This window comes from Vibrio sp. FF145 (genome assembly GCF_041439075.1).
Taxonomy (GTDB): domain Bacteria; phylum Pseudomonadota; class Gammaproteobacteria; order Enterobacterales; family Vibrionaceae; genus Vibrio; species Vibrio tasmaniensis_A.
In genome coordinates this window covers 1-51,903 of the sequence record NZ_JBGONH010000030.1, presented here as the reverse complement: position 1 = coordinate 51,903, position 51,903 = coordinate 1, and the positions used below count along the sequence as shown (strand labels likewise).

The following is a 51,903-nucleotide window of genomic DNA, read 5'->3' as shown; positions in this document are numbered from 1 at the left end:
GTCGATACTTGCCACATGTTGTCTGCAATTTGGTCAACTTGACGGCCATTGTCAGCGTCTGGCGTTGCTTCAATTGGGTTTGCTGGTGTATTTTCTACTGGGTTAACAGCGTCAATATTAGGTAAGTTACCAGGTAAGTCTGAACCGTTCGAGCTCGATGTGTTGCTTGAAGAACCACTGAATAATCCTGCAACTAATGCCGCAGAGGTCGCGCCAACCATTGCCCAACCGCCTTCACTGTCTTTCTGATATAAGTTGCCATCGACAACAGCGACAGAGCTTTCTTGTGCTTCAAGCTGAGCTAGAACCGATGCGTCAATTGCTGAAATTTGATTTTCGATCAAAGCATTAGTTTGCTTATTTGCTTCAACAACATTTACTTGCTGTGCCAATGTTCCGAATGAAATCATTGAAAGAATAGTTGTGGCTAGTATGGTTTTTTTCATTAATTAGCTTCTCAAAGAGTTTGAACGTTAGTTACGCGTCTATGCGGTTAAGTTGGCGTTCTTGCCGTTGATGAAGAGAATAATGGGTGCCGGATTTTAGTGCTAATTGCCAAAAGGAACATCGCTATTAACCAATGGTTAATAGCGATGTTTTGATTTTAAGGTGGTTCACAGAGGCATCTTTCCCTAAGAGGTTACTTACACAGATACCGTAAATAGGTTATTTATCCCAATCTTCGAGAAGTTGGGTAATGATACTTAGCAGCCATTGTTGCGTTGGGTCATTTTTATCTTTTATTGGGTAATAGACCAGTATGTCTTTTACTAAGTTCTGCTCTGTATCTATAGGGCTCAAGGCTTTGAGGTTTGGGTATCGTTCGATATGAATGTACCCTGTTGAAGGGAATAAAATGTTGGTTTCAGAAATGGTTTCCAAGATCGCAGATGGGAGCTCCGAACGGAAAACGATATTCGGTTGAAGTGTTATATCAACCTCTCGAATAATCTTTTCAGCAAAGGATTCTTTTAAGTTCCAATCGGCAGCGATAAGCGTCGCAATTGGGTAATTTTGAACATCGGAAAACTCAATGCGATCTTGTATGGGGTGATCTTTCCTCACATAGACTCGAAACTGGTCTTTAGTTATCAACTGGCACGCAATATCTTTCCTAGATAATGGAAGGTCGTAATTGATGCCGAGTTTACTTGTGCCTATAGAAATATCTTCTAGAGAACTCTTTGACCAGTTAACTAAATGAAGTTCAACGTTAGGAGCTTGTTGATGAATTTCAGTAAAGAGATCTTTCCCTATTGCGTGTAATAGAAATGGAGAGATCGCAATTGTGAGTTTTCCATTAAGATCACTCGGTGCAAATTCTTGAAGTGACTTGATGTTATTATTCAAAGTGTCGAAGGTTGGGGCGATTTTTTGTGCCAGGTTGTCAGAGAATGGTGTCGGGCTTAACCCTCTAGGTACTTTTAAAAATAATTGGTCATCAAAATGATGACGTAGTCGATTGAGTGACTTACTTAGTGCAGGGGCCGATACATGAAGGCGTGTTGATGCTTTTTGAAGGTTTTTTTCTTGGTAAATAACTAGGAAAGTGCGTAACAGGTTCAAATCCAAATTATTGTAAAAGTCTTTGGCCATCCTTGCCCCTTAATATTTGTATAAAACGAAATGGCAATTGAACATAACGAGGGCGTGTTGTGAGTATTATCTGTTATACGCGTTATTATCAATTAAGTAGCTAAGATAGCTGAAAAGTAGTTTGATTAATAACTTAATCGAGCTAAAGCCGTTATGCACTTCGCTTAAAGTCGCCCGCAGCATTTTTTAAGTTAATTGAAAATGCGAGATACTGGCCTTTTCATTTTTCTCTGTCCACTCACACCGCCTCTAAACCATTCACTCCTCGTAATTACCATTCGTCGCATTGATAAAACGGCATGACAAATTCTAGTTAACCTTTCAACGTCAACATTTGAAAGGGATTAGAAATCATGACTACTTCACAATCATTAAATTCAGGCTCTACCACTTCTTTGCTTAAGCGTTCATTACTGATTGCACTTGTTTCGTTTGCACCGTCATTAGCTTTGGCGAACCCGAGTTCAGCCGTGCTCGATATCTATAACCAAGCCGCGCAAGGTAATGAAGATTTGGTTGAAGTGGCTTACGAACGCCTTAACGACACGCTGCAACAAGACGGCGCGACGCCACTGACTTTGGTTTACCTCGGAAGCACAGAAACCCTGATGGGGCGTGATGCGTTCTTACCTTGGAATAAGATGAAGTATGTGGAAAAGGGTTTGTCGACCATTGATAAATCACTGGTGCTGCTTAAAGACGAAGACCAACCGATTCATGAGCAACCTCGTGTTCAAGGGCTGCCAGATTCTTACCTAACTCGCGCCATGGCTGCCGTTACTTACACCTCTCTGCCAGACATGTTTAACCATTTCGATCGTGGTTATGACTTGTTCCTCTCGTTACTTGCGGAAGATGATTTCCAGCAACAACATTTCGCTGCAACCTCGTGGATTTACCGTTATGCCATTACCGCATCGATTCGTGCTGAAGACTTCGAGCAAGCACAGGTGTGGCTTGAAAAAATGGAAAGTACCGATGCCGGAAACATCGAGACCATGACAGCGAAGGCCCTAATAGCCAAAGCCAAATAACAGCTGTGAAAGCTCAATTGCGGCTTGCGAGAGCTTGAGAATGGATCGGTAATAAGAGGACAACGAAATGATTGAATTTAAAGATATCGGCAAAGCATATGTCACGGGCGGTCAACGTGTTGATGCATTAAACGGGGTCGATGGACATATCCAACGTGGTGAAATGGTGGCGTTATGTGGGCCATCAGGTTCTGGCAAAAGCACACTTTTGAATATTCTTGGATTGTTGGATATGGATTACCGAGGCGAGATCAATATTGATGGAAAAGCGTATCCGACAGAGCAAATCGCCGCTGCACGTTTTCGTCGTCAGTCGTTGGGTTTTGTCTTTCAGCGCTTCAATCTGGTTCCTGTTATGACAGCGCTTGAAAACGTCGCTTACCCATTGATGTTGAACCAATGCTCGAAACAAGAGCAACAGGCCAGAGCACAACATATGCTGGAGCGTGTTGGATTGGGGGATTACGTTCATCATCGCCCAGACAACCTTTCAGGCGGCCAACAGCAACGTGTTGCGATAGCTAGAGCCCTTATCCATAACCCAAGCTTGGTGATTGCCGATGAGCCGACCGCTAGCTTAGACAGCCACACCGCCAACCTTGTGATCGATATCATGAAAGAGCTCGGCCACGAAATGGGCACGACTTTTATCGTCGCAACGCACGACCCAAGAATGGCGCAGCGTTGTGACCGAGTGATTGAGTTAATCGATGGCCAACTGGCTCCGCAAACTACAGCAACGGAGGCGATCTCATGGGCAAGTTAACACAAAGAATGAGCACGTTTTTACTTCCAACTTCGGTGCGTTTGGCGTGGCTTAACTTATTAAGAAATGGCCGTCGTAGTTTGCTTTCAGTGTTGATAATCGCGATTGCCGTATTTGCACTGACTAGTGCGGGTGGTTATGGGCTTTATACCTACGAATCTTTGAGAGAGTCGACCGCGCGAGATACTGGTCACCTTACTTTGAGCACGCCGGGTTATTTTGAACAAGACGAAGACATGCCGTTGAGCAATGGTCTGGATAATGCTCAAGCGCTAACCAAGAGCATCATTGGTGACAGCGACGTGCGTGGTGTGCAGCCTAGAGTCTATTTTAGTGGCTTGGTGTCTAACGGCAGCAAATCGACCATCTTTATGGGAACTGGCGTCAATGAGCGCGAGTTCGACATGAAAGGTCCTTTTCTTGATGTGCGCAGTGGTCAAACCCTATCGGATGTGAAGTCACCAAGATACGACAGCCAAGAACCACAAGTTATGCTGGGAACTGACCTTGCTCGTAACCTCAAAGTTGCGGTTGGTGATTGGGTGACACTGCTCGCGACCACCAGTGACGGTGCTTTGAACGCCTTTGATTTTAAGGTGCAGGGTATTTATTCGACAGGGGTGCCTGAACTAGATAAGCGTCAGCTTTACGTACATATCACTACTGCCCAAGAGCTTTTGGCCTCAGATAAAGTTAGCACCTTGTCGGTGTTCCTATTTGAAACCAACAAGACCTCGACTGTTCAACAGCGTATTCAAACTGCTTTAGATCGAAATAGCGCGAGCCAAAACGATCAAGGCACAGAGATCGAGATCACTCCGTGGCAAGATCGCGCGTTTTTCTACACCAAGGTTAAAGATCTTTACGACCGGATCTTCGGCATCATGGGTGCGGTGATGGCATTGGTGGTATTCGTGTCGCTGTTTAACACCATGACCATGTCGGTGACGGAACGCACTCGTGAAATCGGCACTTTGTCGGCACTGGGTAGTTACCCCTCTGAAATCGTCGCAGGCTTTTTAAAAGAGGCGGGGTTACTGGCACTGATTGGCAGTGCGATTGGCGCAATCGTGAGTGGCTTAGTGTCGGTGTTATTGCTGGTGGTTGATATACAAATGCCACCACCTCCGGGTCGAAGCGAAGGCTACCCACTCAACATTTACTTCTCATTAGAATTGGTTGGTTACGCCACCTTAGGTGTGCTGACGATATGTTTGCTGGCTGCTTATTTCTCTGCTCGCAAAGGCGTGAATAAGCCAATCACGGAGGCGCTGGTTTATGTATAAATTTACTCGTTCACTCACTGTTTTAGGTTCTGTATTGGTTTTGGTTCTAGCATCGACACCAAGCTGGGCATTCGATTCACAACAAGTCACAGAGATGATCGCTAAGGCGGATAGTTACCGATTGAACAGCGCACAAGCCTCTAAGGTAGTGTCTCTGGTGGCGCTGTATCAAGACGACCAACTCGACAAAACCCGTGAATACAACGTCTACACAAGACCAAATCGGGAGTCGTTAGTGGTCTTTAAGTCAGCCGTCGAGGCTGGTCAAAAGATGCTGATGATAGAAGATAATTATTGGCTACTGATGCCGAAATCTCGTCGCCCAATTCGTATCACACCGATGCAAAAACTGCTTGGTGAAGCTTCGGTAGGGGACATCTCGACACTCACTTGGAGTGAGGATTATCAAGGTAAGTGGGTTGCCGAGCAACAAGTTGAGATGCCGACTGGCGAGACACTCGATACCCATCACCTAAAACTCGCGGCGAAAACCAAGGGTGCTAGCTATCAATCGATTGATCTGTGGTTAACGGCAGACCGAGCGTTTCCAGTTAAAGCGGATCTGTATCTGCGTTCTGGAAAACTGGCGAAACAAGCTTGGTTTACTGAAGGCGAGCGTGATGGATTACCAACAGTGGTGTCGATGACCTTGCTCGATAAGATACAGCCAAGTAAGAAAACCGTGATTGAGTATCGCGAAGTGATTGAACAAAGCTTGGAAGACAAATACTACAACCCTGCTTACTTATCGCGTAACAGCGTGTCTGGGCTGTAGGTGAGCGTTATGAAAGCTTCCAATCACCGATTCCACATCAAGTCTTCAATCGCGACTTTGCTCGCCTTGTCTTGTGTGAGTAACACGATTCAAGCGGACGATCTGAGCTTGGCGTGGGACTGGCAACTCAGTGCAGAAGCCGTTGAATCGCGAGAGTCGCCATTCAGCCCCTTACCATCTGATAATCGTCAGTCATTCAATGGCTTGCTGGATCTAGAGGTTGGATATAACAATTGGCTTGGTCTGTTCGCAGTGAAAGCCAACGATATTCTAAGCAATAACCCTCAAGGACAAGAGGCGAGCTTTGAGTCTGAATTCATTGTGCGTGAGTTGTTTTGGCAAGGTGGTGTTGAGCTGTCTAATTCTATAGTCGGTGATCACTACCTCGATGTCACTCTTGGCAAGGTTCGCCTAGATTGGGGCGTGGGTTATGGCTATCGACCGTTAGACATCATCAAGCCTTATCGCCAGAACCCAGTCGGTATTGTCGCAGAAGAGGGGGCGGGTGTAGCTTCGGCGTCATTGTTCGATATGACGGGTGAGTGGACACTGCTTTACAGCGACTCTTCATGGACTTCCCAAGATGTGAATGAATTCGAAAAACAGAACCAGCAGCAAGGGTTTGGAGTGCGTCGTTACAACTTGGTAGGCGATCACGAATATCAATGGGTCGCTTATTACGACGATGTACGCCACGGCTTACTTGGAGCTAGCTTGGTGTCGGTATTGAACCTCGCTTGGGAGTTTCACGGCTCTGTGATTTATCAGCGACAAAGCCTTGGCTACAGTCAACCTAACTCACTGCATAAACCGGTTTATCTTGAAGAGCAGGGCGAGGCTTATCAAGCGTTAGCAGGATTAACATGGGCCAATGACACGGGCCACAATGTGGTATTGGAATACTGGTTTGATAGCCGCGCTTGGAGTAACTCAGAATGGCAAAGCGCAATAGAAAATGCAGAATCTTTGTCTATCAATTCGATGACAGCATCACTGGCTGGTTCTTACGCTCAAGGTTATCAACACGCCAATTTGGTTCAACATAACATCATGTTTCACTGGTCTCTGGATTCGACACATGGCTGGCTTGAAGATATCACGCCAACATTCGATGTCATGCTGTCTCCCCAAGACGGCGGCTTTATTGCGACTCAATGGCTTAACTATCAGGCTTTAGATAATGGCGATTCATCGTTGGATTTGGAACTTGCTGCACGCTTTCTAGGCGGTAAAAGTGATTCTGCTTACGCCAACTTACCCGATAGTCATATGATTCTCTTAAATATCAAAGGACGATTTTAATGGACACTTCATCACACAGTCGATTTTCATGGATTAAAATCTTCGCGTTCACCACTCTATTTTGTGTTCTTATTGCGATAACAACCCATACGATTTGGGGCGGCGGATTAACGGTTAACCTGGCAATCAGTTTTGGCTTTGGTTACAGCGCCATGGGTTCTTCTTTCATCTTGGTTAAGTTGTTTAAGAGGACATCCCGAACGCTTGAAGTGGGTATCTCAATGGTGTTCGCGATGACATTTGGTACCTTGAACGCACACTATTGGTTGAACGGATATTTCGGGGCCAATATCTCGGACCTTAAATCTGTCGTGTTGCTCGGTGTGATTTTCTGTTCGGTTTGCTATTACTATTTCTACACACGAGAGCAGCAGTTACGTGCCGATAACGAATTGGAAGTGGCTAAGCGTCGTCAGGCCGATCAAGAAAAGGTGGTGGTGCTGAGTCAGCTTAAGCAACTGCAAAGCCAAATTGAACCGCACTTCTTGTTCAACACACTTGCGACCATCAATGTGTTGATAGAGAGTGACAGCGCGAAAGCCAAGTTGATGCTCGAAAAACTCACCGACTTGTTGCGTGTAACTTTGAAAAATAGCCGCACCGAGCAATCGACAATCGCACAAGAGGTCGACTTGTTAGACGCTTATCTTAATATTCAGAAGATACGCTTGGGGAAGCGCTTAGCGTTCTCGATTGAAACACACGAGATTAGCGATTTGCAGGTGATTCCACCGTTCTTGATTCAACCCTTGGTCGAGAATGCACTCACACACGGTATTGAACCCAAAGCCGCGGGTGGCCAAGTGAATATTCGTATTACTCAACAAGCCCAGCAGCTAAAAATTGAAGTGGCTGATAATGGCGCTGGGTTGAAAACGCCTTCTGCGAATACGGGGCACGGTGTTGGGTTGAGCAATATTCGTCAAAGAATCGAAACCCTGTATGGTGATAAGGCGAGCCTCACGATTACTGAACACTCTGAAGGCGGGGTAGTCTCGACGATCTTGTTACCGCTGACTAACGCAGTTGCCTAGAATTACAGACCAGAAAACACTGAGCAGTGACGAAAAATAGACGATTTACAGTGTGAATTTAAAGGACTAACCATGAACAACCCAGCAGTACAGCCGAGCGTAACGGCGATAATCGCAGACGATGAAGCACTGTTAAGGCATCACTTAGACAAGAGCCTTGCTGAGGTTTGGCCTGAGCTAGAAATCGTCAGCAAGGCACAAAACGGTTTGGAGGCAATGCAGAGTATTCGGCAGCTTAAGCCCGACGTGGCTTTTCTCGATATTCGTATGCCAGAGCTGGATGGAATCTCGCTGGCGAAGCAACTCAACAAGCTAGATTCACCGCCATTGATTGTGTTTATTACGGCTTATGACGAATACGCGGTCAAAGCTTTTGAGCACAATGCGATGGATTATCTACTTAAGCCAATCAATGAAGAACGCTTACTGGCCACATGTCAGAAGGTGCAAGCGCGTTTGTCGAGCAGCCAAACGCAAACAGGTAATACCCCTGAACAACCTGATATCACGGCGTTAATGGCTCAGCTTCAACAGTTATCCCAGTCAACCTCGCAGCAACCTCCCTATCGACCGCAGCAAAAGCACCTCACATGGCTCAAAGCCAGTGTTGGGGAAGACATTCACCTAATCGCCGTCGATGATGTGGCTTACTTCAAAGCAGAAGACAAGTACGTCTCGATATTCAAAAAAGGCCAAGGCAGTTCTCTAGAGGAGTTTATTCTTCGTGTGTCACTAAAAGAGTTGATAGCGCAGCTCAATCCTGATGAATTTTGGCAGATCCACCGCTCAGTGGTGGTGAAAGTCTCGGCCATTGATAAGGTGAAGAAAGGGCTCTCAGGCCAGATGTCGGCTTATGTGTCGGGCGAGAAGTTACCGATCAGCCGCGCCTCGCAAGCTCTTTTTAAAGGGATGTGAGAAACCTGTTTAAGGGAATTTAATAAATCAGTTTTAAGGGATGTGAAATCACCCGATCTATAATCTATGACTATCAGCTTGTGTAATTTATAAAGTTGACAGTTTCATGCATATTTAGATTGTCTCTCAAAATTTAAATGACTGAATTTATATGAAATTATTATGCTATTGCGATCGGATATATTGGAGGAAAGCCCTTCAAAGAGATCGTTATGAAAGCATACTATTTAGTCGTCGTATTGAGCTCCACATTGCTAGGTTGCAGCTCTACTCCTCAACAACAAACGTTATTGAAATCCGATCCATACTGGGTCAAAGGAGAGTTAGATAACGGATTAACCTACCATGTCTACCCTGACCAAGAACAACCGGTCTCGGTACGCTTACTCGTGCATGCCGGATCTTTGCAAGAGAGCGAACAACAGAAAGGGTACGCCCACTTTGTTGAGCATATGGCGTTTAATGGCAGCAAGAACTTTTCAGGAAATGAGGTGGTCGAGCTATTTGAGCAATCTGGTGCCAGCTTTGGTGCAGACTTAAATGCTTATACCTCTTACCAAGAAACCCTCTATAAATTAGATCTGCCCGACAATAAGAACTTAGACAAAGCGCTGGCTTGGTTTAGAGACATTGGCGATGGTTTACTGCTGTCCGAAGCTGAAATCGAAAAAGAGAAAGGTGTGATACTTGGAGAGTTTCGATACACGCGAGTTGAAGATAAACCTCTCTCGTTTAAGTTCTACGATCATCTGGTTGAAGGGACGACTTACCAAAGTAACGATCCTATTGGCAATAAAGAATCCGTTTCTAAAGCGAATGTTCAAGAATTAAAGAACTATTACCAAACCTGGTATCAACCTCAGTTAACCGAAGTGATTGTCTCTGGTGATATCACACTGGCAGAAGTGATCCCTTTGATTGAAGACACTTTCTCTGATTGGCAAAGAGGCACAACACCGGTTCCCGTGAAGAACACGTCAGTGGATTACAATACTCAAGATTTTGTGGCGTATGGATCTGCTGTCGAGCCACCGAGCATCGGGATAGTCATTGATCGTGGGGAAAGAGTGACACAGAGCCATGAGCAACAACATCAGCTTTGGTTAGATGATATTGCTCAACAACTTATCCAACAAAGGTTGAATTCTGACTTTGTTGACGCTGCGTTACCTGTGCAGTGGGTTTTTTCAACACCCTACTTATTAGAGTACCAAAGGTATTCGATTACTACGGTCAGTTTTCCTGTTGGTAGCCGAGAGCAAAGTCAGCAGCAGTTTGTTTCTACTCTCGCCTCTTTGCGTGATTATGGCGTAAGTGAATATGAGTTGGCGAGTGTGCTTCAGCAATACCAAGCGAACCTTGACGATATTCAACTAAACTGGGATCAAATGGATGCTGTGGCTCATGCTGATGGTAAATCGACAGCATTGGTGATTAACCAACCCGTTCAATCACAGCTTGATTATAAGTCGAGTTTGAAAACGTTTCTTGCGAATACGGATCTCGAGGCCGTGAATGATAACTTAGATGATTTGCTTTCTAGCCCTTACATTTTGGGGTTAGGTTTATCTTCTAAGGAAGATCTTCAAGCCATGGAGAATGAGCTAAAAGATGTCAGAAAAGCCTATAAAAAGACGGGTAACAAACCACTGCTCGTTACCGCAAGTTCTGCGTTTAGCGTGCCAGAATCTCAAGGCGACATTGTGAAACAAATTCAGGTGAGTGAGGATCCTAACTTACAGCAATGGACATTGAGCAATGGTATCGAGGTTTGGTATTTACGAAACCCTGAGGTGGGTAATAATGTTGGCGTTTATTATGCCAGTGAAGGTGGTAAGTCAGCCCTAGATCCTTCTTTATTTCCTGCGCTAGAGGTGGCCATTCCAGCTTCGAATCGCAGTGGCGTTGGTAAATTCAGTGGCTCGGAATTAAATTCCCATTTGAAACGTAAAGACATCCAAATTTACCCCTTCATTAACTTCACTCATCACGGGTTGGAAATAAACACTAAGAAGAAGACGCTCGCAGAAGGCTTGGCTGCACTGTATACCATTGTGACCGAACCTAAAATCGATAGCGATCAGCTTGAGGCAGTGAAGTCTGAATTCACGCAAGGTCGTACTGCCTACCTAGAAACCCCATTGGGACAGTTTACCCAGATGGTGAATCGCAACAGCTATCAAGATAGTAGTCGTCATATCATGTTGGAAAGTGAAGATGTTGAAGCTGTTACACCTCAAGATATACTTGATATACAGCATCAACTCTTTCAGAAGTTAAGAGACAATACGCTTGTCATCGTTGCTGATATTAAGCCATCTGAAATTAAGCCCCTCGTACGCCAATATGTTGCTTCATTGCCACTAGAAGCGGTTGAATCTCCTAATTATGAGGTGGCTTATAAAACGGATTCAGAAGAGCGAATAGATGTATCGATCAACAATGAAGACAGCAGTCAGTACTTGTTGCGTGTAATTTCCCAGCAAGCTCGGGATAAAACAGCAAAAGATGTGTTTATGGATGATATGCTGCAGCGCGTATTGTCGAGTCGTCTAACGGCTTATGTTCGTGAAGAGTTAGGCTTGGATTATGCACCTTACGTGTATTCGGTCGCTCAAGACAGTGAGCCAAGTTACGACTGGCTTGTGGGCTCCTTAACAGCCCCAGAAAACTTAGATCAGGTTGAACAGGCGATCGATAAAATTATTGCTGAAGCTGTCAAAGGGATCTCTGAAGAAGAGACTCGAACGGCAGCTAAACAGCTAGTGGCTGACCTCACGCCACTTCAATATAAGCCTACTCAACAAGCTTGGTTTATTTCACGTTATTTAATTCATGACTATGGTGTTGAGGCACTGTTTGACTTACAGGGAACGACAGATTCAATTTCTAGTAAAGATATGACTGAGTATGCTAAAGAAATTTTTGGAGACAACAGCTACCAGTTGAAGAACTTGTTAAGGCCACAAAGTTAAGCTGATTGAGTAAAGTGACTTTTCAGAAAAGTCGCTTTCACCCTGAATATATGATGTCGAATCTAAGCCAAATGCTAAGTCATTTGGCTTTTTTATTTGGCTTAGGGTTAGTCTTTAAACTCGTTACTTTTTAATTCATCACTTTCAAGCTTGTCACTTTTAAACTAGTTACTGACTTTTAAGCTAGGTAGTGACTTTTAAATGCTCGCAATTCGCGCCTTATATAACTGAGTATGATTTATAAAATAAAGATCCAGATCACAAAGATACTCATTCAGTTCAGTATTAAATAATAATCATTAACTCAAGATGTATATTGTCGATGAATGACATTAAGAGGTTGTTATGAAAACATATTATTTAGCGACGGCAGTATGCCTTACCCTGGTTGGCTGTAGTTCAACATCAAAAACGACTGACACCTTCATCCAACCGGACCCGGCTTGGACTTCAGGCCAACTAGAGAATGGCTTTACCTATCATGTTTATCCTGATCATGAAGCGCCAGTTTCTATTCGTTTAGTCGTACATGCAGGCTCTATTCAAGAAACTAGTCAACAAGAAGGTTATGCGCATTTTGTCGAACACATGGCATTTAATGGCAGTAAGAACTTCTCGCAAAACGATGTGATTCGACTATTTGAAGATGCAGGTGCTAGTTTTGGGGCTGATATTAATGCCTACACCTCTTATGAAGAGACGGTATATCAGCTAGATTTACCCGATAACGTCCAATTACAGTCTGCCCTAACGTGGATGCGAGACATCGGTGATGGATTGGATCTCGCCAGTTCAGAAGTTGAAAAAGAAAAAGGTGTGGTTCTTGGGGAGTTTCGTATGGCTCGCCTTGATGATAAGTCATTCCCAGAAGTGTTTTATGACCACTTTATTGAAGGTGGACCGTATGAATCCCAAGACGCATTGGGAACTAAAGAATCGGTTGTAAATGCCACTTCTCAAACCCTAAACAACTTTTACCAGACTTGGTATCAACCACAAATCGTAGAGCTTGTTGTTTCAGGTGATGTGGATATCGAAACCGTGATCCCATTAATTGAAGCGAAGTTTTCTAGTTGGCAGCGTGGTGAAACGCCTAAACCAGTGAAACAGACAGTCACCACTTTCAACGAAGGTGACTATGTTGAGTATACGAAGAGAGAAGCCCCAAGTATTTCACTGACGTTTAACCGAGGTTCAAACATCATTGAAACTCACGATCAACAGCACCAACGTTGGTTGGATGAAACCTCCCAGTTATTGATTCAGCAACGACTTGAGGCGGTATTTAATGATGCGGCTTTGCCGACTCAATGGATAGCGTCAGACAGTCTTGAAATGGGTGCTCTGCTTTATTCATCTACAAGTATTGGATTCCCTGTTGGAAGTCGTGAAGTGACTCAGCAAAAGATGCTCTCGACGTTGGCATCATTGCGGGATTACGGCGTGTCGCAAGCGGAGATCGTCGGTGAGCAGCACTACTACCAAAACTTACTCGATAATATTGAGCATGATTGGGATAAAGAAGACGGTGTTGATCACGCGAACAATAAAGCAAGTGCGTTAGTGACTGGTCGAATCGTTCAATCACAGAAAGATTATCAGACCAGCATGGGAGATTTCATTTCCAACTTCAGTCTTGAAGTGATTAATGACAACATAAAAAGCATACTTTCTGGTGATTATTTCATGATCATTGGCATGAATAAGACTGAAAATAGAGCCGCAATCAATAACTCGTTAGAGAGCTTAAAAGCCACTTATAGCGACATGGGCACCGCGCCGTTGGTTGCTGCGGCGGGCAGTGCTTTTGCGGTACCGAGTTCGCAAGGCGATGTTGTGTTGGTTGAACAAGTATCTGTCGACCCATACATTCAAAAATGGACGTTAAGTAATGGCATTGATATGTGGTACTTACGTGACTCACTGGCGAATGATGATGTTGGCGTGATGTACATGAGTTTGGGTGGAAAGGCTGCTTTGGAGCCAAGCTTATACCCAGCGGTTGAGGTTGCATTGCCTACTTTTGCTCGAAGTGGTGTGGGTGATTTGACCGGTTCTGAACTTCAAGCGTACCTTGACCGTGAAAATATTCAAGCCGATTCTTTTATAGGCAATACTCGCCATGGTGTTGAATTTAATATCAAAAAAGATGGGCTAAAAGATACGTTTGCTGCGCTTTATACTTTCATAACCGCGCCTAAAATAAGTCCCGAGCAGCTAGAAGCTGTGAAGCAGGAGTTTGTACAAGGTCAAGAATCGTTCTTGAGCAGCCCTGTTGGCCAGTTTGAACGTGCAATAAACCAAAATATTTATCGTCAAGAAAGCCGTCACCTCTTTGTTAATAAAGACCGTGTTGAAGTGGTTTCTGTGGAAGATATCAGCCACCTTCATCAGCAACTGTTTGGTCAAATGAGGCATAACCAATTGGTGATCGTTGGTGATATTGATCCAAGCGTATTGAAGCCTTTGGTTCAGCAATATTTGGCTTCTATTCCATTAGAAAAAGCTCTAGTCCCTGACTTTAAGGTGGCTTACAAGCAACCATCAGAACCACGCATTGATTTAGCCATCAACAACGTGAATAGCGCGGAGTACGTCTTAAGAGTCATTGCTGAGCCTAATACTGTAACCACGGTTGAAAAAGTTATTACGTCAAAAGATATCTTCATGGAAAGCATACTGGAACGTTTGTTAGCGACTCGCTTAGATACCTATATTCGTGAAGAGTTGAGCTTAGATTACTCGCCTTATACATTCTCAGCGTCAGCAGATAGTGAGTTGAGTAACGAGTGGGTTGTCGGTGCGATGATAGCGCCAGAGAACGTTGATAAAGTGGAAGTGGCGATTGATAAAGTGATTGCAGACCTTCTACAAGGCGTTTCTGAAGAGGAAATGCGAGCGGTTGTGAAACAGTTTGAAGCTGACTTCACGCCTCTCGAGATGAGCTCTATTGACCAAGCGTGGTATGTGTCTCGTTATCTACTTCATGGTTACGATATCGAAGCCTTGTCTCAAGTTGAGCGCGTGGCGAGATCGATATCCACTGAAGATATGAATGATCTAATACAGCGTATTTTTGGTGAGAACAGCCGTAAGGTTAAGAACATTATGCGTCCTAAAGCCTAAAGCCTAAAGCCTAAAGTAGAGCGTGAAAACGATAGCCAAAAGTGCTTCGACAAATACCCCATTAAAGCCAAGCATTCATTGCTTGGCTTTTTGTTTTTTGACGACTTTGTATGCGTGAATACAGCGCTAGGAGGTCAGCAATTGTCAGCGTAGTGTCAAATGTGTTCGGTTGTGTTTCTAAATCAATTGTAACTTTCATAGCTGTTATATATTGTCGCAGTGTTTACTATTCAGGATTATTGTTGATTGCTTAAACTAGGTACCCGATTAGTCTTAATGTTGTTTTTACTGAGCTTTGGCTTAGTGAACTCTAACGGCTATTCGTTTCCTTCTAAGCCATTCCAAATTCAGTCGGCTCAAGAGCAATCTTCGCAGAATGAACAATCTTCCTCGATAAAACAGTGTAAACAAGCCACTACGGATAATCCGTCGGCCTATTTAGAGTGCGATAAGGTTCAGTTTGGCACCACGTCATTAGATGACAGTTCCAACTATCACGACACTGAATCGAGCCTTCAAGCGACAGCCTTTCGACGTATGCTCAGCAATGAGCAAGAAAGCGTGGCCGACCTTGAGCCTGCTTATCATCTACTGATTGACTTCTCTCCCCCCTCAATACTGGCTTCTCTGCTCTTCAACACGCCGTTGTTGGATTCCAAGCTGCACTGGACCAGCATTGTGAGTTCTCCGTCCTCCCGGCTTTCTGGGTGGAAAGAGGGCAACATTCAATACTCGCATTTCCGAGAACTTCTTAGCTAATCGTTTGACCCTAAATTGGTCGTATCGATGATCGCCTCGTGCCCGTTGAACTCGCCAATTAACCCAATATAGCGACACACAATTATTAGCCTCACTATGACTCAACCAGCTTGTTTTGGTTGTGACTAGTTGTCGTTCGTGTTCGCAAAACATTAGTTATACCAATCGCAGTAAGTAACTGGCCATTCTAGCTGGTTAAAGCGCTCGATCACTGCTTTTTCCCGGCGCTATTTTTGAGCACGTGTTTACGGTGATTGGTAAAAAGAAGAGATCTTGACTGTGAAAAAACGCATTCCAAGAAAACAAATTAACCACTACTCGAAGTGGAAATACGTGGTGCTTATTGCCACCATCATCATCATGATTCTAAGCGCTCTACCTTCTTGGTTTGGCGAAGATGCCTCGGTTCAAATCAGTAACCGTTCTGAGCAGACGATCGACGCCACTCAAGTGACGCAATATCTTGCTAGCGAAGGCATTCAAGCCAAATCAGCCTTTCAAAAAGACAAACGTTTAGTGGTGATCTTAGAAGACGCGGAGCAACAAGCGAAAGCCAAAGAAGTGCTTAATGAGCGCTTCCTCGACAACGCGACGGTTGCGCTTGCTATGGAGCCAGCAGCACCTAAATGGCTGACTGACATGGGCTTTGCACCGATTCAGTTAGGTCTTGATTTACGTGGTGGTGTGCAGTTCTTATTAGAAGTGGACATGGAACCGGTTTACCACGCACAAGCTCAATCTATGGTAGATGAGGTGACCAGTCAGGTGCGTTATGCGCGCGGTAAAGTGGTCAACAACCAAGTTCAGTTTGATTTCCGTACCGACGCCGATTTCGAAAAAGCACAAAAGCTGATTCGTGAAGAGTTCCCACATTGGCTACGTGATCGTTCAGATAAGTCACTGACGTTAACTCAGTCTGAAGAAGAGCAAAGAGCGCTACGCAACCTAACCGTTCAACAAAACCTGCAAATCATGCGCAGCCGTATTGAAGAATTAGGCATCACTGAAGCATCGATTCAACGCCAAGGTGAAAGCCGAATTCGTATCGAATTGCCGGGTGTACAAGACCCAGCAGCCGCGAAAGACGTGATTGGTGCAACGGCATCTTTGGCGTTCTATTCGGTATACGACAATGCAACTCGCAATACTCAAACGCTAAAAGATACAGATGGTAACCGTGTCGTTGTCGCTCGCAAAGCCGTGCTGAGCGGTGAACACATTATCGATGCTCGTAGTGGCATCGGTGAGATGGGCAGTGCAGAAGTAAACATTACCCTAGATTCTTCTGGTGGTAAGAAAATGTCTGAGTTCTCACGTCACAACATCGGTAAGCCAATGGCAACCGTGTACAGCGAATACAGTCGTGATAGAGCGGGCAACAGCAAGCAAGACAGTGAAGTGATCAGTGTGGCAAACATCCAGTCTCAACTGGGCAGCCGTTTCAGAATTACTGGTGCTGGCAGCTTGGCTGAAGCGCAAGAGCTTGCGTTACTGCTGCGTGCGGGTTCATTGACTGCGCCAGTGACCATCATTGAAGAACGTACTATTGGCCCATCTTTGGGCGCTGAAAACGTAACTAACGGCTTTGCTGCTTTGGCGCTTGGCCTTGGTCTTACGCTAACGTTTATGGCGCTATGGTACCGCCGTCTTGGTTGGGTCGCGAACTGCGCATTGGTGGTTAACATGACCACATTGTTTGGTTTGATTGCGCTACTACCGGGTGCGGTATTAACTCTGCCGGGTATTGCTGGTTTAGTACTGACCGTCGGTATGGCGGTAGATACCAACGTGCTTATCTTCGAGCGTATTCGAGACAAGATGAAAGAAGGACGCAGTTTTGCTAGCTCTATCGATCGTGGTTTCGATAGCGCATTCTCGTCAATTTTCGATGCTAACGTCACTACAATGATCGTTGCTGTGGCTCTATATACCATTGGTAATGGACCGATTCAGGGCTTCGCTCTGACACTGGGCTTAGGTCTTCTAACCAGTATGTTCACAGGCATTTTTGCTTCACGAGCGATCATCAATTTGGTTTGGGGGCGTGACCAACGCCACGATGTAAGGATTTAAGCATGAGTATTTCAAATATGACTATTTCAAACAGCAGCATGACTCGCCTTCGTAAGGTGATGTCTGTGATTTCTATTGTGCTGTTCATGAGCTCTGTGATGCTGGTGGCAGTGAAAGGTTTTAACTGGGGCTTGGACTTTACTGGCGGTGTGGTTGCCGAGGTTCAGCTCTCTGATCAAGTAACCAAAGATGCGTTAAAAACCAAACTTGATACGGCTTTCCAACAAGACGTACAAGTGGTTGGTATGGCAGAACAGGATCGCTGGACAATTCGTTACAGTCAACTGACAGACGCTCCACAGCCAAACTTAGTGGATGCTTTGTCTTCTGTAAGTGACCAAGTAAAAGTGCTTAACAGCAGCGTGGTTGGCCCTCAAGTGGGTCAAGACATGGTTGACCAAGGTGGCTTGGCGGTATTGGTGTGTTTCCTAATGATCATGCTGTACCTGAGTGTACGATTTGAATGGCGTTTGGCGTTGGGTGCTCTTGCTGCGATCATCTATGACGTGACGCTTATCTTAGGTTTGTTCGCTTTTACTCAGTTTGAGTTCAACCTGACTGTATTAGCGGCCGTGCTAGCGATTCTCGGTTACTCATTGAATGACTCGATCATCATCGCCGACCGTGTACGCGAAATGCTGCGCGGCAACCCAAACGGTGATACTGATAACCTGCTCAATGAATCGGTTAAAGCGACCTTCTCACGCACCATGGTGACTTCAGGAACAACGCTAATTACCGTATCAGCGCTTTGGCTACTGGGTGGCGCTGCGCTGCAAGGTTTCGCTATTGCACTCGTGGTTGGTATTGTCAGCGGTACGTGGTCCTCCATTTCAGTAGGCATCACCCTACCTAAATTACTTGGATTGCAGCCTTGTCACTATCAGGTGAAACCAGTAGTAGAAGTTGAGGGTGAGTATCCTTAGTTTCCTGATTGCTTAAGTTTTCTAATTAGATAGCGCTCAGCCTTAGTCCTCATTGACTAACGAGTGAGTTCAGCAAAGCCTTTCGTTTGTAGCAAGACGAAGGGCTTTATTTTTATAAGAGTCAGTCAGTTAGTTAAAAGAGAGGCTATTTCAAAAAATAATGGATTGAGCAGGCAAGCCCTCATTATATGAAGTATGTTTATATGACGTCAGTAGAAATGAGGCAAGGGAATGGAATATCGACATCAATGTCATGTAGGCGACCACGGTGATGCACTCAAGCATCCAGTATTGAGTGCACTGGTTAAATCATTAATGCAGCAACACTCTCGCCTCAATGTTATCGACACGCATTCAGGCACAGGGTGTTATGACCTCACTACAGCGCCAAGCAATCACGCCGGTGAGTTCGCTGAAGGGGTCGGGTACTTGTGGCGAAACAAAGCTTATCTTCCTCCAGCATTCGCTTCTTTTATGTCGGTGCTGGAATACTACAATCCGAATCAACTTATCTCTCTCTATCCGGGCTCAGCAGCCATCACTTACCAACAAGGCCGCAGCCAAGACAGTTTCTATTTTTCAGACATTCAGCAAGATGAAGCTGATTTACTGCAAACTAATATTGAGACGTTACAACGTGACCTCGATGTCTCAAGCAAGCTGACTATTTCCGCGGGTGATGGGCTTAAAGCGTTGCCTGACGACGTAGCAAAACACGATAATCATCACCTGATTGTTATCGATCCTCCCTATGAAACCGATTCTGAATATCTCGCAGTGATCGATGCCTTGGTTAAGGCGTATCAACAATCTGAGACGGTATCTGCACTAATTTGGTACCCGCTTTACACGGATGACAAGAGCTCACTGATTCTGAATCACTGTGTTACTGCAGTGAAAGATGGTTTGCTGCCAAGTCCGATTAAGTCGGAGCTTCGCCTTCGAGACCCGAAAGGGGATGATCGCCTAATCGGCAGTGGTTTGTTGTTATTCAACCCACCACAAGGCATTTCAGGAATAGTCGCAGATACACTTGATTATTTACACCGCCAACTCTCGACCAATGGTGAAGGCTATTGGCAAATGAGAAGCCTATAGATCTGATTTTTATGGGTTTTATGATGATTTTCGAGATGTAGATCGCTAAATCATTTCAATCTGTATGGTTTAAATTGACCAAACTCTAACTTTTATCGATTGATTTATCGCGATGAATCATATAAAAATAGTACATCAATGCGCACAGGTGCATACTAGCTCATAAGTTAAATAATTACCCAAATTAATATCAGATTGTGGTTTACCCCCTAAACTGCATAAGGCTCGCACTAGTCACGCGAGCCTTTCTTTTGCCTGTCGAAAATGTTTACAACAGATTCTCTTCAATTTTTAGTGCTTTCTCGATGAGTTTCGCATTGAAATCTGCAGCTTCCACAGAGTAATGTGCTTTACGATGGCAAGTCGGACAGAGTGCAATTACATTTTCAGGGCAATCAGCTCCACCATCAGCTAACCGTGTCAGGTGATGCACTTCTAGGTAAGGACCTGACTTGGTCTCAAAAGGCGAGTGCACACCACAACCTTCACAAAGCCCATTTGCTCGTTTCTTTGCGTAAAGCTTGATTGCTTCACTGCGGTACTTCACATGCGTGAGTTGTTCTTTGGGGTCAGCTTTAAGTGGCGTTGAAGCTAACGCAATGTCTCGTAATTGCTTCAGAGACTTACTTTTAGTCGGCTTAGTAAGGTATGAGACTTTTGGAGATTTAATGGTATTTCCGACACTTTGTGGGACAATATCTAGATGGAAAACTATTGCATCACGAAGTTGGTCGTTCTTGTCGGGGCGTTGCTCGATGTGATGACAGATGTAGTTGCAAACACCGACGAATCTAACAAAACCAGTAGAGACAGATTCAAATAAGAGAATCTCTTTGAGGTTGTTTTGGTGTTCAAAGATGGCTAAGTTTCCTTTAACCATTTGCATATCACCTTCTTGCCCTTCTCCTGTATATCGGAAAGTGCCGTCTGCACTAAAACCATCAGAGTAGCCAAATTCTTCACCTGCATCGCTAGTGAAGATAAACACATATGGGTGAGCCGCCGGCGTAGCGATACCGCCATATTGCTGACCTTTGTAATGACCGTGTATATCTGCACGTCGATTGTAAACCTGTCCTACATTGAACAATGGAGAGTCCTCATTTATCCGTTTAAACTTTAATTGTTATTGATATTTTTATAATTTAAATTTCATATAAAATTCAAATATAACAGTGGTTTAAGTGAAAATATGCAAGTGAATTTTCGAGTGTAAAAAGGTATCGGTTCGGTCACGTTTCTAAAGAGGCAAGCCTGCAGGACTCATGCAGGCTTGGTGTTTGTTTAATGCTTTATCACTACAACGCTGGGTAATCGGTATAGCCTTTTTCGTTGCCGCCGAACAGAGTGGCGCCGTCGAGATCGGATAGTTCGTTGCCGTTTTGTAAGCGTGATACGAGATCTGGATTCGCAACGAATGGGCGACCAAATGCGACAAGGTCAGCGTAGCCTTTGCTTAACACTTCTTCGGCGCGTTCTGGTGTGTAGCTGCCAGCGACGATGATTGTGTTAGAGAATAGTTCTCTTAGCTCTACACGGAAGCTTTCAGGTATCACAGGCGCGTCATCCCAATCGGCTTCTGAAAGGTGCAGATAAGCGATATTACGAGCTTGCAGTTCCTTTGACGCTTCTAAAATCGTTGGCACGATGTCTGGACAATTCATGTCTTTGAAGGTGATGAACGGGGCTAAACGTACACCCACTTTATCGGCACCAATCGCATCAATGACTGCATCCACTACTTCGATTAGAAAACGAAGTCGGTTCTCGCGGCTGCCGCCATAGTTGTCGGTGCGCTTGTTTGAATTTGTTCTTAAGAATTGATCGATAAGGTAGCCATTACCACCGTGGATCTCGACGCCATTGAACCCTGCCTCGACCGCTTTTTTTGCTGATTCCGCAAAATCTTGAACCACACGATCGATATCGGCTTGGGTCATTTCTCTTGGTTGAATGCAATCAACCATGTTGCCGTTTCCATTCTCATCAGCAATCCAAACCTGAGTTTCTACCGGAGCCAGTGCTGAAGGTGCAATCGGCAACTCGCCTTTTTGGAAGGTTGGATGAGACACGCGCCCCACATGCCATAGTTGGCAGAATATCGCAGCGCCTTGTTCTTTAGCGGCAGAGGTGACACCTTGCCAACCTTCCACTTGTTCGCGTGTGTAAACGCCGGGTGTGAATGAGTATCCTTGAGAGTCATCTGAGATTTGTGTCGCTTCAGTGATGATGAGTCCAGCACTCGCTCGTTGTTGGTAGTAAGTCGCCATCATTTCATTTGGCACGTTTCCAGGTTGGCTTGTACGAGCGCGTGTCATGGGGGCCATAACCACACGGTTTTGTAGTTCTAGATCTTTGAGTTCTGCTGTTTCGAATAATTTGCTCATGGTATTTACCTTGTGTCGGTCATGTGTTGATTGATTTAGCGTGCGGTGGTCACTATTTCGATTCCGCAGGGCTGAAGATAGAGTCGTTTTGTGGCTTTTCAGCTCGGTTGGCTTTTGCAATAAGCAACAAACCAATCACTGGGACAACAACGGCTGCGAATGGAATCATTCCTGCGCCTAGTTGGCTGTCGAGTACCATGCCGCCTAAGAAGCCACCGAAGGCATTGGCCAAGTTAAACGCTGAGATATTCGCGGTTGCTGCTAGCTCTTGGCCTTCGCCACCGTGGTTCATTACTCGAAGCTGCATAGCAGGAACGTTCGCAAATGATGCAATACCAAAGACAAATGCAGCTGCAACGAATAGGATTTTGTTGTCTACAACAAGGCCAACTACCACCAATGAAATGATCATCGCGATAGCCCAAAACATTGAAGCTTTGCCTAGGTTTTTATCTGAAGAGCGTCCGCCCAAGGTGTTACCGATGATTAAGCCAATACCCACTATCACTAAGATCCAAGTCACTGATTCTTGACTGTAACCTGTGATGTGCATGGCGATTGGCGCAAGGTAGCCGTAAAGCGTCATGAAGCCAGACCAAGCAAAAGCGGTGATTGCTAAGCTGATCAGTAACATTGGATTTTTGAACGCTAGAAGCTGAGTTTTGATGTCCTTCGCTTCACTGTGACCTGTCGACTTAATCGAAGTCAGAATGGCAAGCATCGCGATAGTGCCAAGTGCTGCCACGGTAAAGAAAGTGGTGTGCCAACCGAATTGCAAGCTGACCCATGTACCAGCTGGAACGCCAAGAACGTTAGCGAGTGTTAAGCCTGCGAACATCTGGCCAACGGCACGACCTGCCATTTTTTCAGACACTAAGTTGGTTGCAACAACCGCACCGATACCATAAAAAGGGCCTTGCACTAAGCCTGCGATAACACGGCTGGCAAGTAGAAGTGGGTAGCTAGGAGCAAGGGCTGATAAGACATTACCGATGATGAACAGTGCCATTAAGCCAATCAGCACCATCTTCTTGTTAAAACGTGCTAGGTAGATGGTTAAGATCGGGCCGCCGATAACGATAGCCAACGCGTAAGCACTGATAAGGTAGCCAGCTTGACCTTCTGTGATTGAAAGTGATGTGGCGATCTGTGGAAGAATGCCTGCGATAACAAACTCAGCCGTGCCGATTGCAAATGCAGCGAGTGTCAGTATCCAAACTTGGAATGGAATCTTTTCTTTATGGGTAGTTTCTTTATGGATAGTTTCTTGGTGGACAGTTTCTTGTTTCATGATGATCTACCTATGTAAATTCTTGTTTGTTAGGACGTGAGATACACGCCCTAACGATTGTTCTTTATGTCTTTGCTTCTTTGCGGAGTGTTAGCCGAGTAGAGCGCCGCCATCGATATCGATGATTGACCCAGTGACGTATGGGTTATTAATTGCGAACAGGTAACCCATGGCTATCTCTGAAGGCTCGCCAACCTTGCCTGCGGGTAGGTTGTTTTTGGCGTTGTCGTACATGCTTGTACGAGCGGAATCGTCCATGTTTTTGTAGGCTTCCGTCATGGTTAAACCCGGGCTAACGGCATTGACTCGAATGGGGGATAGCTCTTTCGCCAGTATTTTGGTTACGCTTTCTAGTGCGGCGTTGATGGCGGTTTTTACGTAAGTGCCTGCCACAACCTTGCGTGACAACATGCCAGTTGTGAACGTGATAGAGCCGTTTGGTGTCATGTAACGAGCGGCATGTTTGGCTACGTTTAAGCTGCCCCAAAACTTAGTGTCAAAAGCTGTCTTAGCGTCTGCGGTTGCTACGTCTGTTACTTTTCCTGCGGGAGCGGATGAGCCAGCCGTTACGATTAAGTGGTCAAACACGCCAATCGATTCGAAGTATTCACAAATCGACTTTTCATCCGTGATATCAACGCCGGTGTGTCGGCTGGCAATATGTACCGTGTTGTTCTCGTTTCTTAGTTGCATCGCTAGTGCTTTGCCGATACCTGATGTGCCACCAATGATGACGAAAGTGTGTTTCTCTTGTTTAGTCGATTCGTTAGTCATGCTCTGAATTCCTGCGTTGTTCTGTTGATGTTTGCCATTATATTTATTCGACTAAATTTGATAATTGGTTAAAATATAAATTCATTATTCGGATTGGCTGAATAGTAGGAGAGGTGAATGGACAAGTTTTCAGATATGGCGATGTTCGTGAGCATTGTTAAGCATCATGGGTTAGCTGCGGCGGGGCGAGAGTTAGGGCTTTCTCCTGCGACCATGACAGCAAGGCTTCAGGCGTTGGAGGAGCGTTATGGTGTGAAGCTGCTGAACCGAAGCACAAGACATGTGTCTCTAACTGACTCTGGGGAGCTGTATCACAAGGCGTGTCTGGAGATATTGGATAATGTCAGCGAGGCTGAAAACCTTATTCAAAATGGCGTCAAAGAGGTTAAAGGCCCACTAAAGATTGCAGCACCTAAAGACATCGGAAAGCAGTACATTCTTCCTATTCTGTCGGAGTTTTGTCAGCAGTATCCAGACGTTATTCCCTACCTGTACTTGAACGATAACCTATCGAATATCGCCGAATCAGGCATGGACATCGTGATCCGCTACGGTGAATTGGTTGATAGTAGTTTGATCTCTAGACGCTTATCACCAAGTCGACGAGTGCTATGTGCGTCCCCAGAATATCTCGCCAAACACGGCACGCCGATCAAGCCACAAGATTTGGTTGAACATGACTGTTTGGCTATGCTGCGTAGCAATGAAGAGCTCAAGACATGGCACTTTCAAGATCATGATATGAAGAAGGCTGTGACGGTTGTGCCGAAGCGCTTTTCAGACGATGGCGAAGTGATTCGATACTGGGCATTGCAAGGAGAAGGGATTGCGTTGAAGTCGGTACTCGATGTGCAAGATGACATCAATAACCAACGCCTTGTGACGCTACTTAATGGCTACATGAAGAACTTCAACACCTCGACGTCAGTATCGAGCGCCGACTTGAATGTGGTGTACATCAGCAAGAAATATCAGCCGAAACGTATTCGGCTGTTTTTGGATTTTCTGTTTGATAATTTTAATGACTTGGTCGAGAAATCAGGCAGAGATTAATTATCGTTAATCTATTGAAAATGAAACCTCAATGACGATAGATCTATAGTGCCTTTGAAGCTTTATTGATCAAATAAACTTTATTACCGAATTGCAGTTTACCCCCTAAGTTGCATCTGGCTCGCATTAGTCACGCGAGCCTTTCTTTTTTTTGGCGATAAGTATTTGGTTTACGATAATATTTATCTCCGATAAAGGGGGAAGTATGAAAATACTAATTATCGAAGATGACACCACCACAAGAGAATTTGTGGCCAAAGGTCTTGAAGAACATGGTTATGCGGTCGACCAAGCAGAAGATGGCAAAAAAGGCTTAATGATGGCGTTAAGCTCCGAGTATCAACTGGTGATTCTTGATCGCATGTTACCGTATTTGGATGGAATGAAAGTTCTCTCTGCAATCAAAGCGACAGAAGAAAATTTACCGGTATTAATTTTGAGTGCCATGGACAGCGTGGAAGATCGCGTGAATGGCCTTCAAGCAGGAAGTGATGATTATCTGATAAAACCTTTTGCTCTGGCTGAGCTTGTTGCACGCGTAGATATCATTATCAATAGAACTAAACGTCAGTCCGTTACTGAGACAAATTTGATATATGACTGCTTAGAAATCGATTTACGCGCTCATAGAGTAGTGTGTAAAAATCAAGATCTCCAATTGCAACCCAAAGAGTTTCAACTGATTCAGTATTTCGTTGAGCACAGTGAGCAAGTTGTTTCAAGAATGCGCTTGTTTGAGGCGATTTGGAGCTACCACTTTGACCCGAAAACCAATGTCATTGATGTTCATGTCGCCAATTTAAGAAGGAAGCTTGAAGAGGCAGGTTGCCCTGATTTGCTTCATACAGTGAGAGGGGCTGGTTATGTCCTTCGTCGATGATTACTCCCTCACTCGCTCCTCTGTATTTAAGATTCTAGTCGGTTTGTTTGTGTTGGTGACAGTGATTAATGTCATCGTGATTAGGCAGGTATACAAAGACTCAGATGCGTTCCATCGGGCACAACTCATTCGACAGCTGCAAGATGAGTCATCCGAATTCAGTTATGCAGCCAATCAAAGTAAAGAGGACGTTGAAAGGTTACTTGCCGTAAAGCAAACATCCGACACTAATTTTTACTATCGCCTTTCTGAGCGAACAAGCCCTTTACTAACCACGTCTTATCCTGTTGTTTCGCTTATGTCTGAAACCGCCAACATTAGCATTGGAGATACGCATCGCTTGGTGATTGGTATTGATAGACAGGCGGTAGAAGAGTATCGAAAAACTCTAATCCCGATTGTATTTTCGGGCATTGTACTTCCTATTGCCGTTATGCTGATCGCGGCTCTGTTTTTTACGGTTCTGATCTTAAAGCGTTTAGAAAGAGTCAACCAAGCGATGAATCGAGTGCTGTGTGGTGAAAAAAGCGTAAAAATCCCTGTTTCCAAACAAGACGATGAATTTGATATTTTGGCGATCCATCTCAACTTCATGATTGAGCAAATGGCTAAAAATGAAGAGTCATTGAAGTCGTTAACAGTAGGCATGGCTCACGATATGCGCACTCCCATGGCTCGGCTAAAGTTACGCTTAGAAGAGGTATTATCGGATTCAACATTGACCGACGAACATCAAGAGCAATTCTCGGCTTGCCATGATGAGTTGGAACTCATTCTATCGCTATTCAATAGCATGTTAGAGATCACTAAGCTGAATAGCGGTCAAACGTTGATCGCCACAGAGCGTGTAGATCTTGGGAAAATAGCTCAAGATGCGATCGAGTTTATCAGCCCTATTGCTGAAATGAAGCAACAGAGTTTGGTTTGTCGGCTAGACCAAGAGTGCGAAGTATTGGGGGATAAAAGCCTACTGTTTAGGGCTGTCTTCAACTTGGTTGAAAATGCAGTGAAATACACACCGGAAAAGGGCGAAATTGAAGTGGTGGTTGATTACTTTGGTGTCACGGTGGCGGACAACGGTATCGGGATATCAGATAAAGACAAGATGAATGTGTGTCGGCCTATGTTCCGTGCTGATAAAAGTAGAACGGAATTTGGCAATGGCCTTGGCTTGTCTCTGGTTGATGCCGTAGTAAAGCGTCACCATGCCCATCTTATTTTAAGAGATAACACCCCAGGATTAAGGGCTCGCCTCTATTTTGAACGTTAACTTTAGTGGATGTTTGTAGGCTGCCCAACACCTTAATCCTTATTGTAGCTTTATCTTTGCGTAAAAGCTTTAAGGATGTTATCCACTACGGAGTTACTTTCTAAATAGTACTCTAACGAAACGTATGGGGATTTTTCATAAACCGAGCATGAAGCACCAACTCGCAAATCTCCAACCATTTTCGAGTAGCTCGACTTGCCAGGCTCAAATTGAAATACTGGATAGTGCTCCTGAAATTTTTCTATTAAGGAACCTAATGCAGCAATACACTCATCCTTACTAATAAAAGCTCGCTCAACTTTAACTCGCCCCACCAATTCAGACTCGTTATCTATTGTAACTTCGAAGTCTGATAGAAAACTAAGCTTAGTTTCGTTCTCAAGCGCTAAAGGCACTCGAAAGTTAGTAACTGGGCTATCAGTTGTAATATTGAAATTCTCCAGAGGTTTCACTGGGAAAGAACTGGCAACTTTGACTTCAAATAAAGGTAAACCTTCACCTTGAATCACTGTATCTCGTTCAGCAGAGTTGAAACCACCACCCAACATGAAACCGGGGATAATCATGCATACCATGACTAAAGCTATTTGTATCTTGTTCATCTGATTCCTTTAACTATGGATAAAGCTCAGTTAAATGCATGCTAATTGAGGTACTTCTGCCAATGTTGCTGACCTTTCAAAACTACCCTGTAATCTTCGTAGTCCAAAGAACTATAGAGATTTTTAGCTGCAACATTATCATTACTGACCTCTAGTGTGATTTTTAGGTAATCATTATCACGACAATACTGTTCGATACCATTCAGTTGCGCCTTGCCAACACCTTTACCACGAAAGCTATCCGACACCATAAAGTCATGGATATTCATCACCCTTTGCGCACGATAAGTTGAGAACGACTCAAAACAAACCGCAAAACCGGCAGGCTTGTTGTCGACAAAACTGATGAATCCGTGGAAATAAGGCAATGCAAACAGCTGAGCAATTACGGAGGGATCTAGTTCAACTGAGAATCCAGATAGATACTCTCTGAATAAAGTTTCGAATATACCTTTATCCCCAATGCTTTCTGTTTCGATACGACTCGTTGTGATTTTCATATTTATTTCCACCAAAGCACATAACACCTGTATAAAACGAGAACAAGCCATACTCTTGTAACAATGGTCACTCACTGGAGTAACTCCATGACTTAAAATGCCACAAACCCTTTAAAAACAACATTTACCAACTTGAGGCAGCAAGGTGAACGACCCGAGACAAATTGATGCTGATTCTAGTGCAGTTCGGCGCTTCACCACCTATGAACTCTAGTCGTTATCATGAGATACCACGTGTCGGAGTAACTCGTCCCACATAGCCGAAAGATACGAAAAATAACTAGCTGGTTGATAAGATTGCTATCGCAACCTTATCTTGGCCTCGCTCGCCTTGAGAAAAGCCTCAAAGCGATGTGCCCTTCAAATGCAATTGTACAATTTACTTAATAAAGTGGCTTCGGGCTTGTTCAACACTCGGGATTTAGTGTTGGCTGCGCAACACCCTATTCCTTATTTATTAGCTATGTAGTCAATTTTTTCAATTTAGCCTCTTTAACTAGCCTTTTACTTTCTAGTTTAGCAATCGCCTCTTGATAGTTTTTAAGGTTGTCATATCTTTTCCACCAACGATATGCGACGCCGACAAACGCAGACCAAAGAGTAAGTGAAGCGATTTGTGGAATGCGTAAAAGGTTTCCTAGACCAGCCAGATCAAATGCAAGTGGTATTAAGTTAGCCAAGCCGAAAAGAAAAAACATGGCAAAGATTCCTTTGAAAGACGAGCGGCTCATTTCAACACTAGACTTTCTGATTTTTCCAAGATGTTCGATTTCAAAGTCGATAAGATCAATGTCATCTTTGAGGCTCTTAGCTCTCGACTTTTTAAATACTGCAACAACAAACATCACTATTACAGTCCCTAAAATACCAATAAGCAGACTCTTAACATCCGTCTCGTTCATACTATCATTTTTCCTTAAATAGCTAACGCTCGCCATAATACGCCACAACACATTACGACAATGTTGATAGACCACCAAAAACACCAAAGCCAATTAATACCTAAAATGCCGAGCGTTGGTGGTGTTTTAATAGACTTGTTAGTCCTATTTTGATGCTAAGAATGCAATGCCCGCAGCAAGGCACGTAGCTATAGCCACATTTTTAACAGGACTTTGCTCTGTTGGGGTAAGCATTGAAGCCAGAGCAGCAGCACCGCCAGCAGCTTGGACAACTGAATTGTCTGATTTCAGTAATGCACCAACACCAATTGCTGAGATTAAATATTTTTGTACTTGAGTGCTTTCTTTCTCTAGGCCACACGACGTCCTTACAAAGTGCTCACAGTTCTCTGAGAATAGGTTGTAAGGGATACCTAAGTACTTTCTCGCTGTTTGTACCGCTAACGTTGGATTGTCCGGTTTTATAGAGCTTATTTGGATACTTTTATTATCAGCGAAAGAGGTTAATTCTATTTCTTCAACTCGGTGGAATGTTTTAGAATTATGGATAACAGTATCATTACCAACGTAAATGCCGTAATGCTTAAAACCTGTATATTGAATTTTTAATACTTGCCCTAGTTCATACATCGTTGACTTCCTTATATTCACACAACATATATGAACATGAGGTCGTATTGGGGTGATTCAAGGCTGGAGTTCAAAAATAGGGCTAACATTTTAATATCGCGCGGGCACGAATTCATCCGCTCAACATATCAAGATTGTTGCTTATTGCCAGTTGGGTGCTATGTCTATGACATAAAGCAGTTCTATTGTTTAAGTACTAAACCGTGACCGTGCAAGCACATAATACCGCTGTCGTAAGGCATGTCATCACTCCGAAATGGCCTTTGAATTCTCGATTAATCAACGTCTTAAAAGCGGTTGTTCGTCCTATCCATGCCTATCGTCAAGAGCCCGTCTTTTTCGCTCCCATAATCTCTTTACGCTGCGAGTGCAAAAAAGCCAAAGCGAATCGCTTTGGCCTGAGTGCTTTAATGTGAATCGCAACGTGTGCTGTGTTTTAGCGATGCAGGGGTTAACTCGGAAGTGGGACCGATGTTAGGTCTTGGCTTTTAGGGATTTGACTCATCGCATGAGCGATCTCCTCTGCCTCTGTGCCAATAATAACCTGAAGGTTGTTAGCCCCAATTTTTACCACGCCCATTGCGCCAATCGCTTTCAGTGTCGCTTCATCAACAATGCTGATGTCTTTAAGTGTTAAGCGCAGTCTTGTGATACATGAATCGATACTGGTTAGATTCGCATGTCCACCTAGCGCTTTTAAGTATTGCGCCGCTTTCTCATTCGATGAAACTTGGTTTACTTCTGCTACGTCCACATCTTCACGTCCCGGTGTTTTGAGATCGAATTTTAAGATAGCGAAGCGGAATATTGAGTAGTAAATCGTCGCAAAGAAAATACCTTGAAGTATCAACATGTAAGGTTTTACTGCGAGTGGAAGATTGTAAGACAACACGAAGTCAATCAAACCGCCACTGAAGGTAAAGCCAGCGATCCACTGCATGCTAGCAGCAATGTATAGCGACATAGCGGCAAGAAGCGCGTGAATAACATAAAGTACCGGTGCCACGAACATGAAGGCAAACTCAATCGGTTCTGTTACGCCAGTTAAGATAGCGGTTAACGCTGAAGCGCCAAGAATACCGCCGACTTTCTTTTTGTTTTCTGGTTTTGCACAGTGGTACATCGCTAAACATGCCGCTGGTAAGCCATAACCCATAACAGGGAAGAAGCCACCTTGATAAATACCCGTTACACCGAGTTCACCGGTGCCCGACCAGAATTTAGAAATGTCATTGATGCCCACTAAATCGAATAGGAAAACTTGGTTAAGTGCGTGGTGCAAGCCAACAGGAATAAGTAAGCGGTTAAAGAAACCATAGAGGCCAGCGCCTGTCGCACCCATCTCAGAAATAGAGATGCCGAACTCAACCAGTGCTCCGTAGACGACAGGCCACACATAAACCATGACTAAGCTGATACTAATCGCGGCCAGAGATGTGATGATTGGAACGAAACGCTTGCCGCCAAAGAACCCAAGAACAGCAGGCAGTTTTATGGTGTGGAATCGGTTATATAGAGTGGCGGCGACAATACCTATCATGATGCCAGTGAATGCACTTACCGCTGCATTGGAGGCGATAAGTTCAGATGCGCTCATTTGGTCGACAGGGACACCGGTGATTTGTGAGATAACATTCACGTTACCCACGATCATTTCCACGATGAGCAGACCTAATAGGCCAGATAGAGCAGCAGCGCCGTTATTGTCTTTCGCTAAACCATAAGCGACACCAACCGCGAATAACCACGCTTGGTTATCCATAATGCCTTTGCCACCGTATACGAGTATGGTTGCTAAAGCGCTGTTAGCTCCCCAACCTGATGGGTCAAGGGCATAACCTAGCCCTAGCATCAAACCACCAGCAGGCAGTACGGCGATCGGCACCATCAGTGCTTTGCCGATTTTTTGTAAGTATCCAAGTATATTCACGTTTTTTCTCTCTCTATTTTTATTGATAGAGAGAGCTTACTTGCATAAGGATTAAGGATCGGTTGTGCTTAGATTAACGATTATTAATGTAGGGCGATGTCGTTGTAAAACTGAGAACTATTGAAGATTTTATGGATAAGTTGATTGTTCTAAAAATGCTAAATTCAAAGCTTGGTTACGGACAAGGTAAATGGTTCTCGTTAAGATAGTTCGATACAAGGACTTGATGGAGAGAGAAATGAAAGTAGTCGGTAACACGGTTATCCAACCTTTTCACAAAGCAACCTGCCACTGCGGTGCAGTTGAGTTAGAACTCAGCCTACCTAACGGAATAGAAAAGCCGCGCCGTTGTGATTGTTCTATCTGCCGTCGTAGAGGGGCGATTGTGGGTTCTGTGGCGTTGGATGGTATTAAGATTTTGAAAGGCGCTGAGCATCTTAAGCTTTATCAATTCAATACCAACACCGCGAAACATTACTTCTGTTCAAACTGCGGTATCTATACCCATCACCAACGCCGTTCAAGCCCAAATGAATATGGTTTTAACATCGGTTGTTTGGAAGGGGTGAACCCTTTTGATATCGGCGATGTGGTGACTAACGATGGTGTCAATCACCCAGCTGATCGCTAAATAACTTGTCGTTTGAGAACCAATTATTTGATAACTAATGGATAGAGGAAGGGTTTATGTCTGAATATAGTGCGGTGATTCGTTGGGCTCGTGGTGACGATGAAGCCTTTAGTGATAACCAATACAGTCGCGGTCATACGTGGGAGTTTGATGGTGGTGTCACTGTGCCTGCTTCGTCTTCTCCTCATGTAGTGCCACTGCCGTTTTCAGTTGAGGCCAACGTTGATCCAGAAGAAGCCTTTATTGCGGCACTGTCTAGCTGCCATATGCTGACGTTTTTGGGCATTGCTGCAAAGCAGAAGTATGTAATCGACTCTTATGTGGATGATGCTGTTGGTGTGTTGGAAGAAGATGAATCAGGCTGCTCATCGGTCACTAAGGTGACTCTGCGACCTGACATTGTGTTCTCCGGTACTAAGAAGCCAACGGTCAAACAACTCGAGAAGCTGCATCATTTAGCGCACAAAAACTGTTTTATCGCCAACTCGGTAAAAACAGATATTGTGGTAGAGACTATTGGGTAACCTGCAGTTTATTCTTTGTGAGCAAAAACAGGATCTGGTAGTTTCGTAAACGCTGTGTGATTCTAAGCGTGATTTTGTGTATTGTAGATAGAGAGTTCTGAATGGTTACTAAGAGCGCTTGAATGATGGGTAGATATTGGTTGGAAAAGAGTTATGTTTAGCGTCCCATTGAATAGTTTTGTACACCGTGTGAGTGATAAAAGCCAAGTGATGGCGAATGCTGCGGAATGTGGATGTCAGTTGAAACGAGTTCGTCGTTCGCGTAATTGGTTGTTGGTTGCTCAAGAGCATCAACTCATTGAATTTAAAGCGATGTTAACCCACGAAAAAGATGGTTGGATAGCAATCGCAATTGACAAAGTACTGCCGAAACCTGTGGTGTGTTTGGCATCGCTGTTAGCCGCGACACCTTCAATGACCGTCGCTCAACTGGTGATGGAATCTGGATGTTCAATGGCAGAAGCAAGGCGTGCTATTGATGAACATGAAGGACTGTAGTCACATTCCAACCGTGTGAAAAGAGAATCGCGAGCAGCAAAAAGCCCGTAACGATATTGCGTTGGAAAACGTCATATAGTTACGGGCTTTATCATCTGTGCTGCTGTTAAGCTAAGCAACGTGGCTTATAAAGCATTGACTCGATTAAGAGTTAGCCACTTTTACACGAATCGTGTTTTTGCCAAGCTTTGACAAGTTCAGCTTGTTTAGTGCGGCTTTAGCTTCTTCGTGCTCTGGCATTTCAACAAAAGCAAAGCCTTTAGATTCACCAGTATCTTGGTCTAACACTAGGCTGCACTCTTTTACTGAGCCGAACTCAGAAAATAGCACACGGATGTCTTGCTCAGATGTAGAGCGCGATAGGTTACGAACTAGAAGTTTCATAATAAACCTTGAATATGAATTTACGCCGAGCATTGTCGCACATTTTTGTGCCCACCCTGACATAATAATTTGAGATCACGCTTGCTTGGTTTTATTACGCACAGCCAGCGCTTTTGAGTAATCATAAGTGATTATTCGTCGTCGAACTGTTTGGTCGTGAACGCGTCTTCGATTCGGTTAAGCTCTTCTTGTTCTTTTGCTCGCTTCTCTTCTTGAAGAGTTGCTCTTGTTTCGTTGAAACGTTTTTTCTCTGACTTAGTCAGGAATTTTACAGCTTTTTTGTTGGTCAGTGCGTAAGCAACTACGTCTTCGCCTTTTTCTCTGCGGTCGTTTACACGTTGTGAGAAACGTTCATTGTCGCGAGCTTTACGCTCCGCTGAGGTCAACTTGCTCATGCTTTAAAGCCTTTTCAATTATTCATGGTAGGGAATCTACGCTTAGCGAAACCAATGGGGAAGTGCTCATAATTGGTGGAACTGTGTATCACATCCGCTCAACTGAGTTTAGCCCATTTGTATGCTGGTGGCGCATCTTAGCACAAAGGCTTGAGCATACAGGTATGCTATTCGAGGGATTAAACAGAACAACCCACAATTTTCTGTTGTGGGTTGGGATTGCATTGTGGGCTGAGGTTGTTCAAGGGCTGTGATTATATGGTGGGCTGAGATTGTCTTTTGGGGTAGAGGCTATCGCTGATGGAACTGAGAATCAGAAACGCCAGTTAATTAAAGTTTTTCGATATACAAAATCACTTCACCGACTTTAAAGCCGAACTTAGACATCTCGGTTTTGTTGAACAGGCGTTTGTCGTCCATCAAGAACATCCAATCATCGAGCACTACTTCATAAGTGCTACCGTCTACTTCGATTTCCAAATCGTATTTCCAGTAAAGCGCTGAACCTTGGGTCTCTCCATATGCCGTGCCCACGACATCGTTGGCGGTGCCTGTGTAGGTGTTGTCACCGGTTTTGATGAGGTTCCAAACGCGGGTTGAACGCTCGCCATCAGCAAAGGAGAACCACTCTTTGATTTCTCCGTTGTCTCCATCCCAAGTAGCGATGAGCTTGGCATCAAAGCGGCGCAGTAAGTTACCAGAGCGGTCAAGCACGATGCCGTAGGCCATCAATTCACCGTCAAAGAAGGTTTCCAGCTTTAGCTCTGGGGTCGTGTCTGCGTGGTTCTCTAAACTTGCAGAGCCACAACCTGTTAGCCAAGCGAGCGACAATATTGTCAGGGCGAGTTTGATTATTTTTGTTTTTGGACTCATTTATTTAAACCTAAAAGTTGTTTGCGTAGGCCGGGCTCAGAGGTGTTTTCAGATAACCAAATCGCTAAGAAAGCGTCACCAAACTGCTTGTCTTGAATGATACCGATAGGCTGCTCATCGAAATAAAAACGACTCACGTTGTCTTCGGTTACGCGGATAGTGAGTGTGCTTCCTGCTTCTACGTTAGGCCACATCTCGTATAGAGGTTTCAACCAACGTTGGATATTGTTGTTGGAGTAACCAAGTTTGCTCCATTGGTCTTGGGTGGCTTCAACGAGGTCTTTGCTATCAATTGCGCGGTAATATTCAAGCTTTAAAGCGCGCTCGGAATTGGTTGGGGTCGCGTAGAATTCAGCGGAGTAGAGTGTCCAAAACAGGTAGCTCATCTCACCTTGGCCGCGTTTGCTTAGATTATCTACAGCGGAAGCTTTCGCATTTCCGGTTAACAGGAGTGCCGCGCAAATAAGGGTTAAGGTGACTAAGCTAAAGAGTCGATTTCTTGATTGCTCGCTTGTTTGAGTGCGAACGCGACTATTATCGCTCTCAGATTTGAACGCTTGCGTAGGGTTGCGTGGAAAAGCCATAAGTCACCTCGTTGTTGCCATTTTGGGTTGTACTAAGCTGGAGTAAGCGGCCACCAGTAAGGGCAACAAAATCCCCCAACTTATTGCAAGGGCAGCTAACACCGATGCGTCTGGCCAAGTAGTCAGAAGGGCGCCTGCTTTGATGCCTCCCCAATAACTACTAGTACCTGCTACGAACCCTATGACAAACAAGATCACTTTCGAGCATTTTAAAAGCCAATTTAGGCTGTGGTTAAAACTGATTAAAAACATGATCCACAGGCAAACTAGCCACACTGGGAACCAAGATTGATTTGCAATTTCAGAGTCGACGGCAAACACGCCGAAGTGAAGTGAGAGGCTATCAAGCAACAGCCCCAATGGTAATAAAATGAGTATTTTCAGATCGCTACTGCGAGTAGGGGAGAGAAGGAAGTGAACAGCCACAATCAGTGGCGCCACGAACGGGGCTTGCGCGGTAAAGAACGCGCTGCAAACCCAGGTCGCTTGAAACAGAACGAGATTAATAATCCAAAACCGTTTCATCTTTTGCTCCAAAGTAACGAGGTTTTCTAGCAACTAAGTGATGAGTACTGATCACGCGCTCTTTGAATGCACCTTCACAGTAGCAGAAGTAGAAGATCCACAAGCGCTTAAACTCTTCTGAATAGCCGAGAGACTCTAACTCTTCCCAACTGTTTTCAAAGGCAACATTCCAATCATTAAGCGTTCGAGCGTAGTGCAGGCCAATGTCATCAATTTCTTGGACAACAAGGTCTGTACTGGTCGCGAGGTGTTGGGTCATCACTGAGACCGAAGGTAGGCAACCGCCCGGGAAAATGTACTTCTGAATAAAGTCGACGCCTTTGCGATATTTGTCGTAACGACTGTCGGCAATAGTGATCGCTTGAATCAGCATTTTGCCTGATGGTTTCAACAGTGAAGAACATTTCTCAAAGAAGGTCTGTAGATATTCATGTCCGACCGCCTCAATCATCTCGATAGAGACCAACTTGTCATACTCACCAGTGAGGTTGCGATAGTCCTCTTTAAGCAGGGTGATTTTGTCGGTTAAGCCAAGCGCTTTTACTCTCTGTTCTGCAAGCGCGTGTTGGGCATCTGAGATTGTGGTTGTGGTGACATGGCATCCGTAGTGTTGCGCCATGAATATCGCTAAGCCACCCCAGCCGGTACCTATCTCGACCACGCTGTCTTTCTCTGACAACTCTAATCGCTCACAGATGGTTTTCATTTTGTTTTGCTGAGCTTTGGATAGAGTTTCTGCTTCTCCGCTGTAGATAGCGGAAGAGTATTGCATCGAGCTGTCTAAGAAGCGTTCATACAACTCATTGCCAATGTCGTAGTGCGCAAGAATATTACGTTTAGAGCCTTGCTCGGTATTGGCATTCTTACGACGCAACAATAGGTTTTTGATGCGAGAAATCCATTGCGTTTTATCGTCAAGCTCGTCGAGTTGAGATTGATTTCGAGCCATGATTTGAATCACTTTGGTGAGATCTGGGCTTGTCCATTTTCCATCAATGTAGGCCTCAGATGCGCCAATACTGCCGTCAATCACGACATCTCTAAAAAAGGTTGCATCGTGAATCACGATTCTACCTTTCAAGTCTGCTTCTCGATCGCCGAACACCGAATGCTGGTCGCGCTCAATAATCTCAAGCGTCGCGAATTGCAGGCTTTCTAGAACCTTAAAGATTAAAGCTCGATATTTACAGTTGCTTGAAACAGCAACGGCTTTAGCTTGTTGTTCAATGTTGTTGTTTTGTTTGGCAAGCTGTTCCATGTAAACCTCGCTGATAACTCATTCTAATATTTTGTGCCAACTAAGCTGGGTTGTGCCCCTTAGTTGGAGCGAACCCAAGCTTGGGTCGAGTTCTATTATTTAGTTGCTGTGAAGACACTTAAGATGTTGAGTCTGGATGCCCCACAAACGGTACTTTTTTCAGGAATAATTTGAGAGCCTGATAATAAATGCCCATCACGACTTTAATCGTCATTGCCGGAATCTTGAATACCGTTCGTCTAATGTTTGTCTTGGTTACTGACTGTTTCGTCAAGGCCAGTGTCGCATCGAAAAGCTTGTCGTCTCGGCGGCTTTCAATGTGGACCAAGGTGCGTTTCGCTGGTGGCTTAATCTTCCAAAAATAAGTCATATTCAAATCCATGAACGGCGAAACGTGAAACTCTTTCTTAACCTTTAATTCTTGGTGCATGTCGATCAGGTAGTAGTGTCTTTCTCGCCAAGGCGTGTTACTCACTTCAGCCAACATGTACTTACAATCTCCTGTTTCGTCGTAACAGAAGAAACAGTTGATTGGGCTGAAATAGATACCTAAACAGCGGCACTGAGCCAGCATCGTCACACGGTTTGAATCAGACCAAACCCCACCAAGTTTTTGTACTTTGGAAGCTATACGTTGTTTAAGTGATTTTGGTTCATCCGTGGTGGCATTTTCTTTTTTTTCAGCGAGATAATCCGATTCGACGAAGCGAATCGGGTTGTACCATCGAGTTCCGAACAGCGCACTGCGCGCTGTGGTTTGGGGCAGTTCATCGAGATCTAACCCCATCATATACAGCTGATAGCTGAACTCATGAGTGATGTCGCCAAAGCGGCGGTGTCTGATGTTGCCCCAATAGATCCCGCTGAGCTCTTCACTCTTTTCGGATGCGATCTCCATTTCGGATGTCAGGGTTTGACTGTTCATAGCGCTGAACTCGTACTCAAATCTAAACCGAAGCGTTTGGTCACATCGAGTGCACTGTGGACACCGTCTTCATGGAAGCCGTTGTACCAGTATGCGCCGGCGAAGTGAGTCTGGTTTTTGCCACAGATCTGTTCGCGCTTGTGTTGAGCCTCTACTGTGTTCGAGTTAAGTACCGGGTGATGATAAACAAAGCTGCGAATGATTTTTTCTGGGTCGATGGCTTCGCTCTGATTCAAGGTGACACAGAAGGTGTCCTGGCTTTCGATGCCTTGCAGAATGTTCATGTTGTATGTCACACAGGCAGGCCGCTGACTGTCGCCATCCAACATGTAGTTCCAACTTGCCCATGCAAGCTTTCTGTCTGGTAACAATCGGGTATCGGTGTGCAGAACCACTTCATTGCGGCTATATGGGATCTCGCCCAGTACCTGTTGCTCTTGTTCTGTTGCATCACCAAGCAGACGTAAGGCTTGGTCTGAGTGACAAGCAAAGATTACTTCGTCGAAACCTTGTGTGCTGCCATCTTCAAATTCAATCGTGATGCCCGTTTCTTGGCGAGTCACTTGTTTAATCGATGTATTCAGTGCAACGGGTTTGTTTAAGCGTGAAAGGATGATTTCAACATAAGAACGCGATCCTTTTGGAATCACATACCACTGAGGACGGTTCGCGATATCGAGCAATCCGTGGTTGTAGAAAAACTGGATGAAGAACTTCAGCTCAAACTCTTCCATCTCTTCCAAGCTTGTCGACCAAATAGCCGCGCCCATCGGTAGAATATAGTGCTGACTGAAAAAGTCGGAAAATTGATTATCACGTAGGAAGCTGCCGAGGGTAACGTCTGGTGTGAATTCATTGCTTTCAAACTGAGCCTTACACAGTTTGTTGAACTTGAGAATGTCAGACACTAAAGACCAGAACTGAGGTTTGAAGATGTTACTTCTCTGCGCGAATAACGAATTAATGCTGTGGCCGTTGTATTCAAACTTGGTAGTGGTGTTGTGGACGCTGAAGCTCATCTCGGTAGGTTGCCTTTCGACGCCGAGTTGTTCTAGAAGCTGATTGAAATTCGGGTAGGTTCGATCGTTGAATACGATGAAACCTGTATCTATCGAAAACGCCGAGCCTTGATGTTCAATATCAACGGTAGCGGTGTGGCCACCAACGTAATCGTTCTTTTCGAATACTGTTACGTCGTGGTGCTTATCTAATATATGCGCGCAAGTGAGTCCAGAGATACCTGAACCAATAATGGCGATTTTCTTCATTGTTATACCATCCTTGAAGCGAGTTTTTGCCAAACTGGAGTTGGAAGCATTCTTAGTAGCTTCATCAACATGATGAATCGTCTTGGGAAATCGATCTCACTCTTTCCTTGAGCGATACCATTTACGATTCGCTGAGTTGCGGCCTCACTACTAATAATCATAGGCATAGAGAACGTATTTCGCTCGGTTAATGGTGTTTCAACAAAGCCTGGGTGCACAATTGAGACATGAATGTTGTGCTCGGCGAGATCAACTGAGAGTGTTCTACCTAAGTAGGTGAGGGCTGCCTTTGAAGCGCCATAAGCCTCGGCTCTTGGCAAAGGTAAAAAGCTGGCGCTGGAGCTTACTAAAACCAAACGGCCGCCCGGCTTAATGTTTTTTAACCAGGCTTTAAGGGCGTAGCCAATTGAAATGAGATTGATGTTGATGACGCGCTCGAAAAGCTCAGCATCAAAATTCACTGGGTCGTTGATGTATTCACAATCACCCGCATTTAAAATCAGCAGATCGAGCGGCTTGTCTTGGTCGAGCTCTGGGAAGTTGTGGTAATCGGTCAGATCGAAACAGAGCGGCGTAATGGATGAATGCGCGATGTCTGTCTCATGAGAATCAACTAAGGCTTGCAGTTTGTCTGGGTTACGGCCACAAGCAATCACCTGATGCCCTTGCTCAGCGTAATCTTTAGCGAGTGATTGGCCGATACCTGAGGTCGCGCCTGTGATCATAATACGCATTATCGGCTCGCTCTTTTTTTGATGGATTTGATCGCGCAGCCCAGAACTGGAATGTGTTCGTACAACATAGAGCCGACATCAAGATAGTCTCTGTGATAGACCACTTGACCGTCGAGCATCTTAAGGTGGCTGTGTCCTTGTACTTCGATTGGCTTTTGACCGTTCAGCTGCTTATGAGAAAATTGCATCGTCCAATACACCGAAGCTTCGTCGTTCACTTCGAAAGTGTGTTCGATATGAAAGTAACAGCTCGTTACCTGGGTGTAGAGGTTCTCGAAGTAGTGCGTAAGCGCCGAAATACCGCTGACATGATGCAGCGGGTCTTGGAATTCAATATCAGGGTGATAAACCGTCTTAAGCACGTCGAAATTGTCGGTTCCGAGTTCTCGATACATGTTGAGAAAGTTATCAAGCCATAGAGAGTTATCCATAATATTCACTCTAATTATTTGAAGAAGGCTAAGGCTCTCAATCGTGCTTCTTTGTGCTCAACGATGGGTTGCCAGTATTCGCTGTCTATTCCGTTTTTAGTGATAAAGTCATGTGGGAAATGCACATGTTTATCTGGGATATTTTGCAGCTCTGGTATGTACTTACGAATAAAAATTCCTTTCGGATCAAACTTTTCACTCTGGGTGATCGGATTGAAAATTCTAAAGTAGGGTTGAGCATCACAGCCAGTACTTGAAGCCCATTGCCAACCGCCATTATTCGCGCTGAAATCACCATCGATAAGGTGAGACATAAAGAAGCGTTCGCCCCAGCGCCAGTCAATCAGCAGGTGTTTGGTTAGGAAGCTTGCTACCACCATTCTGAGCCTGTTGTGCATCCAGCCTGTCTCAACCAATTGACGCATCGCTGCATCAACTAATGGGTAGCCTGTTTTTCCTTCGCACCACGCTTTAAAGCTCGGGTTGTCGTGATACCAATCTAAGCCGTTGTATTTCTGCTGAAAGTTCGCACCTTTAACCAGTTTAGGATGGTGGAACATCAAATGCTTATAAAAATCTCGCCAAATCAATTCATTGAGCCAAGAAAAGGCTGGCAACTGAGTATCAAATAACAAGTCCGGCTGTTGTTGAATCAATTGAATCGCTAACCATCGTGGGCTCACAGCGCCAATGGTTAAGTAAGGGGAAAGGCCAGACGTGCCTTTTACCGATGGAATATCTCTAAGGCGAGAATAGTCATTAACTTTATTGGCTAAGAAATTGGGAATCACGCTCTCAAGGACGTCTTGGCTCAGTGGCCAACGCTCTGAATCGGTACGCGGAAAGTCGAAATCGTACTCGCCAGAAAAACCACTTAACGATTGTTTCAGTTGTGATGGATTCTGAAGCGAATCCGTTTCAGATGAACCTGCTTGCGCTGATCCTGTTGAATGCACTGGAGTTGGGCTGCAAATAATGCCTTTCGCTTGCACTTCTTTTAACCATGCGTTTTTGAAAGGTGTGAAAACCTTGAACATCTCACCTTGTTTATTCAGTACGCTACCTAATGGCAGAATCGTATCGCAGTCGGTTATTTTCAGTTTGATGCCGCTTGCGATTAAGTGTTTGTCTCTTAACTGCTCATCCACTTCAGGCTCTGAATTGGCATACACACATGTCGCATCGACCTGATTGCACAAGTTGATGAGTTGAGTGGCTTGGTCGTTAAAATCCGTAGCTTTGAGGTGTAGCAGAGTGATACCGAATTCAGCGAGTTGTGATTCGAACTGTTTCAGGTGGCGATAAATGAAGTCCGCTTTTATCGGTGCAAGGTGATGTTGTTGCCATTGCTGCGGGGTTGAAATAAAAACGGCGATAGATACGCCGTTTTCAACTGCAGAGACGAGCGCTGGGTTATCGTGAATCCTCAGGTCTCGTCTTATCCATAGAATGTCGCTCAATATCCGTATCTCAGCTTAAGTTCTTGTGGGTGTGGGTTTAGATAAACTTGTGATTCTAGGTACTCGTTTGGGTATTCCATCAGATAGTGATTAATCAGCGTCAGTGGAACTAACAGAGGAACCAGCCCTTCTCTGAATGATGAAATCTGATTGGTGAGCTCTTGTTTGTGAGCGCTACTCAGTTGTTTCTTAAAGTAACCTTGCAAATGATGCAGAGTATTGGCGTGGCTACCACGGTTCGCGTGGTGAGATAATGCCGTCATCAAGCCTTCAATATATTGTTTTGCCAACTCATCGATTTCAAGATCGTTGCTTGCTAATAATTTCCCAAGTTTCTTATAGCCTTCAATGTGGTGACACATTACTAAATACTTGTGAGCGCTATGAAATTGAATCAGCTTGTGTTTGGTTACACCTTCATCAACAAGATCGAGCCACTTTTGATATGTGAAAACACGAGTCATAAAGTTTTCACGCAGAATTGGATCGTTGAGGCGACCATTCTCTTCTACTGGAAGGAGGGGATTGCCTTGTATAACCTGTTGAGTAAACAAGCCAACACCTGTCGACTCAGAACCACGCCCGTGGTGGTGGTAAACCTTTACTCGCTCCATGCCACAGGTTGGGCTTTTCTGACACACAATGAACCCTGCGATGTGTTGGTTATTCTTTGAATAGTTTTGCCCAAACTCGATCAGTTCATCGGTGACGTCGCCAGAACCATCAGGTCGAGAAACATGGATGATGTCGTCTAACATTCTTGTTTGACGGATCGTAGGGCGAGGCGTTGGAAGTCCTACGCCCATCTCTGGGCAAACTGGCTCAAGTTCTACGTAGTCTGCAAGATCGTCTGTGCAAAAACGAGAACGCTTATGGCCAGTATCGAACCGAACTTTATGACCGGCGACACATGCACTAATGCCTATTTTTATTTTTTTATCCATTGGTCAATTCCTTACGCTCATTGCTCGTTGTTATTCTTATATTGTGTGTTTTGTTGCTTATTAAACATTACTTTAGTTCGGTTTTTACTTCTCTTACTAGCCAACTCTATGAGTCTTGTGACGTACCCGATAAATCTTTTCAAGCTAATAAATGTATTTACCCAGTGGGTTGAACAGTTGGCTCACCCCTTTAGTGAAATACAAGGCATCACTTGAAACGGTTAAACACACACAGCCTTCTTTAGTCGCAGGTTGGTGGGTGTGTTCTCCATCTAACCAGATGAAATCGCCTTTGTTATAGACACCCATTTCGTCCTCGAAGCTGCCTTCTAAAAGAAGCGTGATCTCGAAGCCTTTGTGAGTGTGACAAGGCACCTGTCCATCCTTGTCTATGTGCAGCAAGCTGGTGTGGTGTGATTCGTCATCAAAATCGAGGCGTGCACGAGAAATCTTGCCCAAGTTCAACCAGTCTTTTCTTGCGACTGAATTGAGTGCGCGAGGGATCGTGAATGTTGTGTTAGACACAGTCTCTTGTTGCGCTTCAACAACGACTTCGACAGCCTGAGACAAATCAGCTGTGATCTGGTCAATAGCATCAAAATCGAACTCCCCATCGTCAGATAGGAACGCATCCATTTCGCTGTCAGACAGTTTTAGCCCTGCTGTATCGCTTTCAAAGACTGAGTCAGCGGCTTGCGCCGTCAACATGCTTACTTGTTTTTGACAGTGTTCACAAAGCTCTACATGGCTAGAAACAATCAGAGAAACCGAATCCGCTAGATTGCCATCGACAAAATCTTTCAAGATTGCCGCATTTGGGTGATGTTTAATCATGGTCTTGTTCCCCCATGTGAACTTTTAGTTTGGCGAGTGCGAGTCTTAGACGTGATTTAACAGTTCCAAGCGGGACATCGAGTTGTTGGGCGAGCTGCTCTTGCGATAACTCTTGGAAGTAGACACCTTTCACAATGGTTTTTTGAGCGAGAGGCAACTTTTCGATTTGAGTCATTACATGACGGCTCATTAGATGATCGCCAAACTGAAGCTGATCACTTTGTGATTCGGCTACCATGGCGTCAATTGGCCAAATGTCGTCAGCGATGGTTTGCTCTGCTTTCGCTTTTACCTTTCTTAACATATCAAAGGCGGCGTTCCGCATAACGGTATAAACCCAAGTGGTTGCTGCGCCTTTCTCTTCGTTGTAGAGATGCGCTTTCTTCCAAACGTTGGTCATCGTGTCTTGGACTAGCTCGTTGGCAGCGGCTTCACCGCCCAACTTACTGATGCCAAAACGCTTGATTTTGGGAGCAAAGAATTTAAACAAGCAAGTAAATGCCTGCTTATCTCTGTCTGAACCAACCAAAATCAGCCAGCTTGAGAGCTCTGTAGGTACCTTACTTTCGGTAGGTAGTTTGTTGTCGGGGATAATGACATGCTCCTTGCCGTTCCCTGTTCTTCTGCTTTCCACTTGCATAGTAATCAACCATCATGCGAATTTGATAGACACTACGTGGAGAGTGAAGATGGGGATCACTTTATTTTAAATTAATTTCTACTATACAAAATTATAGTGAATAAAAGTGCTTATTGCCCTGTAATGATTTGATTCAAAAAGGGAACTAAAGACGGAAAACTAGCGGGTTCTGTGAATTTGGTTTTCTTTTCCAATGGGATAGGCATCATTTCGAGGAGTCGAGCACAGATCCATTGAGGGCTTTCAAAGTCAGGCGTGGGGTAAAGTGCTCTGATTGAATCGTGTTCTCGAAACAATTCGACGAGAAACGCAGTCACCACGTTAGGAACCTTATAGCTGTGTTGTGGCCAGTGAGGTAAAGGGCGGAAATCACTTTTGATTAGGTCATCAGTGTCGCGGAAGGAGGAGTGAAGCTTCACCAACTGTTCGCCTTCAACATCGATTTCCAGAATTTGGTCATCGGACATATTGAAATCAACAATAGAGACTTTTGTCCCCCAAGAACTCAGACGTTCGGAGTTGGTGTCGTCCTGAGTCGCAATGATGAAGCCGTCTCCTTGCGCAGCATGAGCGACCATTTTCAAATACTTGGGTTCGAAAATACGCAGTCTTTGTCTGCCCCTTGGCAAAATGAATAACGGGAGAGGAAACACCGCAAGCTCTTGAGAAGTCTGTACGGGTGATTCTGATTCGGTTTCTATCCGTGTGATCTTCTCAGCTGAATTCGGCACATAGCACTCCTTAGTTCATACATGATTGAGTCTGTACGGATTTGATTCGTACGTAATTCAGAGATGTATACGCGTGCTCGTTGAAGTTCGATCAATGTGGGGTGATGTATTGAACAGGAAGTTAGAGAGAGGGAGACATGGTTTTTTGTCGCGTTTATTCGCAATTTAATCGGTTTAACCTTTTTTAACTTACGGCATTAGGTAATATGGGTTAAGAATTAGTCAATGGGTAGATAACAAGCGACATGCTTATCTCTTAGTTCTTCTTTACCTGACATCACATCAAAGGAATGGTCATGATCGTTATTTATGGTATCAAAGAGTGCTTAAATCCGATTAAGTTACAGCTTTCTAATGTCTTACAACAATGTTTGAACAGTGAGATGGGGTTACCTGATGACAAACGAGCGCATCGGTTTGTACCATTAGAAAGAGATGATTTCTTTTATCCCGAAGGGCGAACAGAAGCTTATACCGTCATAGAAATCAATATGATGGAAGGGCGAGCGGTGAACACCAAAAAGCGCCTGATTAAGAAGATATTTTCTGAAATAGAAAAGCAGCTGGCCATCTCTCCCATTGATATCGAGATTACCATTAAGGAACAGCCATCGCATTGCTGGGGCTTTCGAGGCATGACTGGCGATGAAGCCCAAGATCTTAAATATAAAGTAAAGGTCTAGGGTTTAAGCTCCTAACTCCTAACTCCTAATACGTAAGACAGAGGACTTAAGCTAACCTATCTAGTCGTGGTTTTGGAGTTTGATGCCAAAGCCGTTAGATGGGCTGAGTTTGGACATATGAATTATAGGTAAATGATTCATGGACAATGCCCTAAAGGGACGAGTTTCTTTGTTTTCCGCTGTATGTCACTACAGTTCGTTTGCGACAGTGGCAAGTTTGTTTTAGAGTGCAACTCTTTTCAGCATTTTTAGATTAGTTATGGTTAGAATCAACACGAATTTAATTCAAAAGATACTCATTACACTGCCTTTGTTTTGGATTGTTACCGTTCAGGTGTGGTTAGGTCAGGGGAGTAAGCCTCTTGCGGGTATCACTTTATTTATTGCGGCCTGTTGTGCTCTTTTGTACCGAAAAAACAAGGAGAAGCATGACTGGTTTGAAGATAGCTGGATATGGATACTGCTCTTGCTCTCTGTTTTTGCTGTTGCCTCTTATGAGTTGCATGGTTTCAGCAGTCAAGAGCTGAGGGCAACTTTGATTGGCTTGGTGTTTTTCCTTTTTTATCGAAATGGCTTTGTTAAGTTATCAGATATACAGAACTTATGTTTCACTTCTGTTGTCAGTACAACTGTCCTTGTTGCTTACTATATCTTTTTTCTCTCTGGGGATCGGGAGAGCTTGACGTCTAATGCTCTAATTTTTGCTTCAATACAGGGCTTCGCTGTTGTTTTGTTACTCGCACTTGGTTGTATTTCGTATGAAGGGAAAAGGCCCAAAACAATGGCTATCTTGGCATTTATAGGTTTTTTATCCATGTTTTTGGTAGGCTCAAGAGGACCTCTACTAGCTGTTATTATTATTGGTTTAGTTGTTCTAATTAAAATGATGCTACAACATCGCCAGTACAAGGTACTATTTGGTGTTATTGCCATGGTTGTTTTTTCTGTTTTTTTGATGTCGAAATATGACGTGGTAAGTGAACGTATTGACTATAGCTTGTATGAGTACCATCAGATATTGCAAGGCAACATGGATACGTCGATTGGTCAGAGATTACAATTGTATCAAGCTGGCATCGATTTTTTTGTAGATAGCCCCTTGTTCGGTATCGGGGGAGATAAAGAGGCACAATTAGATACACTATCATTTACCCCAACAAATTCCGGTAAGCACCTTATTGTCAATGCACACCTTCATAATAATTATATTGATAAAGCAGCGTCATCTGGCTTGGTAGGCATTGCCCTTTTCATGCTTAGTTTGATGTACCCTTTGTTTAATTCAAGATACAAGCTATCGCCTATTGTATTGTTACCGGTCGTTTATTTTTCTTTCCTGTGTCTATTCGATTCACCTTTCAGGAATGGTGATTTAGCTGTGATGTACTTTGTGTTTATTGGAGTACTACTAAAACTGCAAGTGAGAACAGAAGCGCAATGAAGCTAGCATATTACGCTCATTTCATTGTGGGTAGTTTTAGTGCATTTATTGATAAATAAGTTTTAAGTGAATAAATAATGAGTAGTCATTTTAGGTGTGACATTAATGCATTACGTGCATTGGCTGTCTCAATCGTCGTCATTTTCCATTTTTTCCCGGATTTTATCACTGGCGGCTTCTTAGGTGTGGATGTATTTTTTGTTATTTCAGGTTTCCTGATGACAAAAATTATCATGTCGAGTTTGGAAACTAATACCATCTCATTAAAGGGCTTTTACTTAGCGAGGGCAAAGCGCATTATTCCTGCGCTAGCGGTCATGTGCCTTGTTGTGTTACTCGTTGGCATTATTTACCTAGACCCTTGGGCGTTAAGAAAACTAGGTAAGCATATTCTCACCAGTGTGGGGTTTGTTTCTAACCATACCTATTTAAAAGAGTCGGGATACTTTGATGTGGCCGCGCAAAGCAAGTGGTTACTTCACACTTGGTCTTTATCCGTAGAATGGCAATTCTATGTATTATATCCTCTTGTTTTAATGGCGACCTACAAGTTATTCGGAGCTAAAGGTGCAGCCGTTGCTATTGGAACGACTCTAATAGGAAGTCTAGCTTATAACTATACGTATTTAGGGAGCTCGGCTTCTTATTACACATTACCGTCTCGCGCATGGGAACTGCTCGTAGGTTCGGTGGTTGCTTTGAAAAGAGAGCCCATTGAATTAAAAAAATCCAATGTTCAGTTATTGCTGTTAGTCGCTATTGCCTCACTGTTTATTTCCCCTTTCTTGATAGACAGCAGCACACTTTGGCCGAGTCATGTGACGCTTATTCCGGTCATTGCTACCGCGATAATTCTGCTTTTGAATTTGGACCTCAATTTTACCTTTCATAAATCACGGCTGATACAAGGGGTTGGGTTATGTTCCTACTCAATTTATCTCTGGCATTGGCCTATTAATGTTTTCATTAAAAACCTCACAAATAACACTATTACCCACAATATAATCGGAGTAATGGTTTCGGTATTGATGGGGCTCCTTTCATTTAAGTTCATTGAAAGTTACCGACCTAAGGAGACACGCAAAGGCGGTAAGTTCTTTTTGAACTATTACCCTCTAGTTCTTGCTTCCTTTATTGCCTTGATAGGGCAGGTTATTTATGAAAGTGAAGGGTTACTTTGGCGCCTGGATAAAACACAGCTAGTCATTGCACAAAGTGTCTATGAACGGAATCCACGAAGCGGAGAGTGCCACGTCGAATTTGGACCATCTCCTGAGTGTCAGTATGGATCAGGACCCGTATCCGCTATTGTTTTAGGCGATAGCCATGGCGCATCGATAGCGAGAAGTGTTGAAGCGTCAGCACCTAACGATACATCGGTCATCGACTGGACGAGAAGCGCATGTCCGACGATTTCAGGTATCAAAAGAGTGCTTTCAAGTGGTGAGTTATCAGAAGAGTGTGGGGATTTTGTCTCAGCATCGCTAATAAAAGCGAAAACCAACTACCCTAACGTTCCTGTTGTTGTCATTAACAGAATGGGGGGCTATCTATATGGTTCGAATGAAGATGGATGGCAAAACGAGCAAGAAAAGATCACTTTAATCGCAGGAGAGAAAAGGTTTCGGACCAGATCGGAAGAGTACCTGAACTCAATCTTATCCAGTTTTGAAAAGACCATGTGCGAGCTTAGTCAATCTAACCCTGTTTATTTGGTCAAGCCAATCCCTGAGCTTAAGAAAGATGTACCTAAAACTATGTATAAGTATTCGATTCTAAATCAATCTGATATTTCGGTTTCTATTCCTCTTGAAGAGTACCGACAAAGAACCGCATTGATTACGAAATCTTATGAAAAAATCAGCCAAAACTGTCGAGTTACTCTTATAGACCCTGAACCGATATTTTGTGATGATCAGCAGTGCCAAGGGGATATCAACAATCACCCAACATACGTTGATGACGATCACCTGAATGAATTTGGTGCTAGCCAACTTATTCCTCAATTTCGCGAAAAAATATGGGGTCAATCAGCTTCGTAGGAAATGCTCATTCGCCCTTATTGTTTACACGAAAGAATAAGGACGTTTCTGTGTTTGGAGCTATTGTGTTGGTCTTAAATGATTTGTTTAGGTAGCGATGTTTAAGATAAATTTCGGTTCAAGTGAACCCTTGTGCTATACTCCGCGCCCCAATCCGAATTGGCTTGTTAAATCTTAGGAAATTATTATGAGTGTTAAAAACGAACTTCAACAAATTAACAACCGTCTAGACAAGTGTCGCAACAAGTTAGCGGCTGCTAAAACTCGTAATGATCGTCCTGTTGTTCGTCAATTTGAAGACGAGATTAAGAAGCTAACCAAGAAAATTGCTCAGTTGAAACATAAAGAAAGCTTCGATGTAAATCAAGAGCGTAAGTCTTTGGTTGATATGCCATTTAGCCGTGAGATTACAAAAGCTGAGCAAGCGGATATGGGTAAACTTAAGAAGTCTGTAAAAGGGCTCGTAATTGTTCACCCAATGACCAAGATCGGCAAAGAGCTTCGCATTGAGGTTATGACTGGTTACGCACCGAAAAAATTCTAATTACCAGTGATGGTGATGAAAGAGGAGCTAGTAATAGCTCCTTTTTGCTTTTTTAGGTATTAAAAAAGCAGAGTCAGCGGCAAGGATACTCACGCCGTTATCAACTTTTTGGAGGTGATTGTTGTCACAAATCCTTTTATCTCCTATAAAAGTTAACGTGTCACTAACATGGCACTAAGTGAACGCAGTAATGTGTTCGCTTTTCGAATCTACAATTTCTCTCCAGTTTGTATAAATATAGGTAGAGCAGCACAGATAATTACAGATAAAACTAGACTCATTAAGGAAGATGAGAACGTAAAAAAATAGAGGTTATATGAATCAATTAATTTCAATTGGACCACTAGAATCCTTCCTAATCGCGATTAGTGTTTTGTTTCTAGGTCATTTCGTCAATGCAAAGCTTCCGGTTCTCAAAAAGTACAATATTCCAGAGCCCATTGTCGGCGGCTTGATTGTCGCTTTTGCTATTACAGCCCTGCACTTTAACGGCCTTGATCTTGAGTTTTCCTTGCCCCTGCAGAACACGTTTATGTTGATGTTCTTTGCAACGGTCGGCCTTGCGGCTAACTACACGCAGCTGATAAAAGGTGGTGCTAAGGTATTCCTATTCTTAGGGGTGGCTTCGGTTTACATCATTATCCAAAACGGTGTAGGCGTAACACTTGCGACGGCACTAGGCCTTGAACCCTTAATGGGTTTGATTGCTGGATCTATCACGCTTTCGGGTGGTCACGGCACGGGCGCAGCTTGGTCTCAAACTTTTTCAGACACGTTTGGCATTGCCAATACTCTAGAAATCGCGATGGCTTCAGCGACGTTTGGTTTGATTATCGGTGGTATTATCGGTAGCCCAGTAGCACAAAAGCTGATTGATAAAAACCAGCTTGAATCTGAGTACGGCACTGGCACGCAAACCCACGAGCGTTTTCCTGAGCTTGTTACTTACAACGAGTATGAAGAAGACAAAGTAACAGCGAAGAAGGTGATTGAAGTATTGTTCATTCTTCTTATCTGTATCTCGGGGGCGAAATACCTAGAAGAGTGGGTGGCGACTTTTGAAATTTCTTGGTTGATGATTCCTGACTTCGTTTACGCGTTGTTTATCGGTGTGTTCATCACTAACGTTTTTGAAGTGACTAAGCTGCATAAAACCGACAGTGAAACGGTCGATATTCTTGGTACGGTGTCATTGTCACTGTTCCTAGCAATGGCGCTAATGAGCCTTAAGCTTTGGAACATCTTTGACCTTGCGATTCCGTTCTTGGTTATCCTTGCGGTTCAGGCGGTGGTGTTAGGTATCTTCTCTTACTTTGTGACGTTTAAAGTAATGGGTTCTAACTACGACGCAGCGGTTATGGCAGGTGGTCACTGTGGTTTCGGCCTAGGTGCAACACCAACAGCGGTAATGAACATGGGCTCTTTGGTGAACCGTTTTGGTCCATCGCCACAAGCCTTCATGGTGGTGCCAATTGTTGGTGCCTTCTTTATCGATATCGTTAACCTGATTATCCTTCAAGGTTACATCTCGTTTATCGGTTAATGTTCGCCTTTGCTTAAACGCGATGAGCTCATCGCACTAAGATGAACACAAGAAAGCCAGTCTGTTGACTGGCTTTTTTATGGTTCATCGCGGATTAGCGGGAACTTAAAACAAAAACGGTAGTAAG

General features: G+C 44.2%; 49 protein-coding genes and 1 pseudogene. 24 read left to right on the top strand and 26 right to left on the bottom strand.

Annotated elements, in window-relative coordinates; genetic code table 11:
* Together ACED42_RS12800 and ACED42_RS12795 are read right to left on the bottom strand one after the other, a co-directional pair.
* Positions 1-446: pseudogene (locus ACED42_RS12800) on the bottom strand (hypothetical protein); the annotation flags it as partial.
* Positions 447-666: 220 nt separating this feature from the next.
* Complete coding sequence (locus ACED42_RS12795) at positions 667-1,596, bottom strand: LysR family transcriptional regulator (RefSeq protein ID WP_102445577.1); 930 nt, start codon at positions 1,594-1,596, stop codon at positions 667-669.
* Between the two features lie 353 nt (positions 1,597-1,949).
* Here ACED42_RS12795 and ACED42_RS12790 point away from each other — a divergent pair, with 353 nt between their 5' ends.
* The 13 genes from ACED42_RS12790 (at position 1,950) to rlmJ (ending at position 19,665) form a co-directional block, all read left to right on the top strand.
* Complete coding sequence (locus ACED42_RS12790) at positions 1,950-2,630, top strand: hypothetical protein (protein ID WP_371702805.1); 681 nt, start codon at positions 1,950-1,952, stop codon at positions 2,628-2,630.
* A 67-nt stretch (positions 2,631-2,697) separates the two neighbouring features.
* Positions 2,698-3,396 carry an ABC transporter ATP-binding protein gene (locus tag ACED42_RS12785; protein WP_135442256.1) on the top strand — a complete coding sequence of 233 codons (699 nt, stop codon included), beginning with the start codon at positions 2,698-2,700 and terminating at the stop codon, positions 3,394-3,396.
* A complete protein-coding gene (locus tag ACED42_RS12780) occupies positions 3,384-4,682 on the top strand; it encodes an ABC transporter permease (RefSeq protein WP_371702803.1) in 1,299 nt (432 codons plus the stop codon). Before ACED42_RS12785 ends, ACED42_RS12780 begins: the two co-directional genes overlap by 13 nt.
* A complete protein-coding gene (locus ACED42_RS12775; RefSeq protein WP_371702801.1) occupies positions 4,675-5,457 on the top strand; it encodes an outer membrane lipoprotein-sorting protein in 783 nt (260 codons plus the stop codon). Before ACED42_RS12780 ends, ACED42_RS12775 begins: the two co-directional genes overlap by 8 nt.
* 9 nt (positions 5,458-5,466) lie before the next feature.
* Positions 5,467-6,759 carry a hypothetical protein gene (locus tag ACED42_RS12770; RefSeq protein ID WP_371702800.1) on the top strand — a complete coding sequence of 431 codons (1,293 nt, stop codon included), beginning with the start codon at positions 5,467-5,469 and terminating at the stop codon, positions 6,757-6,759.
* Positions 6,759-7,793, top strand: a complete 1,035-nt coding sequence (locus tag ACED42_RS12765; protein WP_371702798.1) for a sensor histidine kinase — start codon at positions 6,759-6,761, stop codon at positions 7,791-7,793. Before ACED42_RS12770 ends, ACED42_RS12765 begins: the two co-directional genes overlap by 1 nt.
* Before the next feature lie 72 nt (positions 7,794-7,865).
* Entirely contained in the window at positions 7,866-8,708 is an 843-nt protein-coding gene (locus ACED42_RS12760; RefSeq protein ID WP_371702797.1) for a LytR/AlgR family response regulator transcription factor, read from the top strand.
* Between the two features lie 212 nt (positions 8,709-8,920).
* Positions 8,921-11,683, top strand: coding sequence for a M16 family metallopeptidase (locus ACED42_RS12755; protein ID WP_371702795.1), 2,763 nt, complete (start codon positions 8,921-8,923; stop codon positions 11,681-11,683).
* Between the two features lie 345 nt (positions 11,684-12,028).
* The gene (locus ACED42_RS12750) at positions 12,029-14,809 is read left to right on the top strand and encodes an insulinase family protein (protein WP_371702794.1); all 2,781 of its coding nucleotides are present in this window, start codon (positions 12,029-12,031) and stop codon (positions 14,807-14,809) included.
* 276 nt (positions 14,810-15,085) lie between these two features.
* On the top strand, positions 15,086-15,568 hold the full coding sequence (locus tag ACED42_RS12745) for a hypothetical protein (RefSeq protein ID WP_371702816.1): 483 nt from the start codon (positions 15,086-15,088) through the stop codon (positions 15,566-15,568).
* A 273-nt stretch (positions 15,569-15,841) separates the two neighbouring features.
* Positions 15,842-17,641, top strand: coding sequence for a protein translocase subunit SecD (gene secD / locus ACED42_RS12740; RefSeq protein ID WP_371702793.1), 1,800 nt, complete (start codon positions 15,842-15,844; stop codon positions 17,639-17,641).
* 2 nt (positions 17,642-17,643) lie between these two features.
* Entirely contained in the window at positions 17,644-18,567 is a 924-nt protein-coding gene (gene secF / locus ACED42_RS12735) for a protein translocase subunit SecF (protein ID WP_012601256.1), read from the top strand.
* Positions 18,568-18,798: 231 nt separating this feature from the next.
* Positions 18,799-19,665: a 23S rRNA (adenine(2030)-N(6))-methyltransferase RlmJ gene (gene rlmJ / locus ACED42_RS12730; protein ID WP_371702791.1), complete on the top strand. Its 867-nt coding sequence runs from the start codon at positions 18,799-18,801 to the stop codon at positions 19,663-19,665.
* Between the two features lie 268 nt (positions 19,666-19,933).
* On the opposite strand, the gene ACED42_RS12725 is transcribed toward rlmJ, so the two are convergent.
* The 4 genes from ACED42_RS12725 to ACED42_RS12710 form a co-directional block, all read right to left on the bottom strand.
* Positions 19,934-20,755 (bottom strand): HNH endonuclease, encoded by an 822-nt coding sequence (locus ACED42_RS12725; protein WP_371702789.1) that lies wholly within the window; start codon positions 20,753-20,755, stop codon positions 19,934-19,936.
* 208 nt (positions 20,756-20,963) lie between these two features.
* On the bottom strand, positions 20,964-22,052 hold the full coding sequence (locus ACED42_RS12720) for an alkene reductase (RefSeq protein WP_371702787.1): 1,089 nt from the start codon (positions 22,050-22,052) through the stop codon (positions 20,964-20,966).
* Positions 22,053-22,104: 52 nt separating this feature from the next.
* Complete coding sequence (locus ACED42_RS12715; RefSeq protein ID WP_371702785.1) at positions 22,105-23,343, bottom strand: MFS transporter; 1,239 nt, start codon at positions 23,341-23,343, stop codon at positions 22,105-22,107.
* A 90-nt stretch (positions 23,344-23,433) separates the two neighbouring features.
* On the bottom strand, positions 23,434-24,117 hold the full coding sequence (locus ACED42_RS12710) for an SDR family oxidoreductase (protein ID WP_009846068.1): 684 nt from the start codon (positions 24,115-24,117) through the stop codon (positions 23,434-23,436).
* Positions 24,118-24,234: 117 nt separating this feature from the next.
* Here ACED42_RS12710 and ACED42_RS12705 point away from each other — a divergent pair, with 117 nt between their 5' ends.
* The 3 genes from ACED42_RS12705 (at position 24,235) to ACED42_RS12695 (ending at position 27,320) form a co-directional block, all read left to right on the top strand.
* The gene (locus tag ACED42_RS12705) at positions 24,235-25,170 is read left to right on the top strand and encodes a LysR family transcriptional regulator (RefSeq protein ID WP_012601251.1); all 936 of its coding nucleotides are present in this window, start codon (positions 24,235-24,237) and stop codon (positions 25,168-25,170) included.
* A gap of 205 nt (positions 25,171-25,375) precedes the next feature.
* Complete coding sequence (locus ACED42_RS12700; protein WP_269335360.1) at positions 25,376-26,050, top strand: response regulator transcription factor; 675 nt, start codon at positions 25,376-25,378, stop codon at positions 26,048-26,050.
* Positions 26,034-27,320 (top strand): sensor histidine kinase, encoded by a 1,287-nt coding sequence (locus ACED42_RS12695; RefSeq protein ID WP_371702784.1) that lies wholly within the window; start codon positions 26,034-26,036, stop codon positions 27,318-27,320. Before ACED42_RS12700 ends, ACED42_RS12695 begins: the two co-directional genes overlap by 17 nt.
* Before the next feature lie 50 nt (positions 27,321-27,370).
* On the opposite strand, the gene ACED42_RS12690 is transcribed toward ACED42_RS12695, so the two are convergent.
* The 5 genes from ACED42_RS12690 to nagE form a co-directional block, all read right to left on the bottom strand.
* Positions 27,371-27,922, bottom strand: coding sequence for a hypothetical protein (locus ACED42_RS12690; protein WP_371702782.1), 552 nt, complete (start codon positions 27,920-27,922; stop codon positions 27,371-27,373).
* Positions 27,923-27,963: 41 nt separating this feature from the next.
* Complete coding sequence (locus ACED42_RS12685) at positions 27,964-28,422, bottom strand: GNAT family N-acetyltransferase (RefSeq protein ID WP_162924253.1); 459 nt, start codon at positions 28,420-28,422, stop codon at positions 27,964-27,966.
* A 461-nt stretch (positions 28,423-28,883) separates the two neighbouring features.
* On the bottom strand, positions 28,884-29,324 hold the full coding sequence (locus ACED42_RS12680; RefSeq protein ID WP_122046523.1) for a hypothetical protein: 441 nt from the start codon (positions 29,322-29,324) through the stop codon (positions 28,884-28,886).
* A gap of 144 nt (positions 29,325-29,468) precedes the next feature.
* Positions 29,469-29,954 carry a lecithin retinol acyltransferase family protein gene (locus tag ACED42_RS12675; protein WP_122046522.1) on the bottom strand — a complete coding sequence of 162 codons (486 nt, stop codon included), beginning with the start codon at positions 29,952-29,954 and terminating at the stop codon, positions 29,469-29,471.
* Positions 29,955-30,405: 451 nt separating this feature from the next.
* On the bottom strand, positions 30,406-31,884 hold the full coding sequence (gene nagE / locus ACED42_RS12670) for an N-acetylglucosamine-specific PTS transporter subunit IIBC (RefSeq protein ID WP_371702780.1): 1,479 nt from the start codon (positions 31,882-31,884) through the stop codon (positions 30,406-30,408).
* A gap of 238 nt (positions 31,885-32,122) precedes the next feature.
* On the opposite strand from nagE, the gene ACED42_RS12665 reads away from it, so the two are divergent.
* The 3 genes from ACED42_RS12665 to ACED42_RS12655 all read left to right on the top strand — a co-directional run bounded on the left by ACED42_RS12665 (position 32,123) and on the right by ACED42_RS12655 (position 33,537).
* Positions 32,123-32,515, top strand: coding sequence for a GFA family protein (locus ACED42_RS12665; protein ID WP_017070209.1), 393 nt, complete (start codon positions 32,123-32,125; stop codon positions 32,513-32,515).
* 56 nt (positions 32,516-32,571) lie between these two features.
* The gene (locus ACED42_RS12660; RefSeq protein ID WP_371702779.1) at positions 32,572-33,039 is read left to right on the top strand and encodes an OsmC family protein; all 468 of its coding nucleotides are present in this window, start codon (positions 32,572-32,574) and stop codon (positions 33,037-33,039) included.
* Positions 33,040-33,192: 153 nt separating this feature from the next.
* Positions 33,193-33,537, top strand: coding sequence for a ribosome recycling factor family protein (locus tag ACED42_RS12655; protein ID WP_371702778.1), 345 nt, complete (start codon positions 33,193-33,195; stop codon positions 33,535-33,537).
* A gap of 144 nt (positions 33,538-33,681) precedes the next feature.
* Here the strand turns inward: ACED42_RS12655 and ACED42_RS12650 are convergent, their stop codons facing one another.
* The 15 genes from ACED42_RS12650 to ACED42_RS12580 all read right to left on the bottom strand — a co-directional run bounded on the left by ACED42_RS12650 (position 33,682) and on the right by ACED42_RS12580 (position 45,523).
* Complete coding sequence (locus ACED42_RS12650) at positions 33,682-33,921, bottom strand: RNA recognition motif domain-containing protein (protein ID WP_371702776.1); 240 nt, start codon at positions 33,919-33,921, stop codon at positions 33,682-33,684.
* A 131-nt stretch (positions 33,922-34,052) separates the two neighbouring features.
* Positions 34,053-34,316, bottom strand: a complete 264-nt coding sequence (locus tag ACED42_RS12645; RefSeq protein WP_009846078.1) for a hypothetical protein — start codon at positions 34,314-34,316, stop codon at positions 34,053-34,055.
* A gap of 330 nt (positions 34,317-34,646) precedes the next feature.
* A complete protein-coding gene (locus ACED42_RS12640) occupies positions 34,647-35,189 on the bottom strand; it encodes a DUF3833 domain-containing protein (RefSeq protein ID WP_017100703.1) in 543 nt (180 codons plus the stop codon).
* On the bottom strand, positions 35,186-35,773 hold the full coding sequence (locus tag ACED42_RS12635) for a chalcone isomerase family protein (RefSeq protein ID WP_371702775.1): 588 nt from the start codon (positions 35,771-35,773) through the stop codon (positions 35,186-35,188). The genes ACED42_RS12640 and ACED42_RS12635 overlap by 4 nt, the downstream gene beginning before the upstream one ends.
* Positions 35,774-35,776: 3 nt before the next feature.
* Complete coding sequence (locus ACED42_RS12630; protein WP_371702773.1) at positions 35,777-36,298, bottom strand: DUF2878 domain-containing protein; 522 nt, start codon at positions 36,296-36,298, stop codon at positions 35,777-35,779.
* Positions 36,276-37,556, bottom strand: a complete 1,281-nt coding sequence (locus ACED42_RS12625) for a cyclopropane-fatty-acyl-phospholipid synthase family protein (protein WP_102248799.1) — start codon at positions 37,554-37,556, stop codon at positions 36,276-36,278. Before ACED42_RS12625 ends, ACED42_RS12630 begins: the two co-directional genes overlap by 23 nt.
* Before the next feature lie 118 nt (positions 37,557-37,674).
* The gene (locus ACED42_RS12620) at positions 37,675-38,481 is read right to left on the bottom strand and encodes a DUF1365 domain-containing protein (protein ID WP_371702772.1); all 807 of its coding nucleotides are present in this window, start codon (positions 38,479-38,481) and stop codon (positions 37,675-37,677) included.
* The gene (locus tag ACED42_RS12615; RefSeq protein WP_371702771.1) at positions 38,478-39,749 is read right to left on the bottom strand and encodes an NAD(P)/FAD-dependent oxidoreductase; all 1,272 of its coding nucleotides are present in this window, start codon (positions 39,747-39,749) and stop codon (positions 38,478-38,480) included. The genes ACED42_RS12620 and ACED42_RS12615 overlap by 4 nt, the downstream gene beginning before the upstream one ends.
* A 2-nt stretch (positions 39,750-39,751) precedes the next feature.
* Positions 39,752-40,483, bottom strand: a complete 732-nt coding sequence (locus ACED42_RS12610; RefSeq protein WP_371702770.1) for an SDR family NAD(P)-dependent oxidoreductase — start codon at positions 40,481-40,483, stop codon at positions 39,752-39,754.
* The gene (locus ACED42_RS12605; RefSeq protein ID WP_371702769.1) at positions 40,483-40,914 is read right to left on the bottom strand and encodes a nuclear transport factor 2 family protein; all 432 of its coding nucleotides are present in this window, start codon (positions 40,912-40,914) and stop codon (positions 40,483-40,485) included. Before ACED42_RS12605 ends, ACED42_RS12610 begins: the two co-directional genes overlap by 1 nt.
* 14 nt (positions 40,915-40,928) lie before the next feature.
* Complete coding sequence (phrB, locus tag ACED42_RS12600; protein ID WP_371702767.1) at positions 40,929-42,374, bottom strand: deoxyribodipyrimidine photo-lyase; 1,446 nt, start codon at positions 42,372-42,374, stop codon at positions 40,929-40,931.
* Positions 42,371-43,318: a YbgA family protein gene (locus ACED42_RS12595; protein ID WP_371702766.1), complete on the bottom strand. Its 948-nt coding sequence runs from the start codon at positions 43,316-43,318 to the stop codon at positions 42,371-42,373. The genes phrB and ACED42_RS12595 overlap by 4 nt, the downstream gene beginning before the upstream one ends.
* A 144-nt stretch (positions 43,319-43,462) precedes the next feature.
* Positions 43,463-44,152 carry a ChrR family anti-sigma-E factor gene (locus ACED42_RS12590; protein WP_065111745.1) on the bottom strand — a complete coding sequence of 230 codons (690 nt, stop codon included), beginning with the start codon at positions 44,150-44,152 and terminating at the stop codon, positions 43,463-43,465.
* On the bottom strand, positions 44,145-44,792 hold the full coding sequence (locus ACED42_RS12585; protein ID WP_009846090.1) for a sigma-70 family RNA polymerase sigma factor: 648 nt from the start codon (positions 44,790-44,792) through the stop codon (positions 44,145-44,147). Before ACED42_RS12585 ends, ACED42_RS12590 begins: the two co-directional genes overlap by 8 nt.
* A gap of 110 nt (positions 44,793-44,902) precedes the next feature.
* A complete protein-coding gene (locus ACED42_RS12580; RefSeq protein ID WP_371702764.1) occupies positions 44,903-45,523 on the bottom strand; it encodes an LON peptidase substrate-binding domain-containing protein in 621 nt (206 codons plus the stop codon).
* A 296-nt stretch (positions 45,524-45,819) separates the two neighbouring features.
* Here ACED42_RS12580 and ACED42_RS12575 point away from each other — a divergent pair, with 296 nt between their 5' ends.
* The 5 genes from ACED42_RS12575 (at position 45,820) to gltS (ending at position 51,776) form a co-directional block, all read left to right on the top strand.
* Positions 45,820-46,206 carry a tautomerase family protein gene (locus ACED42_RS12575; protein ID WP_017070218.1) on the top strand — a complete coding sequence of 129 codons (387 nt, stop codon included), beginning with the start codon at positions 45,820-45,822 and terminating at the stop codon, positions 46,204-46,206.
* Positions 46,207-46,465: 259 nt separating this feature from the next.
* Positions 46,466-47,647, top strand: coding sequence for an O-antigen ligase family protein (locus ACED42_RS12570; RefSeq protein WP_371702762.1), 1,182 nt, complete (start codon positions 46,466-46,468; stop codon positions 47,645-47,647).
* Positions 47,648-47,724: 77 nt separating this feature from the next.
* Entirely contained in the window at positions 47,725-49,689 is a 1,965-nt protein-coding gene (locus ACED42_RS12565; protein ID WP_371702760.1) for an acyltransferase family protein, read from the top strand.
* Positions 49,690-49,876: 187 nt separating this feature from the next.
* The gene (locus ACED42_RS12560) at positions 49,877-50,233 is read left to right on the top strand and encodes a YibL family ribosome-associated protein (RefSeq protein ID WP_004732722.1); all 357 of its coding nucleotides are present in this window, start codon (positions 49,877-49,879) and stop codon (positions 50,231-50,233) included.
* 316 nt (positions 50,234-50,549) lie between these two features.
* Positions 50,550-51,776, top strand: coding sequence for a sodium/glutamate symporter (gltS, locus tag ACED42_RS12555; protein ID WP_004732723.1), 1,227 nt, complete (start codon positions 50,550-50,552; stop codon positions 51,774-51,776).
* The last annotated feature ends 127 nt before the right edge of the window (positions 51,777-51,903 follow it).

Coding starts and splice junctions, on each gene's coding strand:
- ACED42_RS12795 (WP_102445577.1), bottom strand. CDS start 1,596: ATGGCCAAAGACTTTTACAATAATTTGGATTTGAACCTGTTACGCACT.
- ACED42_RS12790 (WP_371702805.1), top strand. CDS start 1,950: ATGACTACTTCACAATCATTAAATTCAGGCTCTACCACTTCTTTGCTT.
- ACED42_RS12785 (WP_135442256.1), top strand. CDS start 2,698: ATGATTGAATTTAAAGATATCGGCAAAGCATATGTCACGGGCGGTCAA.
- ACED42_RS12780 (WP_371702803.1), top strand. CDS start 3,384: ATGGGCAAGTTAACACAAAGAATGAGCACGTTTTTACTTCCAACTTCG.
- ACED42_RS12775 (WP_371702801.1), top strand. CDS start 4,675: ATGTATAAATTTACTCGTTCACTCACTGTTTTAGGTTCTGTATTGGTT.
- ACED42_RS12770 (WP_371702800.1), top strand. CDS start 5,467: ATGAAAGCTTCCAATCACCGATTCCACATCAAGTCTTCAATCGCGACT.
- ACED42_RS12765 (WP_371702798.1), top strand. CDS start 6,759: ATGGACACTTCATCACACAGTCGATTTTCATGGATTAAAATCTTCGCG.
- ACED42_RS12760 (WP_371702797.1), top strand. CDS start 7,866: ATGAACAACCCAGCAGTACAGCCGAGCGTAACGGCGATAATCGCAGAC.
- ACED42_RS12755 (WP_371702795.1), top strand. CDS start 8,921: ATGAAAGCATACTATTTAGTCGTCGTATTGAGCTCCACATTGCTAGGT.
- ACED42_RS12750 (WP_371702794.1), top strand. CDS start 12,029: ATGAAAACATATTATTTAGCGACGGCAGTATGCCTTACCCTGGTTGGC.
- ACED42_RS12745 (WP_371702816.1), top strand. CDS start 15,086: ATGTTGTTTTTACTGAGCTTTGGCTTAGTGAACTCTAACGGCTATTCG.
- secF (WP_012601256.1), top strand. CDS start 17,644: ATGAGTATTTCAAATATGACTATTTCAAACAGCAGCATGACTCGCCTT.
- rlmJ (WP_371702791.1), top strand. CDS start 18,799: ATGGAATATCGACATCAATGTCATGTAGGCGACCACGGTGATGCACTC.
- ACED42_RS12720 (WP_371702787.1), bottom strand. CDS start 22,052: ATGAGCAAATTATTCGAAACAGCAGAACTCAAAGATCTAGAACTACAA.
- ACED42_RS12715 (WP_371702785.1), bottom strand. CDS start 23,343: ATGAAACAAGAAACTGTCCACCAAGAAACTATCCATAAAGAAACTACC.
- ACED42_RS12710 (WP_009846068.1), bottom strand. CDS start 24,117: ATGACTAACGAATCGACTAAACAAGAGAAACACACTTTCGTCATCATT.
- ACED42_RS12705 (WP_012601251.1), top strand. CDS start 24,235: ATGGACAAGTTTTCAGATATGGCGATGTTCGTGAGCATTGTTAAGCAT.
- ACED42_RS12700 (WP_269335360.1), top strand. CDS start 25,376: ATGAAAATACTAATTATCGAAGATGACACCACCACAAGAGAATTTGTG.
- ACED42_RS12695 (WP_371702784.1), top strand. CDS start 26,034: ATGTCCTTCGTCGATGATTACTCCCTCACTCGCTCCTCTGTATTTAAG.
- ACED42_RS12690 (WP_371702782.1), bottom strand. CDS start 27,922: ATGAACAAGATACAAATAGCTTTAGTCATGGTATGCATGATTATCCCC.
- ACED42_RS12685 (WP_162924253.1), bottom strand. CDS start 28,422: ATGAAAATCACAACGAGTCGTATCGAAACAGAAAGCATTGGGGATAAA.
- ACED42_RS12680 (WP_122046523.1), bottom strand. CDS start 29,324: ATGAACGAGACGGATGTTAAGAGTCTGCTTATTGGTATTTTAGGGACT.
- ACED42_RS12675 (WP_122046522.1), bottom strand. CDS start 29,954: ATGTATGAACTAGGGCAAGTATTAAAAATTCAATATACAGGTTTTAAG.
- ACED42_RS12665 (WP_017070209.1), top strand. CDS start 32,123: ATGAAAGTAGTCGGTAACACGGTTATCCAACCTTTTCACAAAGCAACC.
- ACED42_RS12660 (WP_371702779.1), top strand. CDS start 32,572: ATGTCTGAATATAGTGCGGTGATTCGTTGGGCTCGTGGTGACGATGAA.
- ACED42_RS12655 (WP_371702778.1), top strand. CDS start 33,193: ATGTTTAGCGTCCCATTGAATAGTTTTGTACACCGTGTGAGTGATAAA.
- ACED42_RS12650 (WP_371702776.1), bottom strand. CDS start 33,921: ATGAAACTTCTAGTTCGTAACCTATCGCGCTCTACATCTGAGCAAGAC.
- ACED42_RS12645 (WP_009846078.1), bottom strand. CDS start 34,316: ATGAGCAAGTTGACCTCAGCGGAGCGTAAAGCTCGCGACAATGAACGT.
- ACED42_RS12640 (WP_017100703.1), bottom strand. CDS start 35,189: ATGAGTCCAAAAACAAAAATAATCAAACTCGCCCTGACAATATTGTCG.
- ACED42_RS12635 (WP_371702775.1), bottom strand. CDS start 35,773: ATGGCTTTTCCACGCAACCCTACGCAAGCGTTCAAATCTGAGAGCGAT.
- ACED42_RS12630 (WP_371702773.1), bottom strand. CDS start 36,298: ATGAAACGGTTTTGGATTATTAATCTCGTTCTGTTTCAAGCGACCTGG.
- ACED42_RS12625 (WP_102248799.1), bottom strand. CDS start 37,556: ATGGAACAGCTTGCCAAACAAAACAACAACATTGAACAACAAGCTAAA.
- ACED42_RS12620 (WP_371702772.1), bottom strand. CDS start 38,481: ATGAACAGTCAAACCCTGACATCCGAAATGGAGATCGCATCCGAAAAG.
- ACED42_RS12615 (WP_371702771.1), bottom strand. CDS start 39,749: ATGAAGAAAATCGCCATTATTGGTTCAGGTATCTCTGGACTCACTTGC.
- ACED42_RS12610 (WP_371702770.1), bottom strand. CDS start 40,483: ATGCGTATTATGATCACAGGCGCGACCTCAGGTATCGGCCAATCACTC.
- ACED42_RS12605 (WP_371702769.1), bottom strand. CDS start 40,914: ATGGATAACTCTCTATGGCTTGATAACTTTCTCAACATGTATCGAGAA.
- ACED42_RS12595 (WP_371702766.1), bottom strand. CDS start 43,318: ATGGATAAAAAAATAAAAATAGGCATTAGTGCATGTGTCGCCGGTCAT.
- ACED42_RS12590 (WP_065111745.1), bottom strand. CDS start 44,152: ATGATTAAACATCACCCAAATGCGGCAATCTTGAAAGATTTTGTCGAT.
- ACED42_RS12585 (WP_009846090.1), bottom strand. CDS start 44,792: ATGCAAGTGGAAAGCAGAAGAACAGGGAACGGCAAGGAGCATGTCATT.
- ACED42_RS12575 (WP_017070218.1), top strand. CDS start 45,820: ATGATCGTTATTTATGGTATCAAAGAGTGCTTAAATCCGATTAAGTTA.
- ACED42_RS12570 (WP_371702762.1), top strand. CDS start 46,466: ATGGTTAGAATCAACACGAATTTAATTCAAAAGATACTCATTACACTG.
- ACED42_RS12565 (WP_371702760.1), top strand. CDS start 47,725: ATGAGTAGTCATTTTAGGTGTGACATTAATGCATTACGTGCATTGGCT.
- ACED42_RS12560 (WP_004732722.1), top strand. CDS start 49,877: ATGAGTGTTAAAAACGAACTTCAACAAATTAACAACCGTCTAGACAAG.
- gltS (WP_004732723.1), top strand. CDS start 50,550: ATGAATCAATTAATTTCAATTGGACCACTAGAATCCTTCCTAATCGCG.